General features: G+C 34.7%; 34 protein-coding genes, 1 other RNA gene and 7 pseudogenes. 31 read left to right on the top strand and 11 right to left on the bottom strand.

Features of this window, described 5'->3' with window-relative positions:
• Positions 1 to 2,110 precede the first annotated feature (2,110 nt).
• From rnpB to F6K54_RS00925, 5 genes are all read left to right on the top strand, one after another.
• An RNA gene (rnpB, locus tag F6K54_RS00945) (RNase P RNA component class A) lies at positions 2,111 to 2,500 on the top strand.
• Between the two features lie 434 nt (positions 2,501 to 2,934).
• Positions 2,935 to 3,804 carry a phytanoyl-CoA dioxygenase family protein gene (locus F6K54_RS00940; RefSeq protein WP_293073197.1) on the top strand — a complete coding sequence of 290 codons (870 nt, stop codon included), beginning with the start codon at positions 2,935 to 2,937 and terminating at the stop codon, positions 3,802 to 3,804.
• A 1,476-nt stretch (positions 3,805 to 5,280) separates the two neighbouring features.
• Complete coding sequence (locus tag F6K54_RS00935) at positions 5,281 to 6,117, top strand: thiazole synthase (RefSeq protein ID WP_293073194.1); 837 nt, start codon at positions 5,281 to 5,283, stop codon at positions 6,115 to 6,117.
• Between the two features lie 73 nt (positions 6,118 to 6,190).
• A complete protein-coding gene (gene psb34, locus F6K54_RS00930; RefSeq protein ID WP_293071082.1) occupies positions 6,191 to 6,364 on the top strand; it encodes a photosystem II assembly protein Psb34 in 174 nt (57 codons plus the stop codon).
• A 677-nt stretch (positions 6,365 to 7,041) separates the two neighbouring features.
• Positions 7,042 to 7,251 (top strand): hypothetical protein, encoded by a 210-nt coding sequence (locus F6K54_RS00925; protein ID WP_293073191.1) that lies wholly within the window; start codon positions 7,042 to 7,044, stop codon positions 7,249 to 7,251.
• A 369-nt stretch (positions 7,252 to 7,620) separates the two neighbouring features.
• Here F6K54_RS00925 and F6K54_RS00920 read toward each other — a convergent pair whose 3' ends face one another.
• Positions 7,621 to 8,094 carry a J domain-containing protein gene (locus F6K54_RS00920; RefSeq protein ID WP_293073188.1) on the bottom strand — a complete coding sequence of 158 codons (474 nt, stop codon included), beginning with the start codon at positions 8,092 to 8,094 and terminating at the stop codon, positions 7,621 to 7,623.
• A 304-nt stretch (positions 8,095 to 8,398) separates the two neighbouring features.
• The gene (locus F6K54_RS00915) at positions 8,399 to 8,626 is read right to left on the bottom strand and encodes a hypothetical protein (protein ID WP_202218949.1); all 228 of its coding nucleotides are present in this window, start codon (positions 8,624 to 8,626) and stop codon (positions 8,399 to 8,401) included.
• A gap of 424 nt (positions 8,627 to 9,050) precedes the next feature.
• On the opposite strand from F6K54_RS00915, the gene lepA reads away from it, so the two are divergent.
• Together lepA and F6K54_RS00905 are read left to right on the top strand one after the other, a co-directional pair.
• Positions 9,051 to 10,856: a translation elongation factor 4 gene (gene lepA / locus F6K54_RS00910; protein ID WP_293073183.1), complete on the top strand. Its 1,806-nt coding sequence runs from the start codon at positions 9,051 to 9,053 to the stop codon at positions 10,854 to 10,856.
• Positions 10,857 to 11,459: 603 nt separating this feature from the next.
• The gene (locus F6K54_RS00905; protein ID WP_293073180.1) at positions 11,460 to 12,554 is read left to right on the top strand and encodes a hypothetical protein; all 1,095 of its coding nucleotides are present in this window, start codon (positions 11,460 to 11,462) and stop codon (positions 12,552 to 12,554) included.
• Positions 12,555 to 12,560: 6 nt separating this feature from the next.
• Here F6K54_RS00905 and F6K54_RS00900 read toward each other — a convergent pair whose 3' ends face one another.
• Positions 12,561 to 13,832: a tetratricopeptide repeat protein gene (locus F6K54_RS00900; RefSeq protein WP_293073178.1), complete on the bottom strand. Its 1,272-nt coding sequence runs from the start codon at positions 13,830 to 13,832 to the stop codon at positions 12,561 to 12,563.
• A 337-nt stretch (positions 13,833 to 14,169) separates the two neighbouring features.
• Positions 14,170 to 16,788, bottom strand: a complete 2,619-nt coding sequence (locus tag F6K54_RS00895; RefSeq protein ID WP_293073174.1) for an NB-ARC domain-containing protein — start codon at positions 16,786 to 16,788, stop codon at positions 14,170 to 14,172.
• Here F6K54_RS00895 and F6K54_RS00890 point away from each other — a divergent pair.
• The 19 genes and pseudogenes from F6K54_RS00890 to F6K54_RS00820 all read left to right on the top strand — a co-directional run bounded on the left by F6K54_RS00890 (position 16,762) and on the right by F6K54_RS00820 (position 28,055).
• Positions 16,762 to 17,565, top strand: coding sequence for a nucleotide pyrophosphatase/phosphodiesterase family protein (locus F6K54_RS00890; RefSeq protein WP_293073171.1), 804 nt, complete (start codon positions 16,762 to 16,764; stop codon positions 17,563 to 17,565). The genes F6K54_RS00895 and F6K54_RS00890 overlap by 27 nt on opposite strands.
• A 209-nt stretch (positions 17,566 to 17,774) precedes the next feature.
• Complete coding sequence (locus tag F6K54_RS00885; RefSeq protein ID WP_293073168.1) at positions 17,775 to 19,010, top strand: transposase; 1,236 nt, start codon at positions 17,775 to 17,777, stop codon at positions 19,008 to 19,010.
• A gap of 138 nt (positions 19,011 to 19,148) precedes the next feature.
• A pseudogene (locus F6K54_RS00880) lies at positions 19,149 to 19,580 on the top strand (GDP-mannose 4,6-dehydratase); the annotation flags it as partial.
• 144 nt (positions 19,581 to 19,724) lie between these two features.
• Positions 19,725 to 20,453, top strand: a pseudogene (locus F6K54_RS42545) (LAGLIDADG family homing endonuclease); the annotation flags it as partial.
• A gap of 126 nt (positions 20,454 to 20,579) precedes the next feature.
• Positions 20,580 to 20,675 (top strand): annotated as a pseudogene (locus F6K54_RS43685) (SDR family NAD-dependent epimerase/dehydratase); the annotation flags it as partial.
• Positions 20,676 to 22,058 (top strand): annotated as a pseudogene (locus F6K54_RS00875) (NAD-dependent dehydratase); the annotation flags it as partial.
• A gap of 3 nt (positions 22,059 to 22,061) precedes the next feature.
• Positions 22,062 to 22,490, top strand: a pseudogene (locus tag F6K54_RS43680) (GDP-mannose 4,6-dehydratase); the annotation flags it as partial.
• Between the two features lie 441 nt (positions 22,491 to 22,931).
• Positions 22,932 to 24,299 (top strand): UDP-glucose/GDP-mannose dehydrogenase family protein, encoded by a 1,368-nt coding sequence (locus F6K54_RS00870; protein WP_293073165.1) that lies wholly within the window; start codon positions 22,932 to 22,934, stop codon positions 24,297 to 24,299.
• A 196-nt stretch (positions 24,300 to 24,495) separates the two neighbouring features.
• Positions 24,496 to 24,624 carry a BrnT family toxin gene (locus tag F6K54_RS00865; protein WP_366558008.1) on the top strand — a complete coding sequence of 43 codons (129 nt, stop codon included), beginning with the start codon at positions 24,496 to 24,498 and terminating at the stop codon, positions 24,622 to 24,624.
• A gap of 87 nt (positions 24,625 to 24,711) precedes the next feature.
• On the top strand, positions 24,712 to 24,903 hold the full coding sequence (locus F6K54_RS00860) for a BrnT family toxin (protein ID WP_366558010.1): 192 nt from the start codon (positions 24,712 to 24,714) through the stop codon (positions 24,901 to 24,903).
• A gap of 3 nt (positions 24,904 to 24,906) precedes the next feature.
• Positions 24,907 to 25,134: a hypothetical protein gene (locus F6K54_RS00855; protein WP_293073162.1), complete on the top strand. Its 228-nt coding sequence runs from the start codon at positions 24,907 to 24,909 to the stop codon at positions 25,132 to 25,134.
• Positions 25,135 to 25,283: 149 nt separating this feature from the next.
• The gene (locus F6K54_RS00850) at positions 25,284 to 25,760 is read left to right on the top strand and encodes a DUF29 family protein (protein WP_366558007.1); all 477 of its coding nucleotides are present in this window, start codon (positions 25,284 to 25,286) and stop codon (positions 25,758 to 25,760) included.
• A gap of 221 nt (positions 25,761 to 25,981) precedes the next feature.
• Positions 25,982 to 26,212 (top strand): DUF433 domain-containing protein, encoded by a 231-nt coding sequence (locus tag F6K54_RS00845; protein WP_293073156.1) that lies wholly within the window; start codon positions 25,982 to 25,984, stop codon positions 26,210 to 26,212.
• 169 nt (positions 26,213 to 26,381) lie between these two features.
• Positions 26,382 to 26,723 carry a hypothetical protein gene (locus tag F6K54_RS00840; RefSeq protein WP_293073153.1) on the top strand — a complete coding sequence of 114 codons (342 nt, stop codon included), beginning with the start codon at positions 26,382 to 26,384 and terminating at the stop codon, positions 26,721 to 26,723.
• Positions 26,724 to 26,836: 113 nt separating this feature from the next.
• Positions 26,837 to 27,043 (top strand): hypothetical protein, encoded by a 207-nt coding sequence (locus F6K54_RS00835; RefSeq protein ID WP_293073150.1) that lies wholly within the window; start codon positions 26,837 to 26,839, stop codon positions 27,041 to 27,043.
• Entirely contained in the window at positions 27,033 to 27,407 is a 375-nt protein-coding gene (locus tag F6K54_RS42540; protein WP_366558009.1) for an IS200/IS605 family accessory protein TnpB-related protein, read from the top strand. Before F6K54_RS00835 ends, F6K54_RS42540 begins: the two co-directional genes overlap by 11 nt.
• Complete coding sequence (locus F6K54_RS00830; protein WP_293073147.1) at positions 27,355 to 27,567, top strand: hypothetical protein; 213 nt, start codon at positions 27,355 to 27,357, stop codon at positions 27,565 to 27,567. The genes F6K54_RS42540 and F6K54_RS00830 overlap by 53 nt, the downstream gene beginning before the upstream one ends.
• A 110-nt stretch (positions 27,568 to 27,677) precedes the next feature.
• A pseudogene (locus tag F6K54_RS00825) lies at positions 27,678 to 27,785 on the top strand (DUF5615 family PIN-like protein); the annotation flags it as partial.
• 111 nt (positions 27,786 to 27,896) lie between these two features.
• Positions 27,897 to 28,055 (top strand): hypothetical protein, encoded by a 159-nt coding sequence (locus tag F6K54_RS00820; RefSeq protein WP_293073144.1) that lies wholly within the window; start codon positions 27,897 to 27,899, stop codon positions 28,053 to 28,055.
• Between the two features lie 494 nt (positions 28,056 to 28,549).
• Here F6K54_RS00820 and F6K54_RS00815 read toward each other — a convergent pair whose 3' ends face one another.
• The gene (locus F6K54_RS00815; RefSeq protein ID WP_293073142.1) at positions 28,550 to 29,389 is read right to left on the bottom strand and encodes a phosphodiester glycosidase family protein; all 840 of its coding nucleotides are present in this window, start codon (positions 29,387 to 29,389) and stop codon (positions 28,550 to 28,552) included.
• 580 nt (positions 29,390 to 29,969) lie between these two features.
• On the opposite strand from F6K54_RS00815, the gene F6K54_RS00810 reads away from it, so the two are divergent.
• The 4 genes from F6K54_RS00810 to F6K54_RS00795 all read left to right on the top strand — a co-directional run bounded on the left by F6K54_RS00810 (position 29,970) and on the right by F6K54_RS00795 (position 35,043).
• Positions 29,970 to 31,163 carry a hypothetical protein gene (locus tag F6K54_RS00810; RefSeq protein WP_293073139.1) on the top strand — a complete coding sequence of 398 codons (1,194 nt, stop codon included), beginning with the start codon at positions 29,970 to 29,972 and terminating at the stop codon, positions 31,161 to 31,163.
• A gap of 33 nt (positions 31,164 to 31,196) precedes the next feature.
• Positions 31,197 to 33,149, top strand: coding sequence for a WD40 repeat domain-containing protein (locus tag F6K54_RS00805; protein WP_293073136.1), 1,953 nt, complete (start codon positions 31,197 to 31,199; stop codon positions 33,147 to 33,149).
• A 20-nt stretch (positions 33,150 to 33,169) separates the two neighbouring features.
• The gene (locus tag F6K54_RS00800; RefSeq protein ID WP_293073133.1) at positions 33,170 to 33,463 is read left to right on the top strand and encodes a CD225/dispanin family protein; all 294 of its coding nucleotides are present in this window, start codon (positions 33,170 to 33,172) and stop codon (positions 33,461 to 33,463) included.
• A 179-nt stretch (positions 33,464 to 33,642) separates the two neighbouring features.
• Positions 33,643 to 35,043 (top strand): hypothetical protein, encoded by a 1,401-nt coding sequence (locus F6K54_RS00795; protein WP_293073131.1) that lies wholly within the window; start codon positions 33,643 to 33,645, stop codon positions 35,041 to 35,043.
• A gap of 73 nt (positions 35,044 to 35,116) precedes the next feature.
• Here the strand turns inward: F6K54_RS00795 and F6K54_RS00790 are convergent.
• Positions 35,117 to 35,314: pseudogene (locus F6K54_RS00790) on the bottom strand (NUDIX hydrolase); the annotation flags it as partial.
• Between the two features lie 306 nt (positions 35,315 to 35,620).
• Here F6K54_RS00790 and F6K54_RS00785 point away from each other — a divergent pair.
• Positions 35,621 to 35,980, top strand: coding sequence for an MATE family efflux transporter (locus F6K54_RS00785; protein WP_293073128.1), 360 nt, complete (start codon positions 35,621 to 35,623; stop codon positions 35,978 to 35,980).
• On the opposite strand, the gene F6K54_RS00780 is transcribed toward F6K54_RS00785, so the two are convergent.
• From F6K54_RS00780 to F6K54_RS00760, 5 genes are all read right to left on the bottom strand, one after another.
• A complete protein-coding gene (locus F6K54_RS00780; RefSeq protein ID WP_293073125.1) occupies positions 35,913 to 36,494 on the bottom strand; it encodes a Coq4 family protein in 582 nt (193 codons plus the stop codon). The two genes, F6K54_RS00785 and F6K54_RS00780, sit on opposite strands and share 68 nt — an antisense overlap.
• Positions 36,495 to 36,513: 19 nt before the next feature.
• Positions 36,514 to 36,783: a hypothetical protein gene (locus tag F6K54_RS00775; RefSeq protein WP_293073123.1), complete on the bottom strand. Its 270-nt coding sequence runs from the start codon at positions 36,781 to 36,783 to the stop codon at positions 36,514 to 36,516.
• Positions 36,784 to 37,387: 604 nt separating this feature from the next.
• On the bottom strand, positions 37,388 to 37,606 hold the full coding sequence (locus F6K54_RS00770; RefSeq protein ID WP_293073120.1) for a hypothetical protein: 219 nt from the start codon (positions 37,604 to 37,606) through the stop codon (positions 37,388 to 37,390).
• Between the two features lie 186 nt (positions 37,607 to 37,792).
• The gene (locus tag F6K54_RS00765) at positions 37,793 to 38,029 is read right to left on the bottom strand and encodes a hypothetical protein (protein WP_293073118.1); all 237 of its coding nucleotides are present in this window, start codon (positions 38,027 to 38,029) and stop codon (positions 37,793 to 37,795) included.
• A gap of 991 nt (positions 38,030 to 39,020) precedes the next feature.
• Complete coding sequence (locus F6K54_RS00760) at positions 39,021 to 39,251, bottom strand: hypothetical protein (protein WP_293073115.1); 231 nt, start codon at positions 39,249 to 39,251, stop codon at positions 39,021 to 39,023.
• Between the last annotated feature and the right edge of the window lie 1,267 nt (positions 39,252 to 40,518).

Below are 40,518 nucleotides of genomic sequence, written 5' to 3'. Positions count from 1 at the left end.
AATATACCAATGCCAAATGATTTATAAAAAAGAGTGGGATATTTAACGAAGTCAGAAGTTAGAAGTCAAAAGTTATTTTTGTAACGGGGATGCGTGAGCAACTCTCCAAAAATATTCTTAAAATGCGGGGTTTTAAACCCATGTTATTTTGATAAAAACTCTGAAGCTTTTGTCCCTATTATCTATTCCCTTTTCCCTATTTTCTGTTCCCTAAATTCCCAGATATTTTTACCGATTCAGGGGATAAAAAAAACAGAATATTCCAGATTTAAAACCTCCTTATTACAGAGGTACTGAACACTGATAACTGATAACTGAAATTACTCGCAACGGAAATAGGATTGCTATAGACTTTTTGTGAGCTTGAAAATTGAAATATAGCCACAAGATAGATAGTAGTTAATAGTTCAAAAATCTTTCAACTACTATTGAAGCAGAAGATTAGGAGATATTCACAGCCAATAATTTATTCATATTGTTTGAGCAATTAATCTTTGAGAATATACCAATGCCAAATGATTTATAAAAAAGAGTGGGATATTTAACGAAGTCAGAAGTTAGAAGTCAAAAGTTATTTTTGTAACGGGGATGCGTGAGCAACTCTCCAAAAATATTCTTAAAATGCGGGGTTTTAAACCCATGTTATTTTGATAAAAACTCTGAAGCTTTTGTCCCTATTATCTATTCCCTTTTCCCTATTTTCTGTTCCCTAAATTCCCAGATATTTTTACCGATTCAGGGGATAAAAAAAACAGAATATTCCAGATTTAAAACCTCCTTATTACAGAGGTACTGAACACTGATAACTGATAACTGAAATTACTCGCAACGGAAATAGGATTGCTATAGACTTTTTGTGAGCTTGAAAATTGAAATATAGCCACAAGATAGATAGTAGTTAATAGTTCAAAAATCTTTCAACTACTATTGAAGCAGAAGATTAGGAGATATTCACAGCCAATAATTTATTCATATTGTTTGAGCAATTAATCTTTGAGAATATACCAATGCCAAATGATTTATAAAAAAGAGTGGGATATATAAAAAATCTGAAGCTTTTACCGAATAATTAATAATTCAATAATTCAATAATTTAATAGTTCAGGTTTAAAGCCTCCCCCTTTCAAGGAGAAAAAAATAAATTTTCTCCTTTTATTCAATCCTCTTCCTTTTAGGGAGAGGTAATTATCAATTATCCATTATCAATTATCCATTATTGAACCCTATTCTCTATTCCCTAGTCTCTATTTTCTGTTCCCTAAATTCCCAGATATTTTTACCGAAAAATTATGGGTATGCGCCTCACCTTTTCAGGGGATAAAAAAAGAGAAGATTCCATACTTAAAACCTCCTTATTACAGAGGTACTGATAACTGATAACTGCAATGACCAGCAACTGAAATAGAATTGCTATAGACTGTTTGTTAGCTTTAAAATTGAAATATAGCCACAAGATAGTAGTGATTAGAAAAATTAGAATAAAAAATACACTGCTACGTTAATCTTAGGTGATTTGGAATTTAAGATAGATGGCTAATAGACATCTCCAATAATAAAAAATTCAATCAATTATTGCACTCTTATTCATCAATAATTTCCTCCTACTCCCTACTCACTACTCCCTATTAATTGTTTCTATATTCATCATCAGAATTATTCTGTGTAAAAAATTAACAATTAGGTAATTTATGCAAAATTCATTTCTAAGTTCCATGGAATAATATATTCAGGACTTACGCATTTTTCCGACAAAAACACCATATATACCATAGTGCTATAGTTTTTATCTACTATATGTACTGCCTTTGCGTAAATCCCGGTCTTAATCAGAGTTGATTGTAGCTCGAGATAGACAAGTTCATACATCAGGACTTACGCAAATTGACTTTTAAACCACCATCTGTAGGGGTAAATAGTATTCTTTCTCGCTATATGTAGATTCTCTGCGTAAGTCTTGTAAATTTCATAATTCTGTGCAACCTCAGATAAAATTGGTATGACACCTAAGACCTAAGACCTAAGACCTAACACCTACCACCTATCACCTAACACTTCTATGTAGCCTCACATAAAATTGGTACTATTTGCTAATATATTGTAAATATAGGGATAAAGTAGGTGAGGCAGTTGCGGACTCAATATCTTGGGTCTGAGGAAAGTCCGGGCTCCCAAAAGACCAAGCTTGCTGGATAACGCCCAGTGCGAGCGATCGTGAGGATAGTGCCACAGAAAAATACCGCCCTGGAGATGAGATATTATTCAAGTCTCTGAGGTAAGGGTGCAAAGGTGCGGTAAGAGCGCACCAGCAGTATCGTGAGGTACTGGCTAGGTAAACCCCGGCGGGGAGCAAGGTCGGAGGGGCAATGGTTGGTCTTTTTCCAGCTCCGTTTTTAAGTGTACCGCTAGAGGTGTCTGGTAACAGGCGTCCCAGATAGATAACTGCCCTCTTAGCTGGTTTCAGTTAAGGGAACAGAACCCGGCTTACTCCCTACTTTTTCCTTATTTTTTATCCCAAAGCAATTAACAATTAACACTGGCTTTGTTGCATGAAAGTAGCGTTCTTAACATCCATTCCGCAGCTATATCGCTATCTTTCGCGATTATTAATGTTCTATTCATTTATTGTCCAATAGTTATTGCTCTGCTGATTAAACCTCAAAGCTTTTACCTGTAAAAGTTTCAGCCTTTTTCTGTCAAACATTAATGTTCTATTCATCTATTGTCCAATAGTTATCGCTCTGCTGATTAAACCTCAAAGCTTTTACCTGTAAAAGTTTCAGCCTTTTTCTGTCAAACATTAATGTTCTATTCATCTATTGTCCAATAGTTACAGCAGTTTCCGCGCGTGATGAAGTACATATGCGGAGCAAGTGCGGCAGCTATATACTTTCGTGCAACAAAGCCATTAACACTTATAAAAAATAATCAGAAAAAATGCCTGAATATTTAGCGGATAAATCTCCATCAATAGAACAATTAAATTCATGGATTGAAGATTTTCATACTAATGGTTTTTTAGTAATTCCTAATGTATTAACACCTAAAAAATGTGAACTTCTTAGAAATGACTTAGATAAAATTTTAAAGAAAACTGAAGAAGAAAAAATTGACAGGTCTAATCCAGTAGCGAAAGCTTACACATCAATCAAAATAATGGAGCGAATGTTTGAGCATTCCCAAGATAATCTAGACTTGTTTGCCATGGAACCAATTGTTACATTTGCAGAACATTTAATCGGTGGAGCAAATGGAACAGGTTACTCAATAAATGATGGAATTCCTAATGCTAATGTTGTTCATGTTATCCACAATAATTCTTTTAAAGTTCCTCCTCAAACTGATGGATTAGCAAAAAATGCCTGGCATCAAGATGATACACCACACGTTCTTTCTCTTGATGGTAAACCCCTAAACAATATTCGCTTGAACGTTCTAGCATTTTCAGTTAATTATTACTTAACTGATGTATTTTATCCAGACAACGGACCAACCCAAGTTATTCCAGGTTCACATCTGTTTGGTAAGTTTTGTGATGGCAATATTTTAGGATATGAAGATAGAATTCATAATTGTCTGGGAGGAATGGGTACTGCAGTTTGTTTTAACAATCAAGTTTGGCATAGAGGTTCTAGAAATTCATCTTCTGTCACCCGCTACATTACACAAATTACTTATGCTAAAAGATTAGTTGGACATAAATATGCACCATTTATGAATTATCAGATGCCTAGTCATTGTTATGAAGAAGCAGATGAAAGATTGAAGCGAATTTTGGGATTTCTACCTCATGGTGCTTATGGTTAATTAGGGTTTCTGAAAAGTCTTTTAGTAGGGGTAGGAGACAGGATACAGGAGACAATAGAAATGGGAATTTAGAGAAGGTAGAAGTAAGAATTGTACCTTGTTTTTCTGCCTAACTATGCGCCTAAAATACTAACTTTTTGAGTGTTTTAGACTGAAACAGGTGCACTTTTTAATAGCCCTAAAAAAGCTAAAGTATTTATATGTCAATGCTTTTAGATTTAATCAGGAAGCCCTAATTAATTATAGAATTTACTTAGTATTAAGTTTTTAGACTTGAGAAATAATGATTACCTTAATATGTCGGTTTAGTAATGTTGAATAGGGGCAATACAGGAAAAAGATTGAAAAATACTCCCCTCTTTTTAAGATTAGAATCAGAAAATTTATTCCCTTAGACTGCTATGTCAGCTAGTACTAACTTTTGCATTCTGTGAAGCTTCAATATACTGGTTTTTCCTATCATCTAATTCTTCCATCTATATCTCCTCAGTGGAAAACCACTAATTTTTTCATTCTCTGAAGCTCCAAAAAATCAGCGTGTCAAATGATTTTTGGCTGCATTCTCGCAATTTTTGTGATATCATAAAGACTATAAGGGCTCGTTCGCCCCTACGCATGACTTTTTATTCAACTAAATTTCCTTGCTCAGAAATGATAGAACATCCGTTGGCTTTTCCTATCATCGAAATTTTTCCATCTATAAACCTCCTCAGTGAAAAACCACTAATTTTTTCATTCTCTGAAGCTCCAAAAAATCAGCGTGTCAAATGATTTTTGGCTGCATTCTCGCAATTTTTGTGATATCATAAAGACTATAAGGTCTCGTTCGCCCCTACGCATGACTTTTTATTCAACTAAATTTCCTTGCCCAGAGACCATAGAACATCCGTTGGCTTTTCCTATCATCTAATTCTTCCATCTATATCTCCTCAGTGGAAAACCACTAAATTTTTCATTCTGTGAAGCTCCAGAAAAATCAGCGTGTCAAATGATTTTTGGCAGCATTCTCGCAATTTTTGTGATATCATAAGTATTATAAGGGGTCGTTCGCCCCTACGCATGACTTTTTATTCAACTAAAATTCCTTGCTCAGAAATGATAGAACATCCGTTGGCTTTTCCTATCATCTAAATTTTTCCATCTATAAACCTCCTCAGTGAAAAACCACTAAATTTTTCATTCTGTGAAGCACCAGAAAAAATCAGCGCGTCAAATGATTTTTGGCAGCATTCTCACAATTTTTGTGATATCATAAGTATTATAAGGGGTCGTTCGCCCCTACGCATGACTTTTTATTCAACTAAAATTCCTTGCTCAGAAATGATAGAACATCCGTTCCGCTGCGCGACCGAGTATTCAGGAATTTTCCCCAGAAGCAATACCAAAAATATCTTCATCTTCTGTAGCTTCCGATAAACATAAAAACTAGGATTTAAATAAAAAATTTAAAATATCTGTAAACATCAAAATTAAACAATGCAGACAGTAGAAAAACTAACTACACAAACTCCAGAACAACCCCTAATTATCGCAGGTAAAAAATTTAGCTCCCGTCTAATGACAGGTACAGGTAAGTATCCCAGCATAGAAAAAATGCAGCAAAGTATAGAAGCTAGTGGATGTGAAATAGTAACTGTGGCAGTACGACGGGTACAAACTAAAGCTCCTGGCCATGAAGGTTTGGCAGAAGCTATAGACTGGACAAAAATCTGGATGTTGCCAAATACTGCAGGTTGTCAAACTGCTGAAGATGCTGTGAGAGTTGCCAGACTCGGACGAGAAATGGCTAAATTATTGGGTCAAGAAGATAATAATTTTGTCAAGCTCGAAGTTATTCCCGATCCTAAATATTTACTCCCAGACCCTATCGGTACATTACAAGCAGCAGAACAATTAATAAAAGAGGGTTTTGCCGTTTTACCCTACATTAATGCTGACCCACTATTAGCCAAAAGACTTGAAGAAGTTGGTTGTGTCACAGTTATGCCCCTGGGTTCCCCTATAGGTTCTGGCCAGGGAATCCAAAATGCAGCTAATATTTCAATAATTATTGACAATATTAAGGTTCCCGTGGTAGTTGATGCAGGAATTGGTACTCCCAGTGAAGCAACTCAAGCAATGGAAATGGGAGCAGATGCCTTACTAATTAATTCAGCGATCGCTCTAGCTAAAAATCCATCAGTAATGGCCAAAGCAATGGGGATGGCGACAGAAGCAGGACATTTGGCTTATTTAGCAGGAAGGATACCCAAAAAAGATTATGCGATCGCCTCTTCACCATTGACTGGAAGGATTAATTCAGAGCAAAGCTAGTAATAATTTCCTATATTCACCAAATTTATGTTAAGATAGGTAAAGATAAAAAAAAGATAAAGGACTTTTAATCATGCCATATACAACAGAAGAAGGTGGACGTCTAAATAATTTTGCTGCAGAGCCAAAAATGTATCAAGCGGACGCTCCAGATCAAAAAGAACAAGTTAACTATTTAGTTTTAGGAACTCTAGGAGCTGTATTAGTAGGTAGTTTAGTATTTGTTGCTTTTTCTGTTTCTGCTTAAACTTTAAAGTGAAAATTATTTAAAGACTCAACCAGGTTCTTGAATTTTCAAGAGTCTGGTTTTAATTTTAATAAACTAGGAGTCAATTCAGTTAACAGTAGCTCCTGCAATAGGGAAGCTAGAAGATGCAGAATTTTCTGTTGGTTAATCTGTTGATTGAGTAATATTAAATCTGGTAGTATCAGTATTATAGCAATTCCTATGTTTTGAGGTAAAAAATTCCTTTATTTTAGGAAATAGAGAGTATTCAAAAATTAATAATTAACAATTACCTCTTCTTTTTAAGGAGAGGATTGACGCAGTAGGGAAAATTTTTTATTTTTTCTCCTTTAAAGGAGAGACTTTAAACCTTAATTATTGGGTAATTTGGGAAACAGAGGATAGAAAAGAAGGAAAACAACTGCATATCACTAATTTGAGAAACACTCAAAATATTAAACTTTGAAGGAACAAGAGTTGATATTTTGACATACTCCCCGGCGTAAACGCACGGGGATTCTCCTGAAACCAGGATTCTTGGTTCAATGAGTCCAATTAAACTAAACACCTTACGGCATCTAGTCCAGAGATGGTTCTCACGCCTGCGCGTTCGCTCTATTGCCTCTTTCAGAGGAGCTGCGCTATCAAAAGCCTGTTCCCGTATGCCCTACGGTACAGTTTAAACCTTAAAAAAAACTTTGGTTCTATGGTACTTGTTGCTTAAAGCTTTTCCATACACAAGCATTCCTGTGCATGCGCCCCCTAACTTTAGTTTTCAAGGTGCTAGTTTGCTACGATTAGTAGCTAGGTTTTTAGAGCGGTTAAATACCTTTGGAAAAAATCTTTTAGTAGGGATAGGAGACAGGAGACAGGAGACAGGAGACAGGAGACAGGAGAAATGTGAATGAGCGAGAAGGTAGAAGTAAGAATTGTCCCAAGATTTTTATGGCCAACTATACGCCTAAAATACTAACTTTTTGAGTGTTTTAGACTGAAACAGGCGCACTTTTTTTGTGCCTAAAAAGGCTAAAGTCTTTATATGTCAATGCTTTTAGATTTAATCAGCAAACCCTATATACAGCATATTTTGGGCAAATGAGGCATAAGCTTAAATGGTAAGATAATTGTAGTGCGGGCATCTTGCCCGCTACAGGTATACCTCATAACAACGGAAACCGCTGTATATTGAATTTTTCCAGTTATTATTTAAATAATATCATGGAAATTAATTAAATCTTAAATATTTATTGATAGCTATGTCGCTCGAACTGATAAAGCTATAGCAAATATTTAATTTCTATAAATTGATTTCCTGGTGGTTGAATAGGTTGGATAGTTAGCTCTGGACGTATGAGGCCAATAGTAATAGCTATCAACAAACAACAAATTAAAGTTACACCAATAATCAATAAAGCAAATAATTCACCAGCAGATAAGGGTCTGTCTTGAGGGTCTAAGTAGCTAGATGAATTTATATTATAAAAATTAACTCTTTTACTCAAATCATCTACATATAAACGCTTAATTTTTTGGTCATACTCTAATCTTTTTTCTGAGTTGACAAGAGTAGCATAAGCTTCATTAATTTGCTGAAATTTTGCCTTAGCGATCGCCTCCGGCAACTCCGTAGTATCTGGATGATAGCGCTTACTTAATTCTCGATATGCCTTTCTAATTTCCTGATTAGATGCTTGGGGATGGAGTCCAAGTAAAGAGTAATAATTCACGCCAAAAGGAGTGTATTTTGACATTCTTTAATTTTTGTTGTTTGTAGTTTCCAAACTCAATTAATTGTTGTCAATAACTATATTGACTTCATATAAGCTTTTCACGCAATCTGAAGTAATTGACACTCTCACCGTTAAATCAGAGATTATAACAGGAGATTCTTGTATCACAGATTCTTAACTAGATAACAAATCAAACAGATTGAGTTGTACCCCCGCTACTACCATCTCCACAAGCTTTTTCTTTAACCGTGTGCCCCACGGCTATTAATCCTCTTTTCCTAATCACTTTTGCAGCAGCTACATCCCAATTCAGATAGATAGTATTTTAATCATTCCATTCCCCTCTTGGTGGGATAGGAGGGTTTCTTTGAAGTGTTAGGGCCAATTCATCTTCTGGAAGTCCTCCTCTTAACCACTGACGAAGGGCACTTTCAATGACCTTACTAGGGTCATTTGTCAAATGTTGAACTTGGTCTAATAATCTAGAATCTATGTTGATAGATAATTCTACTTTTTCTGGCAATTTCGACTGATTAACTTCAGACTCATTCATAGTAAGACAATAATTAAATCTAGAAAAGTTACTGTATATTATCATGTTGACATAATCCACTCTCTGAAGTGAATTTTTTCCAGCTCACTCATAGAAATTACTGCTTCACCCAGTCCATGTAACTATCTCTAGCTATTGCAACAGCTAATCAGAGATGGTTCTGTCCACAGTAGTTCAGGTGGTTAGGCTTAGTTAGGGGATGTCCTCCGCTACTATTTTTTTTAATGTGACATCTCCCACACGCTCGCTGACGCTATAGTGTGGGCTTCTCGTTTCGTAGCCCACACTATAGTGCGAGCTTAGTGTGGGAGTATGTCACAGCTACAAAAATCTTCAAAATTAAAATATGTTAAGAAATATAGATAGATTAGTATTGTGTCAAGACTATAAAAAAAATTAGACATTTCAAATTATTAACAAAAGTATGACAAAAGTTCCTGTATCACACATTCGTAACTTTTCAATTATTGCCCATATAGATCATGGAAAATCAACTTTAGCCGATCGCCTCTTACAAGCAACTGGCACTGTGGAAGACCGTGAGATGAAGGAGCAATTCTTAGACACAATGGACTTAGAAAGGGAGCGTGGTATTACAATCAAGCTACAAGCTGCCCGAATGAATTATCGTGCTGAAAATGGAGAAGAATATGTATTAAATCTCATAGATACTCCTGGCCATGTGGACTTTTCTTATGAGGTGTCCCGCTCTTTGGCCGCTTGTGAAGGTGCTTTATTAGTAGTAGATGCTTCCCAAGGTGTAGAAGCTCAGACTTTAGCGAATGTCTACTTAGCTTTGGAGCATAACCTAGAAATTATTCCGGTTTTAAATAAAATTGACCTTCCAGGAGCAGAACCAGATAGAGTCAAACAAGAGATAGAAGAAATAATTGGTCTAAACTGTTCCGGTGCAATTTTAGCATCTGCTAAAGAAGGAATTGGGATTCCAGAAATTCTCGAATCAATTGTTAAATTAGTACCACCACCACAAGATACTATTGATGAAAAATTACGCGCTCTGATATTTGATAGTTACTATGACCCATATCGAGGGGTAATTGTATATTTCCGGGTGATGGATGGGACTATTGCTAAGGGCGATCGTATCCGACTAATGGCATCAGGAAAAGAATATGAAATAGATGAATTGGGAGTTCTCTCCCCCACCCAAAAACCAGTACAAGAGCTTCATGCAGGAGAGGTAGGTTATTTGGGAGCAGCTATCAAAGCTGTGGAAGATGCCAGGGTGGGAGATACAATTACTCTAGCCAAGAAAAAAGCAGAGGCTCCTTTACCTGGTTATACAGAAGCTAAACCTATGGTATTTTGTGGTTTATTTCCCACCGATGCTGACCAGTTTCCTGATTTACGAGAAGCTCTAGACCGACTCAAACTTAATGATGCAGCTTTATCTTATGAAGCAGAAACATCAAGTGCAATGGGTTTTGGGTTTCGGTGTGGTTTTTTAGGGTTGCTACACATGGAAATTGTCCAGGAAAGGTTGGAGCGAGAATATAATTTAGATTTAATTGTTACTTCTCCATCGGTAGTTTATCAAGTAACTACTAGCAAAGAAGAAGTTATTCTGATTGATAATCCAAATTTATTACCAGAACCTAATCACCGAGAAAAAATTGAAGAACCTTATGTCCAAGTAGAAATGATTACTCCAGAAGAATATGTAGGGACATTAATGGAGTTGGGTCAATCACGACGTGGGATATTTAAGGATATGAAGTATTTGGCTAGGGGTAGAACTACTTTAATATACGAAATACCCTTGGCAGAGGTAGTCACGGATTTTTTCGACCAAATGAAATCTCGTTCTCGTGGTTATGCGAGTATGGAATATCAACTTATAGGGTATCGTGAAAATCCTTTGGTTAAGTTGGATATTATGATTAATGCTGAACCAGTGGATGCTTTGGCTGTAATTGTACATAAGGATAAAGCTTATGGGGTAGGTCGTGCTTTGGCAGAAAAGTTGAAAGAATTGATTCCTCGCCATCAATTTAAGGTACCAATTCAAGCATCTATTGGTTCTAAAGTTATTGCTAGTGAACATATTCCTGCTTTACGGAAGGATGTTTTGGCTAAGTGTTATGGTGGGGATATTAGTCGTAAGAAAAAATTACTGCAAAAACAGGCAAAAGGTAAAAAACGAATGAAGTCTTTAGGTACAGTTGATGTGCCACAAGAGGCTTTTATGGCAGTTTTGCGATTAGATTAGAATATTAACTCTAATTCAACTGTTTTTAAAGATTCAAACTAATTATTTTGTGTGCATAATTTCTTAGTGTACGATAGTATTTGATGTGGTTTTTCAGTTATCCTTTGAAAACCACAACAAATAAAAATACTCAGTAGTCGAACCAATGAGAATATTAGTAACAGGCTGTTTAAATCTTTATATGGTTTCGTTTGATCGTCAATATATTTATTTAATTAGGGTTTGCTGATTAAATCTAAAAGTATTTACTAAATAAAGTTTCAGCCTTATTAAGTTAAAAAAAGTACCATATTTTCGGCTAATAAGGCTCAAAAAGTTAGTATTTGTGGATACAGTTGGGCAGAAAAATTAAGGGATAATTCTTACTCCTGCCTCCTCGCTCATTCCCCATTCCTCCTGTCTCCCCCTCCTGGGAGGGGTTAGGGGTGGGTTGTCTCCTGTCTCCTCCCCCCACTAAAAGACTTTTTCAGTAAGCCCTAATTAGTCAATTGTGACCCCGCCACAAGAAGTAATAGAAAAGAAAATAATTCGTAACCTGATTAAATGCTAGATAGTTAAATTAGAAGATTGGGAAAGGAAACTAAAATTACTAATAAAAATCAAATGAAAGAATATCAAATAATTCCTATCATAAATTCTGTTGGTTTTGCAATACGCGGGGTGCGTACACAAAAGGATTATCTCGATTATCTTACTCAACAAAAACAACAAAATATATCGGTTATTGTTTTGGCACCTCTGGTTTTTCAGGAAATCTTAGAAGAAACTTTTTCACAAACAGGTGCTAAGGTTTATTTTGAAGCTTATGAGGAGAAAGTTTTAGATAAAGAGAAGATAAATAGTATTGCAAAAAAATACTATACTTCTGAGTATAATATTGTTACAGATTCTCGCGCTATGGATTTTTTACGTCAGAATTTAAAAGAGAATTACCCAATTATTTTTGATAATTATGGCGTAGCTCATCCGATGCCAAACAAACCTAGTCTTTTTGCTTCAAAAAAAACTGTTGAACAGGTGATAGATAGACTTAGAGCTGTTGCTGAATCTGCAAAAAATAATACTGATGTTCGAGATGCTAAAGTCATTTTTCTCCCTTTCTCCGGATTAAAATCTTTGGGGACAGATTATGGAAAAAATCCGAGCGAAAAAGAACAGATTGCCACATTTATGTCTTTTCCTTTCGAAGATAGTATTCCTGCTATTGGTAAGATTCAAAAAGAATTAAAAAAACACAATATTATAGTCATTCCAGTTGCTATTCAATACGGTTCACTCGAAGAGATTCATCGCGATATTTTTCAACTGAGTAAACAACATAACTTAAGCCCTATTCCTACTTCATTAGATATAGATTGGAACAGAGATTTTGCTAAACAAGTTGGCTTTTTTCATGCACTAAACCAATGGTCTGAAGAAACTGGTTTGCCGAATATAGGAATTGTGCATGGTAGTAGTTGTCTTCATTTAGTAGAAGAATGTTCAATTCCATCAAGAATTATAGCTTTTTATGGAACTCATACAGAAACACTTAAATTAGAAGATGATGGAAGAGTTTATCACTCAGCTATTGCAGAAAAAAGCGGAGGTTGGTTGAGAGCTATCCAACCTCCAATAGCAAACTCTCATAACTATAAGTTAGTAGCAGAGCAAATTGCAGAAGAAGCACCGAAGGTTATTTTTGAGAGACTTTTTTAATCAACATTAGTTATAACTTTTTCTAGTAGCTTTTTGCTGCATTTGAGCTTCTAAAGATTTTATATAATTAGTTACTCGTGTAAATTCTGGTGAGTAGTTATTTAACTTTTCTAAAGCATTTTTCCAGTTAATCAATGCTTTTTCATGTTTATCTGTCTCTTCATATAAAGTACCTATTTCCATAAAAGTTAGCCCTTCACCATGATTGTCAGTAGCTTTTCCAGTACCAGATGAAGAAACTTCTTTTTTGATATCTAAACTTTTTTCAAAATATTCTAGAGCTTGTTTATAGTCTTTCATTAAACGATAAATCACGCCTAATTCATTGTAAGAAACTCCTTGACCTTGGCGGTCTTCAATTTGTTGTTTAATTTTCAAACTTCTCTCAAATAGATTTTTGGCTTTCTCTAAATTACCTTTAATTTTATAAACTTTACCCAGGTTATTTAAAGTAATGCTAATTTGAAAGCGATCGCCTACTTTTTCTTCTTTAATTCTGAGGCTCTCTTCCAGAACTTTTTCAGCTTCATCTAGGTTTTCTTGTTTTGTATAAACTTGACCTAAACCATCTAATGCTCCAGCTTCACCTACAAAATCTTCAAGCTGTTTAAAAAGAGATAAACAGTTTTCAAAATATTTGATGGAGTCTTCCCACTCACCAAGTGAACGATAAAGATATCCGAGAGTATAAGAAGATTCAGCTTTTCCCTCTGTATTTTTTAGAGAGCAAAAAATATCATAACTATTTAAGCCATAATCTATTCCCTCTTTTGCGCGACCTAGTAGTCGAGAAGTATGAGCAATATTGTTATATATGCGAGCTTCAGCAACTTTGTTTTTATCCTTTTTAGCAGCAGTTAATGCTGTTTGTAGAGTTTCTTCTAAATCTTCCCAGTAGGTACGAACATTGTAAAAGGTAATCAGACTATCACATATATCAATAATTGATGACCACTGTTTTTTTGAGTCTGCTTTTTTTATTGCTCTTTTAATATTAGGAAGCTCTGCTTGAAAAAAATCTAAACCTTCTCTTTCTAGCTCCTCTTCTGATCTATTAAATTCATTAGCAAGTTTGCTTCTTAGTTTGGGATTAAGATAGTCATCTTTGATGTTAGTTTCATCCAAGTACGTCTTAATAAAACTAGGAATTAATCTTTCATAAATAGAACTAATTTCCTCGAAATCTTCTCTCAGCTCTCTTAGTTCTTCTGGGGTAAAAAGACCTGAAATATTTCCTACTTCTTCTATAAGAAGATAATCACTATAAACTGTTTCCATTTTACGTTAATATTTTATGTAATTTGATAATTGGGTAGTCTTAAAAATATTAGTTAAGCTAATAAGCATTTTAAATCCCTATTAGCAAGTCAGAAGTTATAGTCATTTCCAATTAAGAATGAAACATTTTTTTGAGCTGAACTCTTTTCACCGTAAGAAACTTTCGTCTTAATCTAAACTGAAATGACTATAGAATTTAATAGGGTTGGTTCGTGAATCACTCCTACAGAAGTAGTAAGGGTTATATTCTTAACTAGGCACATAACAAATATGCGGTTTAAATGCACAACAGTTTACTACTTTCCTTGAATTATCAGGAGATAAACTACAAAAATTATTACTTGTTTACCACTACCGATAATTGTGAAATAATTGCATAGAAAAAGATATAACTTAGTCTATGTAGATAGTACGTCTTGTCAGAGTCTCTCTGAGCTATTTCTAAAAAAGAAACTTTCCAAGTTGCATTTACCACCTGTCTAAACTCTTCATTACTTAAACTGATAGTAGACATAATTTGATTATATTTACTACCTATATTTGGCTCAAAAAGAGCCATTCCACTCATAAATTTTTTATCAAGATTAGAAAGCAATTTCAAAGAAGTTAAAAATATATATTTCCAGAATTGTCTAAATTCATCTCTATCACTTATTTCGCTATCTTTATCTGTTAAGCGCACACCTTTTAATCCATCGATAATAACTTCTGGATCGAACTTCTGAAGTTGCCCCAATACAAATTTCAAAGCCATGGGTATATAACCAAAAGATTCATCTCCTATGGCTTCAATCATTTCTTCCAACTTATTATCTTTTACAGCATCAAAATACTCAAGCATATTTTTTTGAGTAGCAGTATCTTGGATTAAATCTATAGCTGAATATTTATTCAATCCACGCAAATTTAAAGGAAAAACATTATCTTCAAAAGTTTCAGTAAACCTATGTCTGCTAGTTAAAAGTGCTTTGCTAGAACCAAGAATAGATAAAAGTTTTTGGATAATCTTATCTTGTGGTTCTGCCGAAGTTTCCATATTATCTAAAACTATTAATACAGGTCTCTCCTGAAGCAATTCTCTGACTTTAATTTCTCTTTCTTCTTCTTTAATTTTAAACAACTCAGGTCTATTTAGTTGCTGTATAATTCCATTAAGTACTGTTTCAAAAGTCATCTGCTGAGAATTATCTGTAGTTGATGCTGTTTGCCATAAAACTTTGGAAAAACCAACATCTAAATAGGATTTAATAATTTCTCTTACTAGGGCTGTTTTGCCAATTCCACCCATACCATGTACTCCAACAATTTTTCTTCCCAGAGTGTCATTCAAAACTTCTTTAATCCTTTCAATTTCAGGTTCTCTACCTAGAAGTTTTCGATAGCCTGGATTGGGAATATAAATATCAGATGAAGATTGAGTTTTAGAAGGTGATAAATTTCTTATTGTTACCGTAGAAAATGCTTCTTGCCGTCTAGGATATATTTCTAGCAGCTTTAGACGGTAAATAATATTTTCCCAGCTAATCACATAACTTTCTTTATTATCAGATGACTGAATAACTCCAATAGCACAGCCTGAATTGTTATCTAATACTAATCCACCAAAAACACCTCCATCTATTTTTTCGTTTTCATCCTGTTTTATTGTGTAAGCTGAAAAAGTAGATTCATCTTGTGGTTTTTTATTCCATAAATTTCTGAAGTTTACATCTTTTTCTTGATGGTAAACAGAAATTGTATTAACTTCTACGCTTTCTCTCAAGGTACCATAGACATCAAAACTTTTTGAAAATCTAGGAAATTGATTATGTGAAAAACCGCAAACCAAAGTTGAAACTACTTGGTCTTTAGGAATCGTAGTTGGAATATATTTAGCATTTTTTACATTTATTTTGAGAATAGCAATATCAACTTCTGGATTTGAAAATTTCTTGCACCATTGAGCCTGATAATCTTTATCTTGATACTGAACTTTTAGCCAGTTCAGAGAATAAATAATGTGATGACAAGTAACAAAATAACCATCACGATGAATCATGAAACCAGAACCTACAGTATTGCCATTAGAATCAATAATTCTTACCATTGACTCCCAAATTTTATTAAGCCCTTCTGAATTGGGAGAATTATTCGGAAGGGCTGAAGTAGGGTTTTCAGTCGTTTCTCCTTTTCGTTCTTGCAGTGGCTGAAAAACAGTTACAGGCGAATAAGGTAATTGTTTGATAATAGTATCTGATAATGGTAAACATTTTTTAATAAATACCTTTACACCTTTATATACTTTATCTTCTATATCAGTTGGTTTTGCAATAGTGATATGGTCTGCATCTACGGCAGGAATGGCTTGCACATCTGGTATTTTTGGATCGGCACTGTCAGGATCTACAACTTTTCCTACAGAAATACCTTTACTTTGAGTATTTTTGCCTTCATAGTAAGCTCTTGTAGATATTCCTAGAGAGTTAACATGTTGTCGATACCATTTATCAAGAGAACGTAGTTGACTAGAATGAGATTCTAGCTCTTTTACCGTAATATTTTCCCTTCCCAAAAACCTCATGATTTCGACTAAAGGATGTTTGGTTAAATCTGAACCAGTATGAGGAGTTGCTAGAAAAACAATACCTTTAGTATTTTGGATAATTGCTTTTTTGCTAGGATCTTTTGGATAATCAGACCCAGAACGAAGCATCTCTTTAACAACAAGACCACCCAAACTATGAGTAATAAAAATTAGAGGTCGTTGACCAAGTTCTTCATTTTCTAAATCATCCAGTAAATTTTTTCCTTGATCGAACAGAGTCTGAGAATTACCTAACCATGCAGAAGCCTCTGCTTCATAACCAAAAGACCAAATACCAATATTTTGGCATAGAGACTCTTTTGCTAGCCAATAAGGCCAACATTTCTCATTTTCTTCTTCATTTGGATGCCATGTTTTAATCCGATGACCCATCAGACCGTGAACAAAAATTACATCACCATTACTGTTAACAGTAAACGAATACAACAAGCTTTAAATTGGCTAAGACTTCCTGTAGAAAAACGTCCTACATTTATAGCTCTGTATTTTAATGAACCAGATAGTAAGGGTCATCAATACGGTCCTGATTCAAAAGAAGTAGAAAATACTATTCGTGAAGTAGATAGTACAGTTGGTTTACTTTTAGAAGCTTTAAAACAGGAAAAAGTTCTCAATAAAATTAACATTATTGTGACTTCAGATCATGGAATGACTTCTATTAGCAAAGATAGAATTATTTATCTCGATGACTATATTGATTTAGAAAATGTAGATGTTATTGACTGGTCTCCCGTTCTTGCTTTACGTCCTAAGAATGGTAAGAAAGAAGAGATTTACAATGCTTTAGTAAATGCCAATCCACATTTCAAGGTGTACTATAAAGAAGACATTCCCGAGCGTTTCCATTTTCGTAATCATCACCGCATTACCCCAATTATCGGCATTGCTGAAGAAGGATGGTCAATCTCTAGTCATGGCTTAGTTAATAGTTTAAAATTTCAGTTTGTCAGAGGAACTCATGGCTATGATTATCAACTTCCCTCAATGCATGGAATTTTCATTGCCAGTGGTCCATCTTTTAAAGAAGGTTTAGCAGTAGAATCTTTTCAGAATATAGAAGTATACAATCTGATGGCCAAAGTTTTGAACTTAAAACCCGCTCCTAACGACGGAAACTTTGATTCTGTGCAAGCTATGCTAAGAGATTAAATAATATAAACTATATGTAATTTTTGATATATTACTCCTATAAAACCGAATTAATACTAATGCTTTGAGAAAAGTAAAAGGGGTAAAGACAGAAAGCGAAAACTTCTCTAAAACTCCTCAAACTTACTCATAACTATAGCTATAAAACTAAAATGGATAAGTTTTCTCAGTTGTTTATCCATTGAGTCGTTATCAGCTACAATCAAGGTATGAAGCTAGTTGAACGTCATGTTATTACCAAATCCCATTATTTGTGGTCAGCTTGTGACCACAAGGCTTTTTTGTCAAAAAATCTGTTCAATTTAGCTAACTATTATTATCGTCAATACTTCTTTGAAAACAAAAAGAAACTCAGCTTTAATCAACTGTATCATCTAGTATCTAAGACGGATGATTATCAAGCTTTACCAACTAAAGTTAGCAAGCAAATAATCAGAAGATTAGACTCAGCTTGGAGTAGTTATTTTGCCGCTTTAAAAACATGGCAAAAACAGCCAAATAAATTTTTAGGTAAACCAAAAATTCCCAAATATAAACATAAAACAAAAGGTCGAAATATTCTGCCCTATCCAGATGAATCAATTTACAAAAAAGCCTTGAAAAAGGGGATTTGTCACTTATCCATGAGTGAAATAAAAATCCCCACTTCACAGACAGAAATAATAGAGGTAAGGATTATCCCTAAAAGTAGCTGTTATATAATAGAAATAGTCTATGAAAAACAGGAGGGAATAACAAATAATCAACAAATAGCAGGAGTAGATTTAGGAGTAAATAATTTAATGGCTGTAACTACAAATCAAACAGGAATATCACCTCTTTTGATTAAAGGCAGACCATTAAAAGCGATTAACACCTTTTATAATAAACAACGCTCTATTTTACAATCTCAATTAAAAACCAACCAGAATAAAAGTCATTCTCATCGGTTAAAAAAATTAACTCACAAGCGAAATTGTCGAGTAGAAAACTATCTCCATACAGCAAGTAAAAGAGTAATAGATTGGTGTGAAAACCATGAAATAGGAATGTTAATCATTGGACATAATCAGACTTGGAAACAAGAAATAAAATTAGGGAAAAAGAACAATCAACAATTTGTGAATATCCCTCATTATAGATTAATAGAGATGTTAAGATATAAAGCCGAATTAAGAGGAATAAAAGTAATAATAACAGAAGAATCTTATACATCTCAATCAAGCTGTTTAGACGGGGATGATTTACCAAAATATGGAGATAAAAAAACGAAATTTAGTGGAAAAAGAGTAACAAGAGGGTTGTATAAAACCAGGGAAAATAAATTATTAAATGCAGATGTAAATGGGTCATTGAATATAATAAAAAAAGTAATTCCTGATGTCTTTGACCAAGGAATAAAGGGTTTGCCGTTTAACCCTGTAGTGCTCGATCCACTACGAGCAACTAAGCTTTCAGATTTTTGAGTAAGTTTGAGTAATTTTAGTTGAGCGGTACTAATATCTTTCAGACCCATACTTTGTTAGTGTATGATGGAGCTTGATGTGGTTATTCAATTTTCTGTTGAAAATCGCAACAAATTAAATTGCTCGGAAGTAGAAGTAATGAGAATATTAGTAACAGGTGGCGCGGGTTTTCTTGGTTCTCATCTCATCGATAGATTAATGGAACAAGGCCATGAAGTCATCTGTCTTGATAATTTTTACACAGGAACTAAGCGCAATATTTTAAAGTGGTTGAATCATCCTTATTTTGAGTTAATTCGCCACGATATTACTGAACCTATTAGATTGGAAGCGGATCAAATTTATCATCTGGCTTGTCCTGCTAGTCCAATTCACTATCAATACAACCCTGTCAAGACAATTAAAACAAATGTGATGGGGACATTGAATATGTTGGGGTTAGCTAAAAGGGTAAATGCAAGGTTCTTTTTGGCTTCCACATCTGAGGTATATGGAGACCCAGATGTACATCCTCAAACGGAAGAGTATAGAGGTAATGTTAATTGTATTGGGATTCGCTCGTGTTTTGACCCTAAAACTGAAATTTTAACTGAAGCAGGTTGGGTGGCTTTTCCAGAGTTACAACCAGAATTAAAAGTAGCAACTTTAAATCCAGAAGGTAAAGTTGAATATCATATTCCTGATGAATATATCGTACAGTCATATATTGGGGAAATGTACCGTTTTGCTAATGGTAATTTTGATTTTTGTGTGACTCCTAACCATTGGATGTATGTGCGTAGTGAAACTGAGAAATTACAGTTTATCAGGGCAGATGAAGATAAGTCTTGGCAAAGTTTGCGGGCATTAACTGGAGGAGATTTTGGAGGGGAAGAAGTAGAGTGGTTTGAGTTAGGATATCCTCCTAGAAATGCCAAGGTAAAAGTAGAAAAAATCTTCATGGATGACTGGCTAGAATTTTTTGGTTATTACATTTCTGAAGGTTGCGTTGATGTGAGAAAAATGTCGCGAGTGGTAGGGGGAAATGATTATGATGTAGCAGATTATAATGTGTTAATTGCTAGAGAAAATTCTGAAGGAGGTTTGAAAATTGCTAATTGTTTAAGTCGTTTAGGGTTTGATTTTACTGAAACTTTATCTGATTCGGATGACGCTCAATTTAGGATTTGTAGTAAACAGTTAGCTGAGATTTTATTACCTTTAGGTAAGTCTGGTGAAAAATACATTCCTCGGGAGTTTTTCGGGCTATCAAAACGACAGTTATTAATCCTATTTAAAGCTTTAATAATGGGTGATGGTTCGGAAGGGGAAGATTGCTACGTTTACTATAGTAAATCTAAACAATTAGCAGATGATGTACAAGAATTAGCACTTCGTTGTGGTTATGCCGCTTCGGTAGTTTCTCATGCAGTGGGACGCGGTCTTTATCGGGTAAATATTCGACCTGCTAAGGATGCTAATTTAGTTGAACCAGAGCGGTTCCATTATGTAGGAAAAGTTTATTGTGTTAATGTCACAAACCATGTGGTTTTTGTTAGGAGAAATGGGCGTGCTGCTTGGTGTGGTCAATGTTACGACGAAGGCAAGCGAGTAGCAGAAACTTTGGCGTTTGATTACCACCGTCAAAATAATGTTGATATTCGAGTAGTCAGAATTTTTAATAGTTTGACTGGAGATCAAAAGGTACTTTATTACATTGCTGAAGAACTCTATTATGAAACTTTTGCTGAATGTTATGACAGGATTAATGGAGATATTTCTAATGTATCGGTGCCTTGTTTTGATGAAAATTCTAAGACAGTAATTAAACCAATTTCTGCAATTTGGAAACATCATGTGAAGAAGAAAGGTTATCAAATCAAAACTGTTTGGGGTAAGCAGATAAAAATTACAGAAGACCATAGTTTATTTACTAGGGATAATAACGATCAACCTCGAGCAGTTTTTGGAAATGAATTGAAGGTGGGAGATGAAATAGGAGTTCCTAGTTATATTAGTTTTTTGGAGCAACCTTTACAGCAATTCTACATTACAGATAAAATTTCTATTCAAGAAGAAATATCTGTAGAAAGTGAAGAGACTATCTCTTATATAGAAAAATATGGAGATAAAATTCGTGAATATTTATTGACAAAAGGTGTTAATCCCGAAGAACTTTATTTAATACTGAAAAGTTACGAGGCAAAAAATCAAATTCCTTTGCATCTATGGGAATATTTAGAACTTCCTCTATCTAAAAAAGAGAAAATTTGCTATTTATCTTCAAAAGCAATTAAAAATTGGATAGGGAATATAGAAGAATTTTTATGGTTATTAGGGTTTTATGTCGCTCAAGGAAGTTTGATAGACAATGAATTGTTGTTTAAAGGAGAAGCTGAGAAATTAGCAAAATTAATAGAAGTAGTAGAAAGAATATTTGACTGTCAATGTGAAATAAAGATAGAAGGATCTATAAGTGTTAAGTCAAAAATTCTGGTCGATCTAATTGCAGAGGGATTGAATTTTGGCAAGACAGAAAAAGAGATTCCTAATTGGGTTTTACAACTTCCTCAAAAACAATTAATTAGTTTTTTACAGGGATTAAGTGAAGGAATTGAAGAAGGAGTCAGGAGTCAGGAGTCAGGAGTCAGGAGGGAAAATTGCTTATGGATTGCTTCCCCAAACAATTTTGAACACCGTGTAGACGGTGGGGTATTAAACCCGCAAAAAAAAGATAATGTAGTAGAAAATCAACTAAATTCAAAGATTGAATTTAAGAGTAATAGTCAGGCGATCGCTGAAAAATTAGTATTAATCTTAGCTAAGTTTGGGCTAGTAGCAAATGTCTCAGAAATAGAACAAAATTACCAAATAATAGTAGAGGGGTTAGAAGATAACAATATTGAGAATTTGTCCAACATTCAGCAGAAAATATCGGCCAAAAGTACTGGTGATATTGTCTGGGCAAAAATAGAAAGTATTGAGGGATTTGAAATAGATGATTATGTATACGATTTCTCAGTACCAAATTATGAAAATTTTATTGGCGGAAGCTACGGAATTTTTGCTCATAATACTTACGGACCGAGAATGTTAGAAAATGATGGTCGAGTAGTAAGTAACTTTATTGCACAAGCCTTAAAAGGAATACCACTAACAGTATATGGAGATGGCTCTCAAACCAGAAGTTTCTGTTATGTGTCAGACTTAGTCGAAGGATTTATTCGATTAATGAATCAAGACTTTATTGGGCCTGTTAACATCGGCAACCCGGGAGAATATACCATACTAGAATTAGCTCAAAAAATTCAACAAATGGTTAACCCAGATGCAGAAATAACATTTAAACCTCTGCCACAAGATGATCCGAAACAGCGACAACCAGATATTACTCGTGCTAAAAAATATTTAGGTTGGGAACCTACTGTTCCTCTCCAAGACGGGTTAAAATTGACAATAGAAGATTTTCGAGAGCGGCTCAAATTAATTGATAATGGATAATGAATAATGGATAATTATTTAAGTACCTACACAAAATTATTTACAAAAGTGATGTTTACACAGTAAGGATTTCAGTTCCTAAAATGTAAGCATTCAGCGGTCAGCCATAAGCTATCAGCTATTGCTTTTAGTTTAGGATCAAAGCAATATTTAATTGTCTTACTACAAAAGTTGGCTCCCTTGCCCTTAAAGTCAGTTATTAATTTAAACACTGTCCTATATGAGAGAGTCTTGTTGCTGAAGTCTGCAGTTCCTCCGGAGGAGGCTAGCTGACAGCTAATAGCTGTTTGCGCAGCATGACCTAGGAAATGCTTACCCTAAAATTTGTAATTTATTTTGTTTAGCTGCTTATTAATTGATAATGAATTAATTATCAATTATCAATTATCCATTATCCATTTATAAGTTTTTTTTCCTGTTAAAAATTTTGAGGATATAAATATGCGTGTTTGCGTTATTGGTACTGGTTACGTTGGCTTAGTTACAGGAGTTTGTCTTTCTCATACAGGACATCATGTAATTTGCGTAGACAACAACGAGGAGAAAGTTAAACTCTTAAAATCAGGACAGTCTCCAATCTACGAACCGGGGTTATCTGAACTGATGCAAGGTTGCACCAAAGCAGGAACTCTAGAGTTTACATCTGACATAAAAGCTGGAGTCAATCATGGCGATATCTTATTTATTGCTGTTGGTACTCCCCCACTCCCTACAGGGGAAAGCGATACTCGTTATGTTGAGGCAGTGGCTAAGGGGATAGGCGCTCATTTGACTACAGGTTATAAGGTAATTGTTAATAAATCAACTGTACCTATTGGTTCTGGTGACTGGGTACGAAGAATTGTTTTAGATGGAGTTGAAGAACGGAAAAAAGAGGAAGGTGGCTCCGGTACAGATATTGAAGCTGAATTTGATGTGGTTAGTAACCCAGAGTTTTTGCGCGAAGGTTCCGCTATATTCGATACTTTTAATCCAGACCGCATAGTATTGGGTAGTAATAGTCAAAAGGCACTAGATATGATGTTGGAGCTTTATACTCCTCTGGTTGAACGTAAGTATGGTGATGATCAGTCACTCCCACCAGTGCCAGTGGTGACAACAGATTTGAGTTCGGCAGAGATGATTAAGTATGCTGCTAATTCTTTTTTGGCAACTAAGATTAGTTTTGTGAATGAGATTGCTAATATTTGCGATCGCGTCGGTGCAGATGTGACTCAGGTGTCTAAGGGTATTGGTTTAGACTCTCGCATTGGTAATAAGTTTTTACAAGCTGGTATTGGTTGGGGTGGTTCTTGTTTCCCGAAAGATGTTTCTGCTTTGGTGCATACTGCTGATGACTATGGTTGTGAGGCACAGTTGTTGAAATCAGCAATTGAGGTGAATAAGCGTCAACGCATGATTGCAATAGATAAGTTACAGCAGGCACTGAAAATTCTTAAGGGTAAGACTATTGGGTTATTGGGTTTGACGTTTAAGCCTGATACTGATGATATGCGGGATGCACCTTCTCTAGATTTGATTCAGGAGTTGAACAGGTTGGGGGCAAAGGTGAAAGCTTACGATCCGATTATTTCTCAGTCTGGTATGCGTCATGGTTTGACGGGAGTAGTAGTGGAAACAGATCCAGAAAGACTTGCTGATGGTTGTGATGCTTTGGTGTTGGTGACTGACTGGAAACAGTTTGAGACATTAGATTACGCTAAGATGGTGAAGTCTATGGAGCATAATTTATTTGTTGATGGACGTAATTTCTGCGATCGTAAAGAGTTGGAAGCTGCTGGTTTTCAATATGTGGGAATTGGGCATTAAATAGCTATCAGCTTTCAGCTATCAGCTTTCAGCTAGTATAATTTTCAACAAAATATTGTGTAGGGGTGTTCTACGGAGCACTCCTAAATTTTTCCCCTACTCCCTACTCTGTAGGGATGTTGCATGCAATGTCCCTACCTTCGTCTTTTCTGGAGGTATCTAATTATCTGGATGTGATATTATCAGCAAACTTATTATGGAATTTGAATGGAATGAACAAAAAGCTGAGTCGAATCTATCTAAACATGGAGTCTCATTTGCAGAAGCAAAAACTGTTTTTAAAGACCCTTTATATGTGGATTTTTACCGAATAATTAAGGTTTAAAGCCTCTTCTTTCAAGGATGAAAAAGAAAAAAAAATCCTTTGAATCAATCCTATCCGTTTTCAAGGATAGGTAATTATTAATTATTCATTATTCATTATTCATTATTCATTGTTGAAGATCCAGATCATTCCTACAATGAACATCGTTACATTATAATAGGAGAATCGGTACAGGGTCGTTTGTTATTAGTTTCTTACACTGAAAGAAATAACAGAATTAGGATTATTAGTGTGAGAAAAGCTACAAATAAAGAACGAAAAGCATACGAGGAGAGTTAAAAAATGGAAGATGAATTACGGTCAGAATATGACTTAAAAAGTTTAAAAATCAGAAAAATGGGTGCTAAACGTAAAAGTTTTGGGGAGACAATAATTAAGTTAGATCTTGATGTTGCAGAAATGTTTCCTAACGCAGAGGCAGTGAATGAAGCACTGCGATTTTTAATTAGAGTTACAAAAGAAAGTAAACTAAAGAATAGACATCTCCAGAAAAGAGGGAATGGGGAATAGGGAATAGGAAATAGGGAAAAATAACTGATAATTTCTGTAGGATAATTGATTTTATTTTTGATTTTTGGAGATTTCTAATAGTAATTTTATTAATTAATACAATATTTTATCTTATGAGTCAAGAATTAATTGATTTAAAACTAAGTATTATGGAAGGTCGATATGATGATGCGTTAGCAATAGTAGATGAATGGGAGTGGATGAGCAAAGAACAAATTTTACAAAAAATTGAAAGTTTTTTAGTTAGGTTATTAGTACATTTAATTAAAAATCAAGTTGAACAGCGTCTAACTAATTCTTGGGTAGCATCAATTAGAGATTCAGTGTTGAAGATTCAACGATTGAATATTAAGGCTAATAAAACATCTTATTATATTAATATAGATGATTGGGAAATGGATTTAGAGAATGCTTTTAAAGATGCTATTTTTGAGGCTAGTGTGGAAGTAAAAGGAGGTATTTATAAGCCTCATCAATTACATCAAATTGTGGATAAAGTGAAAATTATAGATATAGCTAATAGATTGATAAGTTTGACGTACAATTATTCAAGAGAAGATTTGCGAGATGTGATTAATGATGAGTTTTGTAAATTGCCTGGTGGTGAGGATTGGAATTTTAAATAGTTGGCGATAAGAAAGAAGGAAGAGGGAAGAAGGAAGAAGGAGTAAATATTAGATATCTTTAGAAAAGAGGGAAGAGGGAAGAAGGAAGAAGGAGTAAATATTAGATATCTTCAGAAAAGAGGGAATAGGGAACACGGAACAGGTATGAAGGGGGGAAGTAATTGATAATTTATGGTAATTCCTGTTAAAATTGTTTAATTGTAGCAATAAATTCAACTAAAATGACTGCAAATAGTTTGCTTAATCGAATTACTTATAACCCCAAACAATGTGGAGGGAGACCTTGCATTCGAGGAATGCGAATTCGTGTTTCTGATATTTTAGAGATGCTGGCAGAAAATGTTGGTATTGGAGAAATTTTAGAAGATTTTCCAGACTTGGAAGCGGAGGATATTCAAGCTTGTTTGTTGTTTGCTTCCCGACGAACTAATATCCCTAAGTTAACAGTATGAATTTTTGGATTGATGCCCAACTTCCTCCAAATTTAGCTAATTGGTTGGTCGAAACTTTTCATGTTAATGCTACAGCTCTTAGAGATTTGGGGTAATTAACTGTTAAACTTAAACCGTAGAAAATAGTTGTAAAATCAATAAAAGTGTTCTAACATAATAGAATTAACTTTTGTTACCACAAAGCCGAGTGGGAGTTGAGCGTCCAATGAGAGTTGTTGACAGACATATTATTAGACAAGCACACCAGTATTGGCAGTTGTGCGATGATTTAGCCTTTAAGTCAAAAAACTTGTATAATTTGGCTAATTATTACTGTCGTCAGCATTTTTTTTGTACTGGTCATAGTCTGGATTTAACTAAACTTTACCACACCACCAAAGATAGCGATGCTTACAGAGCATTACCAACTAAAGTATCAAAACAAATAATCAAATCCTTGATTGCAACTTGGCGTGGTTATTTTCAGGCGATAAAAGAATGGTCACGCACATCCAGGGAAGTTTTTGGGTAAGCCCAAAATACCCAAATATAAGGACAAAACCAAAGGTAGAAATGTAGTTATCTATTCAAAGGAATCAGTCTATAAAGCCCCTTTGAAGAATGGTATTTGTCACTTATCAATGAGTGAAATCATGCATACCTGTAGTTGTGGATACTGTAGTTGAAGTCAGAATAGTACCTGCCACTGGTTGCTATATAATTGAAGTAGTATATGAAAAAACATCCCAACCACGGATGGAGTCCACATATGTAGCAGGAATAGATTTAGGAATTGACCGTATAGTCGCTCTATCTACAAAGCCAGCCTGGTGTCAAACCACTGCTGATTAACGGGAAGCCACTAAAAAGCGTCAATCAATTATATAACAAGCGTAAAGCTAAGTACCAAAGTCACCTCAAAGGCAACAGAAAAACCAGTCGTAAGATTGAAGCGTTAACCTATCACCGAAATCGTTTTGTCGAGAATTACCTGCATAACACCAGCAAGTTAGTGGTTAATTATTTAGTGACTAATAATATTGGTACTGTAGTAATTGGAAAAAATGATAACTGGAAACAAGGTGCAAACTTATGTAAAAAAAACAATCAAAACTTTACCCAAATACCGCACTCTAAGCTAATTCAACAGATAACTTATAAATGTGAACTTGCTGGCATCAAAGTTATGGAAACAGCAAGATTGTTACACCAGTAAAACTTCTGCACTTGACCTAGAATTGCCCATACGCCATGAGAATTATGTGGGAAAACGAGTCAAACGCGGTTTGTTTAGAAGTGGAACAGGTAAAGTGATTAATGCCGATATTAATGGCAGTATATGCGATAATCAGAAAGAAATTCCCAGAGGCATTTAGTGGCGAGGGAATAGTGAGCTGTGCCGAGAGCGCCTATATTGGTTAATCCAATATCAAGAATTTAACAACTGCAATTTTCTACAGTTTAATTCGTACGGTTACGAGATGCTGAAGATATAGATATTTTCAATGCTGCAAGAAACCCTGGTGTAGTTATTGTTAGTAAAGACAGTGATTTTGTCGAGTTATATCATGTCCGGTTGAACAGTTATAAATAAATAACTACGGAGGAGTCAGTCCTCAGGAGTCAGGAGTCAGGAGGAAAGAGGGAAGAAAGAAGAAGAACTGGAGTTGAAGGAGAAAGTTTTTTTATAACTAATTATCCGGACATGATATTAGTTAATCGTTTAGGAACTCCTCCTCAAATTCTTTGGTTGACTTGTGGGAATGTTACTAACAGAAACCTGCGACTAATTTTGAGCAATACTTTTGCTGAAGCATTACGAATGCTAGAAGTTGGAGAAGCTATTGTGGAAATTAGTGATTAGCGATATGAATAGATTTAGCGAAATGAAAAGATAAGGATGGAATTGGCGAAATTTGAGGAGTTAATTCCAGAAATTCCTCTGGGGAAAATTAGTAAACAGGACTTACTCAAAAACGCTATATCATAGATAGTAGGGGTTAACGGCTGTTAACCCCTAAAGATTGCGTATAATTTCATTGGAAAATTAGTATAATCAGTCTGTAAACTTGTTAAAATTCTTTAATTGTAGCAATAAATGTAACTAAGAAGAGGCGATCGCTTCTTATCAAAAAGCTATTGAACTTTATCTAAACTTTTCTCCATATCGTTACAAATTAGAAAAATTACTCCCACACCGAATCTTTACAGCAGTTTTCATTTGAGTAAACCACTGTAGGGACGTTCCATGGAATGTCCCTACAAGGTTTTGTTTGTGAAGATGTGGTTCATCGACTTGAAAAGCGCTGTAAATAAACACCTAAAAAGTCTCAATAAATTTACCAAATCTTCATAAAACTACCCTAATATAGCAATCATTTGAGGTAGGGTTCTTGGTGAAGTTATATAATTATTCCCCTGACAAATTAATTGTGTAGAACCTCCACCATCTAACATTATTACTTGAGTGGCACCGAAACTTTTTAAAACTTGAGTTGCATGGGGTTGAGTTGCTTGTTTAGAAGTAAAAATTAAAATTGTTTCATTGAGGCGATCGCCATCTTTATCTTTAACTCCAATAAATGTTCTACCTGTTTGATTTTCTACTCCTTTATCTGCATTTTCCTGTAAACCAACAATAAGATTAGGTGCTGTTGATAATTGCAAATTTTTTGGCTGAAACTTACTTATTAATGCTCTATCTTTCCAGACTTCTAGCATTAACTTTTCATCAGGAAATTCTATTTCTCCTGCATAACCATCACTAACTATAATTCCATCTGACTTGACAGGAAATGCTAATCCTGTAGAGGAGTTTTTATCATTTCTAAAAAATTGACCATTAGTGATGCAAAATAAACTTGAATTTTCTGAATATAAGTTAGACCATACTTGTGATATTTTCTGACGTTCAAATTGTGGATCGTTACCGCCGTAAGCTCCTTTTTTAGTACCTAAGTCTGTGATATTTCCATAGATAAAATTAATTTTTGCACCTTGAGTTAAATCAGCAACTTGTACATAATCTAAATCTTTTTGATAAAGAGTTGTTCCCTGAGAATTGTTAATAATTTGGAAACCAAGAGATAGGGGGTTTTGTGATTTACTTTCGGCATTTTGGGCAGAAAATAAGTTTATTGTTATTAGGAGGAACGTTGTTAAAAATAATCCGGTTAAAGTTAGACTTTTTTTGTTCATTATACTAATTTGATAAATATTTTTGACAAATGATAGGTAAGCATTCAGCCCTCAGCTATAAGCTATAAGCTATTGCTTTTAGTTTCTGATAAAAGCTTTATTATTTAGAATGAATCTTGCTACAAAAGCCAGTTTTCAAGTCTATATTCGTTTAAATATCCTCTTTAAGGTAGAAGTTTTTATTGCTGAAAGCTGACAGCTAATAGCTGAATGTTTACAATGATAGGGAAGTTGAATGCAACGTCCTTACAGGATTATCATTTTTTTCTGTGGTTCATTGACTTGAAAACTTTTGTAAAAGGCTAAAATCTCAATTCCTTGTAAATATCCTTCTTCAAAACATCTAAATTTATCCAAATCAAAAAAAGTTTGAAAAATTTAATATATTTTTACTTAAGTATCCCTATTTCAATTATTTCAATATAATTTTCCCTAAAATTATCGTCAAGCAAGACTTACAGACAGTTTCTTACCTCAGCTTAAAAAGTAATGCTAGACTCAGAATATCTAAAAAAACTGTTGAAATTACTCTAGTAATATTACACTTGGCATGATTCTATTTTCAGAGGAAATTTAGGTAATGAAAAGTTACAAAATATTAACTTTAGGAGCGTCTGGTGCAGGCAAAACTGTATTTATGGCCAGTATGTTTAGGTCATTATCAACCCAAGGAGAATATGGTTTCTATCTTGAAGCTGAGGATTTCAACCAACAGAGGCGACTCAATCAAATTTATACAGAATTGATCGCTGGAGGAAAATGGCCTAGAGCGAATATTGCTGGTAATATAGATGAGTGGAGGTTTACTTGTTGTATCAGGAACCCTAACCTGGAAAACTTTCCAATTTGTGAGTTTATTTATTTTGATTATGCTGGCGATCGTTTCACAAGAATGGATAAAGAAGATTATCAGCTACAAGAAATAATCAAACAAGCTGATGCAATTTTGGGTCTTTTAGATGGTCAAAAAATTCAAGCATTAATGAATAATAATAATGAACAAAAGATTGATAATTTTTTAAACGAAGATTTACCACCAATAATTAAGTGGATGTCCTATTGTCAAGCACCAATTCAGTTTGTAATTAGTAAATGGGATTTGCTGGAAAATGATAATTTTGGTTTAAAAGAAATAAGCGATCACCTCCTAAAAATTCCTGAGTTTAAAGAATTAGTTGTTAATCGAAATAAAGAAGGTTCTCCAGTACGCCTGATTCCAGTAAGTTCAATAGGTTCTGGTTTTGCAACACCTCAACCTGATGGAAGTATGAAAAAGATTGCAGGTTCAATTCCACGTCCTTTTCACATGGGAGTTCCTGTATCTTGTGTTATACCAGATATTTTAGAGAAAGAGGTTCAGGTAAATCTTAAACGACTAACTAATATTAACGACAAAAATATTGGTGAAGATAGTATATTAAATCAATTCTTAAGAGCAACATTAAAATTCAAGATGTTGATTGATATAACTCTTAATTTTTTAGTTTCAGTTATCTTAGATGAAGAGAAGTATGAGGAACAATTATTAATCAAATTTATAAAAGAAGCACTCAAAAAAGTTGATGACTTAGTATTCGCAAGAGTTCAGAAAAGACTTCAAAAAAATGATAAACAATTAGCTGAACTTCGTGAAATAAGAGATGAATCTATTTTAAAAATCAATGATGAAACAACAGCCCTTAAAAGTGCTATTACAACTTTTATATATATTAGTAATAAACTAACCGAAGATTTTCCTGACTCTGAAATTATCGTAGATAAACTAAAGCAATGAAGTATCATCATTATGAAAATTAAAAGTTAAGAAATGAATATGAAAAATTACAATATTATTACTTTAGGACCATCTGGATCGGGCAAAACAGTATTTTTAGCTAGTTTTTTTAGGCAATTATCTACTCCAACCAGCGAAAGATTTTTCCTGGAAGTCCCCAATCATCCGCAACGTATTAAACTGAATGAAATTTATTCAAAAATAGACGATCCAAATAAAGATTGGCCGGGTACAACAATATATGTAACAGAGACAATATTTACTTGTTGCGTCACAAATCTTGCTCTTGAAAAGTTTCCAGTTTGTCAGTTTACCTATACTGACTATCCAGGCTCCATACTTACAGATATATTAGAAGGTGAATACGACATTTTGGATTTTCAACAAGAAGTCTCGAAAGCAAATGCAGTGTTGGTGATGATTGATGGTCTGAAATTGTTGAAATTAACGCAAGGAAAAGACCTAGATAATGAAGCAGTTAGACAATTATTGCTAAGAGATTTACCTAACATGATGCAATTGGTAAATCTCTGTAAAAGAGACACCCCCGTTCATTTTATTATCAGTAAGTGGGATTTGCTTAAAGATAATTATAAGCTCTCAGAAATAACAGAATTTCTGCTAGAAAAAGTCGATGACTTTAAGAATGTAGTTCATAGTAGAATCAAAGCTGGTTCTCCAGTACGTCTAATTCCTGTAAGTTCTATTGGTATGGACTTTGCAACCCTCCAGGATGATGGTTCGATGAAAAAGAAACCAGGTGCAATTCCTAAACCTTTCCAGTTAGAAATTCCTATTGCTTATGTATTAATTGATGGGGTAAAAACTGATATTAAAGCCTCAAAAGCATCCTCAGAAAAAATTCCCGTGTGGGATTTATTTAAAAATTCTTTTCCTTCTTTAGATTACCTAATTCATCAGTTTGTTTTAAACGAACTAGCTCATCCAGATAAAGAAAAATATTTACAAGAAGTGAGAGATTGGGAAACAGCACTTAAGCACTTGGTTATTATTTTCTTGAAACATCTCAAAGATTTTGAGGAGAGATTTCCAGAAGCTAATTTAGGAGGAGAAGTTCTTTTTGCTCCTGAACCCATCCATAATTTAACAAAACATGAAAAAGTAGTGTGTTCGGTTGGTTTCACATCTGATGGTAAAACTCTTTTCAGTTCCAGCGATGACAGAAAAGTTCTGTTTTGGGATGTTGCACGGGGAAATTTACAGAAAAAAATTGTGCAGGAAAAATCAGGTTGGGTACTAGCAAATCTTAGTCAGGACGATAAACTGCTGTTTACTGCGAGTGCAGATAAAAGTATTAAGGTATGGGATGCCAATACAGGAAAACTCTTGTATAAACCGTTGAAGGAACATTCCGAACCGATCGATGGATTTGTTGTTAGTCCTGACGGGAGCACACTGATTAGTGGTAGTCGAGATCGAACTGTGAAAGTCTGGCAGTTAAAAACTAATCATGCCAGAGTAATACACAGTTTAAGCGAACATCAAGGCTATGTTTATGCTCTTGCTGTTTCTCCCAATGGGCAAACTTTAGCTACTGCTGGTACAGACAAGAAAATGCTGATTTGGGAACTGCCCATTAAAAATGATAAATTTCTGAAATTTCTTGCCCTCAAGCATCCTAGTTTTATCAAAGCTTTAGCCTTTAGTTCAGATGGTAAAATGTTGGTTAGTGGTTGTGGAGACAAAACTATCTATGTGTGGGATACGAAAACCTGGAATCTCAGGTATAATTTGGAAGGACACACCGGAGCAATTTGGTCTCTGGCGATTAGTCCAGATAACCACATCCTTGCCAGTGGAAGTAATGATTGCACAATCAAGGTTTGGAATTTATCAACCGGAACTTTAAAAACTGCTTTAACCGGGCACACTGGTATTATCACCACCCTAGCTTTTAGTCCAGATAATCAGACCTTAGCTAGTGGCAGTGATGACAAAACGATTAAAATTTGGCAAATTGTATAAAATACAGTTTAAGTAAACCTATGACAACTACAAAACAAAATTTTACTAACTATCTAACGCAAGCAATTTTACTAACTCTTCCATGCTGTTTGGCACTTGAACAGTTAGCAGTGTTTTGTTTACCACTTGGAATTGTTGCTATTGTTTATAAAGCTCAAGCTAAGACACGACTGCAATTGGCAGACTATCAAGGAGCAGATAAAGCATCAAAAAGTGCTAAGAAATGGTTTTGGTTTGGTTTCATACCAGTGGCAATACTTCTGGTTCTGGTTCGAGTTTTAGACTACGTTCAAAAAAGCTCGTTACCATCTTAATCTATAGGCTCCTAGTAGGAGAATAAAGCACTGTAGTAATATTTGATGAAATTGGTATTATACAAATATAAATGTAGCAGTTTTTAGAGTTGTGAGGTATAGTTTTTTTTAACTTTTGACTTCTGTGAAAGGTTATTAATAATCATCAATATAAAATCTAAATTTATTAAATTATAACTATGAGTATTGAAGTTTGGCCTTTTTTAGTAAGCCGTAACCGCTATCTTGACTACAGAACAGTTGTAGCTCCTGATTTCATCTGTGAAGCTAAGACTGGTAACTTATTGGCAAGAGTGACGAAAGGAGATTTAGTAGAACCAGGAAAGGGATTTATTAGACAAATTTTTGGTTCAAAAGTAGGAGATTTCACGATAGTTTATCGAATCTTAAAAGCCACACAAAAAGACCTAAATTTTCAAGAAGGAGATGAGATTCTTAAAGATCAATTTGGGAGAGAAATACTTATAATTGAAGGAGTGGTTATTCAGGGAATTAAAAGTCAAGAAAATGTTTTGATTTCCCCAAAAAATATGGAGGAAGTTCATCAGAAATTGATAGAAGGATACACAGAATTTTGGGAGCATCGCGATCCACATCCAGCTATTCCTTCTTACCAGTTATCTTTCAGTATGGATGCTTCTAGTAGAGCCTTACAACTCGAAGAAATAGAAAAATTTAAGATCGATCCTAAACCTCCAATACCACCACCTACTCCCTTCTCACTAAAAATTTACCTAGCCAAACTTGGCAAACTATACGAGCAAATAATCTATCTGCTGAGAATCTGGCAAGATTACCTAGCCAAATTTGGCTATCAACTATACGATCGAATAATCTATCTGCTGAGAATCTTGCGCCAGGAAATTAGTAAGTCTTCAATAAGACTATATTCTCTTGGTTTCATATTGACTATAATGATAGTGATACCAATCTTGATTTGGCCACACATATATCAATCAAAAGTATATGACTGTACTACTACTAAGGAGAAAAATATAAGATTTGAGAGCAAAAAAGATATAGATAATGTTCTCAAAAAGCTACAAAAAGAGTATCCAAATGCAGCAATATTCCTGAATGGTTACTTAATATTAGAATCCAACGAAAAATGGGAAAATTTGCCAAAAAGAGAAGAACTAAGTGAACCTGTTAACTATACTATTAACCTGTATGGAGATATATTAAAGCTACAAGATCATCCCCTAGACTTGGCGATCGCTCAACTTCGCGACCAGAAAGTAGGAAATCTATCAAAGCCACAAAAATATTTCCTAAACTTAGGGGATACTAAACTTGGCAACCAGGAAATTGAAGATATATTAAAGTCAAAAGATTATATCGAAGGCTTCAAGAACCCTCAACTTGGCAACCAGGAAATTGGAGATACATCAAAACCAAAAGATTATATCGAATACTTAAGGAACGCTCAACTTCGCAACCAGGAACTTGAAGAAATATTAAAGTTACAAAATTATCTCCTAGACTTAGGAGTTGCTCAATCTGACAACCAGGAAACTTTGACTATCAAAGCAAAAATTATAAACAGAAAAAATAAAAAGGAATGTCAAAGTAATTCCTGAAGCAATCTCTATAGATACCCTAAAGTTGAAGAGATTGCTTCTAGGTCTCAATTTTTTCTCAATTCCTTATCAATCAAATAAATATTAAAGGTTTATCTTTAATTAAAGCGAATGCCTCAGAATTAAATCGATAAAGACTAGCTGGTCTACCTGCACCCCGAGATGTTTTTACCCCAGTATCAGATAAGAAACCTAACTTTAGTAGTTTGGCACGAAAATTAGAATAATCTGAAAAATTGTTTCCTAAAATACTTGCATAAAGTTGATCTAATATCATCTCCGGTAGCATCGGAGCGTGTATAAAATTAAGGTGACAATGGGAAAAAGCTTCTGCGTTCCTTCCACCAAAGTCTAATTATTTAACCGGACATGATATTAGTATGTATGTTTTTTTCAAATTGGCCATTGCCAATATTCTCTCTAATATCATGTCCGGTTGAACAGTTATAAATAAATAACGACTTAGGAGTCAGGAGTCAGGAGTCAGGAGTCAGGAGGGAAGACTGAAGTTGGAAGAAGAATAACTGGAGTTGAAGGAGAAAGTTTTTTATCACTAATTATCCGGACATGATATAATATGACAGTGCCTCTAACTGGCCTCTTCAGCGTGGCTTTTTTAGGACACTTGAAAGATATCGAACATCTGACGGCTGTCACATTAACACTTACTATATTTGACAGTCTTTTTTACGGTTTTAGCTTCTTGCCCATGGGAACGACTGGTTTAACTGCTCAGGCAACAGGACAAGAATATGAAGAAATGCAGCAACTGATTTTGCTGCGAAACGGACTGATGGCACTAACTTTAGGGTTTGGGATCTTGATATTTCAAATTCCATTGGAGGATTTAGGATTTCATTTCCTCCATACTACCCCAATTTTTGGGTTACAGTTTCATAATTTTGAGACTCAAGCCATAACTGATAAGCATCTTTAACCCATATAGAACCATTTTTCATAACAGTATTGCTCCATTCAGCCACAATTGGAATAGCAGCTTTCAGGCGACATTGACCAAGTATGAAACTATAGATACATATTTCTTCAGCATGAACAAGTAAATCTCGTTCATAAGATTTGGGATCGTTATAAACAACAAATCCTCCATCCCAACCATAATGATAAATTTCTGCCATCAAATGGAAAAAATCATGAGTCTGACGCAACAAACCCATAAGCCACTCACTCTCTGAGTTCGGGGTCGTCGGATTTTTGTCAAATTCATAAAATTTTCCATCGCACATATATTGGAAATAAGCACCACCTAAAGTATTGGGGGGAAAATGAGCCAAGTCTTCAGGAGAGGGCTTCGGCGGGAGATAGCGCTCTTGACAAAGAGTATGGAAGTCAGTTAAGCAGAGAGGTTGGGGTGGAGGGACTATCCTGTTTTCTATATTTCTCATCTGAATAGTCGTAGTAGACCAATTTTTTGCTATCCGAATTGAAAACATAAGTGTCAGTATGGGTTTGTTACATCTCCACACACCTAATAATTGGTGCTTGAGAAAATGAAGTGACTATTGCGACATCCGCAACAGAGAGGAAAAGTAAATATTTTCCCTCCACACACCTAATAATTGGTGCTTGAGAAAATGAAGTGACTATTGCGACATCCGCAACAGAGAGGAAAAGTAAATATTTTCCCTCCACACACCTAATAATTGGTGCTTGAGAAAATGAAGTGACTATTGCGACATCCGCAACAAAGAGAGGAAAAGTAAATATTTTCCCTCCACACACCTAATAATTGGCGCTTGAGAAAATGAAATGACTATTGCGACATCCGCAACAAAGAGAGGAAAAGTAAATATTTTCCCTCCACACACCTAATAATTGGTGCTTAAGAAAATGAAATGACTATTGCGACATCCGCAACAGAGAGGAAAAGTAAATATTTTCCCTCCACACACCTAATAATTGGTGCTTGAGAAAATGAAATGACTATTGCGACATCCGCAACAAAGAGAGGAAAAGTAAATATTTTCCCTCCACACACCTAATAATTGGTGCTTGAGAAAATGAAATGACTATTGCGACATCCGCAACAGAGAGGAAAAGTAAATATTTTCCCTCCACACACCTAATAATTGGCGCTTGATAAACGGGGGTACAACTCAACTTGTTTGATTTGTTGCCTAGTTAAAAATCTGGGTTAGCGCAGCTTTGCCTCAGCAAAACAAGAATCTCCCGTTATAATCTTTGATTTAACAATGAGAGTGTCAATTAGTCTAAATTCCAGTATTCAGAATTCAATTGTTATAAAAAAGCACCTATAAAACTATAGGTGCTAAATTTAATTTAACTAAAAATTAGACTTAAAAAGTTGGAATTAGATAGCTAATTTTTAGTCGCAATCGTAACGTCCATAACTGCGATAACCGTAGCTGTAACGTACAGGACGATTATAGTAATAACTACGGTAGTGATAACTAACAGGGCGACGATAATAACGTCGAGAACTACCATAACCGTAACAATCATCGAAATTATGACCACCATTAATAGTGGCAGATTCTTCGGTAGAAAGCTCGGAAAATAATTCAGTGTTTTGAGTTTCTTGCATAAGATTATCCTCTTGATTAATTGTGTTTACAAGACGGTTAAAAATTATCGATATTTATTTAACTATCTTGTTGTTTCTAATTGTATTTTTCGTTGGTGCACTCCAGCATCCGGATAACTTTTTTTTTTGATTAGCAACTCTTGAGAGCTTGCTAAAAAGCATTTTTCAAGTGCTTTTGAATTCAACTCATAAGTTGAAATTAGTAGCAGTTATACCTATAGCCATAGTAGCGACGACGGGAGTAGTAACGTACAGGCCGACTACGGTAATAACGACGATAGCCATAACTGTAATGCCGACGATGATAATAGCCATGACCACCATTAATAGTGGCAGATTCTTCTGAAGAAATGTCAGTAAATAGTTGATTATTTTTTTGTTTCTTGCATGAAGATTTTCCTCAAGTTTAATTACATTTGTCATGTTTAATAATTCCTATATATAGGAGGAATTACAGTTAAGTATTCTTCATAAGTGGGTAATATCCGGATAATTATTTGTCTGAGTTATATCATGTCCGATTGAATAGTTACAATGAAGGCAGCTATGCTGAGGGCAGAAGGGAAGAAAAGATTAGAAGGGAAGAAAAGATTAGAAGGGATAAAGTTTTTTGATCACTAATTATCCGGACATAATATTATTTAGGGTTTGCGCTCAAAAGTCTTATGGGTGAGGGTAGGAGACAACCCACCCCTCGCCCCTCCCAGGAGGGGAGGGGAAGACAGGAGGAACGGGGTACTTAGAGGAGGTAGGAGCTAAGTTTTGTAAGAATAATTTTTCTGCCCAACTATGCGCCTAAAATACGCTCCTTTTTGAGGGTTTTAGACTGAAACAGGCGCACTGCAATTCGACTCCAAAAAGGCTCAAACCTTTATTTGTAAATACTTTTAGATTTAATCAGCTATTAAAAATGCTATATTTACCGAATTATTAATTATTAATTATTAATTATTAAATAATTCTGGTTTAAAGCCTCCCCTTTTAAGGGGAAAAAAAGCGGTCGTTAGCGTAGCTTCCCGTAGGGTGGGATGGTGAGGTCTCGGAGCCATATCCAATCGACTAAGAGAAGAAATAATATCTCCTTATATTCAATTCCGTAACGGTTTTAACCAGAGGTAATTATCAATTATCCATTATCAATTATCCACTATCAATTATCCATTAATGAAAGCAGATTCGGTGGTACATGAAGTACAGAGATTAACAATTAAATGAATGCAAGTGCGGGCATCTTGCCCGCGACGGGTGTACCTCATTAAAGTGGAATCTGCTGTAAAAGTGCAATCTTGCAGGTAAATATTTTTTGCAGCACAATATTCAGCACTGTATAATCGTACTTAACTACTTAGTAATTACTATAAACTTAAAATTAATTGTGCTTTAATCGATAGAGGTATAGACACAAAAAAATACTTTAGTAGTAGCCTTTTATATTCCCTTTATAGTAATTAGAATTATAACGTTGGTAGTCAGAAGAGTAGCGGTTATCACCATAATAACTACGAGGACAAAGTTGAAAACCTAAAAAATTACGGCGATATTGATAATTTTCATTGTAACCACCATTTATGTAGGTAGATTCTTTATAGTTCAGTTCTGTAAAAAGTGGCTTTTTTCGAGGTTCTTGCATAATTAACTTCCTCATGGCTAATAATTTTAATTAAATAGTTGTAATCTTTAGCTGAGTTCTTGAATTTATGAAGGAATTGTACTTGATAATTCCAAAATAATCTGCAGTGTCCGGAGTTTTGTATACTTCGACGATCGGTTTATTGTTAAGTGTTGACTTTATATCATGTCCGGTTGAATAGTTACACTTTTGGAGGAGGGAAGGCAGAAGGCAGAAGGGAAAGAAAAGTTTAAAGGGAGAAGGTTTTTTTTATAACTGATTATCCAGACATGATATTAATCCTAATTTCTTCAAGTTTTCATTCTATCCGGATTAAGTTGAAACAAATCTGCAAAAATTATTAGAGAATAAATTATATACGGCAGTTATACAGAGGTTTCCTTTGCTATGAGGTAAGTCCAATCTTCTTAGTTTTTTACTTCTGACTTCTCCCTTAAAATAGGTTTAGGTGTACCTTATTACATCGGAAAGTGCTGTAAATAATTTGTTATACCAAATTTAAAAAACAATAGACCTCTCTGGAAAAGAGGAAGTAGGGAGTAGATGGAAAAAATTGATGATTTATCTACGATAATTGATTTGATTTTGTATTATTAGGTAAGCATTCAGCTATTAGCATTTCCTACGGAATGCTGCGCAAACAGCCATCAGATTCATGAACATATTCAAGCAAAAAATGAGGTTAGGTTCTAGCCAATTTCATTAATGAATTTTAATCCTCCTTGGCGGATAATTCCCCTCCAGTATGACAATGAGTTAATAATAAATAGGGGTTGCTGATTAAATCTGAAAGTATTGACTGATATTGGTTTGAGCAATTTTATGTCTGGAAAAAGTACCAGCTTTTCGGTGGCAATAGCTGCATAAAGCTAGTATTTTGGGATGATTATGACAGAAAAATTGAGGGACAAAACTTAGCTCCTACCTCCTCGCTCATTCCCCGTTCCTCCTGTCTCCTGTCTCCTACCCCTACTAAAAGACTTTTGAGCGCAAACCCTAAATAGCGGCTGACTGCTGTTTGCGCAGCATTCCGGAGGAAATGCTTACATTATTAGATGGTGCGGTAAGCCTTTTCACCTAAAACCTAGCACCTAATACCAATTTGAAAAAAGAATGTTACGAATAATAAGCACTATAAAAAGACTTTATCTGAAAGTCTTTTTCACGAAAAAGGTAATTTCCAAGATCAAAAATGGTATTAAATCTATCCATTCTGCATTCTTAATTCTAAATTCGCGCATTAGAATAAATACCCTAACTATTTGTAGCAAACATTTATCAA

Origin of the sequence: Okeania sp. SIO3B5, assembly GCF_010692555.1 — a bacterium.
GTDB lineage: Bacteria > Cyanobacteriota > Cyanobacteriia > Cyanobacteriales > Microcoleaceae > Okeania.
This window is presented reverse-complemented; position numbering and strand designations above follow the sequence as displayed.

Coding starts and splice junctions, on each gene's coding strand:
- F6K54_RS00865 (WP_366558008.1), top strand. CDS start 24,496: ATGGAATTTGAATGGAATGAACAAAAAGCTGAGTCGAATCTATCTAAA.
- F6K54_RS00850 (WP_366558007.1), top strand. CDS start 25,284: ATGGAAGGTCGATATGATGATGCGTTAGCAATAGTAGATGAATGGGAG.
- F6K54_RS00795 (WP_293073131.1), top strand. CDS start 33,643: ATGAGTATTGAAGTTTGGCCTTTTTTAGTAAGCCGTAACCGCTATCTT.
- F6K54_RS00855 (WP_293073162.1), top strand. CDS start 24,907: ATGGAAGATGAATTACGGTCAGAATATGACTTAAAAAGTTTAAAAATC.
- lepA (WP_293073183.1), top strand. CDS start 9,051: ATGACAAAAGTTCCTGTATCACACATTCGTAACTTTTCAATTATTGCC.
- F6K54_RS00935 (WP_293073194.1), top strand. CDS start 5,281: ATGCAGACAGTAGAAAAACTAACTACACAAACTCCAGAACAACCCCTA.
- F6K54_RS00770 (WP_293073120.1), bottom strand. CDS start 37,606: ATGCAAGAAACTCAAAACACTGAATTATTTTCCGAGCTTTCTACCGAA.
- F6K54_RS00940 (WP_293073197.1), top strand. CDS start 2,935: ATGCCTGAATATTTAGCGGATAAATCTCCATCAATAGAACAATTAAAT.
- F6K54_RS00890 (WP_293073171.1), top strand. CDS start 16,762: ATGCCATGTTTTAATCCGATGACCCATCAGACCGTGAACAAAAATTAC.
- F6K54_RS00895 (WP_293073174.1), bottom strand. CDS start 16,788: ATGGGTCATCGGATTAAAACATGGCATCCAAATGAAGAAGAAAATGAG.
- F6K54_RS00845 (WP_293073156.1), top strand. CDS start 25,982: ATGACTGCAAATAGTTTGCTTAATCGAATTACTTATAACCCCAAACAA.
- F6K54_RS00805 (WP_293073136.1), top strand. CDS start 31,197: ATGAATATGAAAAATTACAATATTATTACTTTAGGACCATCTGGATCG.
- F6K54_RS00915 (WP_202218949.1), bottom strand. CDS start 8,626: ATGAATGAGTCTGAAGTTAATCAGTCGAAATTGCCAGAAAAAGTAGAA.
- F6K54_RS00885 (WP_293073168.1), top strand. CDS start 17,775: ATGAAGCTAGTTGAACGTCATGTTATTACCAAATCCCATTATTTGTGG.
- F6K54_RS00870 (WP_293073165.1), top strand. CDS start 22,932: ATGCGTGTTTGCGTTATTGGTACTGGTTACGTTGGCTTAGTTACAGGA.
- F6K54_RS00765 (WP_293073118.1), bottom strand. CDS start 38,029: ATGACAAATGTAATTAAACTTGAGGAAAATCTTCATGCAAGAAACAAA.
- F6K54_RS00900 (WP_293073178.1), bottom strand. CDS start 13,832: ATGGAAACAGTTTATAGTGATTATCTTCTTATAGAAGAAGTAGGAAAT.
- F6K54_RS00810 (WP_293073139.1), top strand. CDS start 29,970: ATGAAAAGTTACAAAATATTAACTTTAGGAGCGTCTGGTGCAGGCAAA.
- F6K54_RS00785 (WP_293073128.1), top strand. CDS start 35,621: ATGACAGTGCCTCTAACTGGCCTCTTCAGCGTGGCTTTTTTAGGACAC.
- F6K54_RS00820 (WP_293073144.1), top strand. CDS start 27,897: ATGATATTAGTTAATCGTTTAGGAACTCCTCCTCAAATTCTTTGGTTG.
- F6K54_RS00920 (WP_293073188.1), bottom strand. CDS start 8,094: ATGTCAAAATACACTCCTTTTGGCGTGAATTATTACTCTTTACTTGGA.
- F6K54_RS00905 (WP_293073180.1), top strand. CDS start 11,460: ATGAAAGAATATCAAATAATTCCTATCATAAATTCTGTTGGTTTTGCA.
- psb34 (WP_293071082.1), top strand. CDS start 6,191: ATGCCATATACAACAGAAGAAGGTGGACGTCTAAATAATTTTGCTGCA.
- F6K54_RS00800 (WP_293073133.1), top strand. CDS start 33,170: ATGACAACTACAAAACAAAATTTTACTAACTATCTAACGCAAGCAATT.
- F6K54_RS00760 (WP_293073115.1), bottom strand. CDS start 39,251: ATGAGGAAGTTAATTATGCAAGAACCTCGAAAAAAGCCACTTTTTACA.
- F6K54_RS00815 (WP_293073142.1), bottom strand. CDS start 29,389: ATGAACAAAAAAAGTCTAACTTTAACCGGATTATTTTTAACAACGTTC.
- F6K54_RS00780 (WP_293073125.1), bottom strand. CDS start 36,494: ATGTTTTCAATTCGGATAGCAAAAAATTGGTCTACTACGACTATTCAG.